The organism is Serratia sp. root2 (genome assembly GCF_031931805.1).
Taxonomy (GTDB): Bacteria; Pseudomonadota; Gammaproteobacteria; order Enterobacterales; family Enterobacteriaceae; genus Serratia; species Serratia inhibens.
The window spans coordinates 1600836-1658506 of the sequence record NZ_JAUJXB010000001.1; the positions used below are offsets into that span (position 1 = coordinate 1600836).

Annotated in this window: 52 protein-coding genes and 1 other annotated feature (1 of these 53 only partly in view); of the genes, 13 read left to right on the plus strand and 39 right to left on the minus strand. The window is 55.4% G+C overall.

Annotated features, from left to right (window positions below; translation table 11 throughout):
- Positions 1-6: 6 nt before the first annotated feature.
- The 7 genes from QZQ97_RS07175 to sufA all read right to left on the minus strand — a co-directional run bounded on the left by QZQ97_RS07175 (position 7) and on the right by sufA (position 6986).
- On the minus strand, positions 7-1020 hold the full coding sequence (locus tag QZQ97_RS07175) for a L,D-transpeptidase family protein (RefSeq protein ID WP_311992883.1): 1014 nt from the start codon (positions 1018-1020) through the stop codon (positions 7-9).
- Positions 1021-1323: 303 nt separating this feature from the next.
- Complete coding sequence (sufE, locus tag QZQ97_RS07180) at positions 1324-1740, minus strand: cysteine desulfuration protein SufE (RefSeq protein WP_311992884.1); 417 nt, start codon at positions 1738-1740, stop codon at positions 1324-1326.
- 96 nt (positions 1741-1836) lie between these two features.
- Positions 1837-3057 (minus strand): cysteine desulfurase SufS, encoded by a 1221-nt coding sequence (gene sufS / locus QZQ97_RS07185; RefSeq protein ID WP_311992885.1) that lies wholly within the window; start codon positions 3055-3057, stop codon positions 1837-1839.
- Positions 3054-4340: a Fe-S cluster assembly protein SufD gene (gene sufD / locus QZQ97_RS07190; RefSeq protein WP_311992886.1), complete on the minus strand. Its 1287-nt coding sequence runs from the start codon at positions 4338-4340 to the stop codon at positions 3054-3056. Before sufD ends, sufS begins: the two co-directional genes overlap by 4 nt.
- Positions 4315-5061, minus strand: a complete 747-nt coding sequence (gene sufC / locus QZQ97_RS07195) for a Fe-S cluster assembly ATPase SufC (RefSeq protein ID WP_013812662.1) — start codon at positions 5059-5061, stop codon at positions 4315-4317. Before sufC ends, sufD begins: the two co-directional genes overlap by 26 nt.
- A 42-nt stretch (positions 5062-5103) precedes the next feature.
- A complete protein-coding gene (sufB, locus tag QZQ97_RS07200) occupies positions 5104-6600 on the minus strand; it encodes a Fe-S cluster assembly protein SufB (protein ID WP_004943701.1) in 1497 nt (498 codons plus the stop codon).
- 14 nt (positions 6601-6614) lie between these two features.
- A complete protein-coding gene (sufA, locus tag QZQ97_RS07205; RefSeq protein WP_004943698.1) occupies positions 6615-6986 on the minus strand; it encodes a Fe-S cluster assembly scaffold SufA in 372 nt (123 codons plus the stop codon).
- Positions 6987-7542: 556 nt separating this feature from the next.
- Between sufA and QZQ97_RS07210 the strand changes: the two genes are divergently transcribed.
- On the plus strand, positions 7543-7947 hold the full coding sequence (locus QZQ97_RS07210; protein WP_311992887.1) for a hypothetical protein: 405 nt from the start codon (positions 7543-7545) through the stop codon (positions 7945-7947).
- A gap of 56 nt (positions 7948-8003) precedes the next feature.
- Here QZQ97_RS07210 and menI read toward each other — a convergent pair whose 3' ends face one another.
- Both menI and ydiJ read right to left on the minus strand, forming a co-directional pair.
- Positions 8004-8420 (minus strand): 1,4-dihydroxy-2-naphthoyl-CoA hydrolase, encoded by a 417-nt coding sequence (gene menI / locus QZQ97_RS07215; protein WP_006320233.1) that lies wholly within the window; start codon positions 8418-8420, stop codon positions 8004-8006.
- Positions 8417-11473 carry a D-2-hydroxyglutarate dehydrogenase YdiJ gene (ydiJ, locus tag QZQ97_RS07220; RefSeq protein WP_311992889.1) on the minus strand — a complete coding sequence of 1019 codons (3057 nt, stop codon included), beginning with the start codon at positions 11471-11473 and terminating at the stop codon, positions 8417-8419. The genes menI and ydiJ overlap by 4 nt, the downstream gene beginning before the upstream one ends.
- 311 nt (positions 11474-11784) lie before the next feature.
- On the opposite strand from ydiJ, the gene ydiK reads away from it, so the two are divergent.
- A complete protein-coding gene (ydiK, locus tag QZQ97_RS07225; RefSeq protein ID WP_311992890.1) occupies positions 11785-12885 on the plus strand; it encodes an AI-2E family transporter YdiK in 1101 nt (366 codons plus the stop codon).
- A 469-nt stretch (positions 12886-13354) separates the two neighbouring features.
- Here the strand turns inward: ydiK and ppsA are convergent, their stop codons facing one another.
- Positions 13355-15733, minus strand: a complete 2379-nt coding sequence (gene ppsA, locus QZQ97_RS07230) for a phosphoenolpyruvate synthase (RefSeq protein ID WP_311992891.1) — start codon at positions 15731-15733, stop codon at positions 13355-13357.
- Between the two features lie 530 nt (positions 15734-16263).
- On the opposite strand from ppsA, the gene ppsR reads away from it, so the two are divergent.
- The 9 genes from ppsR to QZQ97_RS07275 all read left to right on the plus strand — a co-directional run bounded on the left by ppsR (position 16264) and on the right by QZQ97_RS07275 (position 25206).
- A complete protein-coding gene (gene ppsR / locus QZQ97_RS07235) occupies positions 16264-17085 on the plus strand; it encodes a posphoenolpyruvate synthetase regulatory kinase/phosphorylase PpsR (RefSeq protein ID WP_126482337.1) in 822 nt (273 codons plus the stop codon).
- Between the two features lie 227 nt (positions 17086-17312).
- Positions 17313-18359: a 3-deoxy-7-phosphoheptulonate synthase gene (locus QZQ97_RS07240; protein WP_311992892.1), complete on the plus strand. Its 1047-nt coding sequence runs from the start codon at positions 17313-17315 to the stop codon at positions 18357-18359.
- Between the two features lie 125 nt (positions 18360-18484).
- Complete coding sequence (locus QZQ97_RS07245; protein WP_126482335.1) at positions 18485-18970, plus strand: glutathione peroxidase; 486 nt, start codon at positions 18485-18487, stop codon at positions 18968-18970.
- Positions 18971-19138: 168 nt separating this feature from the next.
- Positions 19139-19324 carry a hemin uptake protein HemP gene (gene hemP / locus QZQ97_RS07250; RefSeq protein WP_442995177.1) on the plus strand — a complete coding sequence of 62 codons (186 nt, stop codon included), beginning with the start codon at positions 19139-19141 and terminating at the stop codon, positions 19322-19324.
- Positions 19325-19417: 93 nt separating this feature from the next.
- Complete coding sequence (locus QZQ97_RS07255) at positions 19418-21499, plus strand: TonB-dependent hemoglobin/transferrin/lactoferrin family receptor (RefSeq protein WP_311992894.1); 2082 nt, start codon at positions 19418-19420, stop codon at positions 21497-21499.
- 63 nt (positions 21500-21562) lie between these two features.
- Complete coding sequence (locus QZQ97_RS07260; RefSeq protein ID WP_311992895.1) at positions 21563-22597, plus strand: hemin-degrading factor; 1035 nt, start codon at positions 21563-21565, stop codon at positions 22595-22597.
- Entirely contained in the window at positions 22594-23424 is an 831-nt protein-coding gene (locus QZQ97_RS07265) for a heme/hemin ABC transporter substrate-binding protein (protein ID WP_311992896.1), read from the plus strand. Before QZQ97_RS07260 ends, QZQ97_RS07265 begins: the two co-directional genes overlap by 4 nt.
- Positions 23424-24428 carry a FecCD family ABC transporter permease gene (locus QZQ97_RS07270; RefSeq protein WP_311992897.1) on the plus strand — a complete coding sequence of 335 codons (1005 nt, stop codon included), beginning with the start codon at positions 23424-23426 and terminating at the stop codon, positions 24426-24428. The genes QZQ97_RS07265 and QZQ97_RS07270 overlap by 1 nt, the downstream gene beginning before the upstream one ends.
- On the plus strand, positions 24421-25206 hold the full coding sequence (locus QZQ97_RS07275) for a heme ABC transporter ATP-binding protein (protein WP_311992898.1): 786 nt from the start codon (positions 24421-24423) through the stop codon (positions 25204-25206). Before QZQ97_RS07270 ends, QZQ97_RS07275 begins: the two co-directional genes overlap by 8 nt.
- A gap of 100 nt (positions 25207-25306) precedes the next feature.
- On the opposite strand, the gene QZQ97_RS07280 is transcribed toward QZQ97_RS07275, so the two are convergent.
- The 23 genes from QZQ97_RS07280 to thrS form a co-directional block, all read right to left on the minus strand.
- Positions 25307-26749, minus strand: a complete 1443-nt coding sequence (locus QZQ97_RS07280) for a protein adenylyltransferase SelO (protein WP_311992899.1) — start codon at positions 26747-26749, stop codon at positions 25307-25309.
- A 247-nt stretch (positions 26750-26996) separates the two neighbouring features.
- Complete coding sequence (locus QZQ97_RS07285; RefSeq protein WP_311992900.1) at positions 26997-27734, minus strand: EAL domain-containing protein; 738 nt, start codon at positions 27732-27734, stop codon at positions 26997-26999.
- 540 nt (positions 27735-28274) lie between these two features.
- Complete coding sequence (locus QZQ97_RS07290; protein WP_311992901.1) at positions 28275-29288, minus strand: lipoate--protein ligase A; 1014 nt, start codon at positions 29286-29288, stop codon at positions 28275-28277.
- A gap of 57 nt (positions 29289-29345) precedes the next feature.
- Positions 29346-29810, minus strand: a complete 465-nt coding sequence (locus QZQ97_RS07295) for a C40 family peptidase (RefSeq protein WP_311992902.1) — start codon at positions 29808-29810, stop codon at positions 29346-29348.
- 173 nt (positions 29811-29983) lie between these two features.
- A complete protein-coding gene (gene arnF / locus QZQ97_RS07300; protein WP_311992903.1) occupies positions 29984-30376 on the minus strand; it encodes a 4-amino-4-deoxy-L-arabinose-phosphoundecaprenol flippase subunit ArnF in 393 nt (130 codons plus the stop codon).
- Positions 30373-30720, minus strand: coding sequence for a 4-amino-4-deoxy-L-arabinose-phosphoundecaprenol flippase subunit ArnE (arnE, locus tag QZQ97_RS07305; RefSeq protein ID WP_311993888.1), 348 nt, complete (start codon positions 30718-30720; stop codon positions 30373-30375). The genes arnF and arnE overlap by 4 nt, the downstream gene beginning before the upstream one ends.
- The gene (gene arnT, locus QZQ97_RS07310; RefSeq protein WP_311992904.1) at positions 30717-32381 is read right to left on the minus strand and encodes a lipid IV(A) 4-amino-4-deoxy-L-arabinosyltransferase; all 1665 of its coding nucleotides are present in this window, start codon (positions 32379-32381) and stop codon (positions 30717-30719) included. The genes arnE and arnT overlap by 4 nt, the downstream gene beginning before the upstream one ends.
- Positions 32378-33283 (minus strand): 4-deoxy-4-formamido-L-arabinose-phosphoundecaprenol deformylase, encoded by a 906-nt coding sequence (gene arnD / locus QZQ97_RS07315; protein ID WP_311992905.1) that lies wholly within the window; start codon positions 33281-33283, stop codon positions 32378-32380. Before arnD ends, arnT begins: the two co-directional genes overlap by 4 nt.
- Complete coding sequence (gene arnA, locus QZQ97_RS07320; protein ID WP_311993889.1) at positions 33280-35262, minus strand: bifunctional UDP-4-amino-4-deoxy-L-arabinose formyltransferase/UDP-glucuronic acid oxidase ArnA; 1983 nt, start codon at positions 35260-35262, stop codon at positions 33280-33282. Before arnA ends, arnD begins: the two co-directional genes overlap by 4 nt.
- Positions 35262-36242 carry an undecaprenyl-phosphate 4-deoxy-4-formamido-L-arabinose transferase gene (arnC, locus tag QZQ97_RS07325; RefSeq protein ID WP_006320272.1) on the minus strand — a complete coding sequence of 327 codons (981 nt, stop codon included), beginning with the start codon at positions 36240-36242 and terminating at the stop codon, positions 35262-35264. Before arnC ends, arnA begins: the two co-directional genes overlap by 1 nt.
- A complete protein-coding gene (gene arnB, locus QZQ97_RS07330) occupies positions 36229-37383 on the minus strand; it encodes a UDP-4-amino-4-deoxy-L-arabinose aminotransferase (protein WP_311992906.1) in 1155 nt (384 codons plus the stop codon). The genes arnC and arnB overlap by 14 nt, the downstream gene beginning before the upstream one ends.
- A gap of 388 nt (positions 37384-37771) precedes the next feature.
- The gene (gene btuD, locus QZQ97_RS07335) at positions 37772-38527 is read right to left on the minus strand and encodes a vitamin B12 ABC transporter ATP-binding protein BtuD (protein ID WP_311992907.1); all 756 of its coding nucleotides are present in this window, start codon (positions 38525-38527) and stop codon (positions 37772-37774) included.
- Positions 38528-38546: 19 nt separating this feature from the next.
- Entirely contained in the window at positions 38547-39098 is a 552-nt protein-coding gene (locus QZQ97_RS07340; RefSeq protein ID WP_311992908.1) for a glutathione peroxidase, read from the minus strand.
- A gap of 40 nt (positions 39099-39138) precedes the next feature.
- Positions 39139-40146 carry a vitamin B12 ABC transporter permease BtuC gene (btuC, locus tag QZQ97_RS07345; RefSeq protein ID WP_311992909.1) on the minus strand — a complete coding sequence of 336 codons (1008 nt, stop codon included), beginning with the start codon at positions 40144-40146 and terminating at the stop codon, positions 39139-39141.
- A 174-nt stretch (positions 40147-40320) separates the two neighbouring features.
- Positions 40321-40779: a DUF2502 domain-containing protein gene (locus QZQ97_RS07350; protein WP_311992910.1), complete on the minus strand. Its 459-nt coding sequence runs from the start codon at positions 40777-40779 to the stop codon at positions 40321-40323.
- A 578-nt stretch (positions 40780-41357) separates the two neighbouring features.
- The gene (gene ihfA, locus QZQ97_RS07355; protein WP_004943604.1) at positions 41358-41654 is read right to left on the minus strand and encodes an integration host factor subunit alpha; all 297 of its coding nucleotides are present in this window, start codon (positions 41652-41654) and stop codon (positions 41358-41360) included.
- Between the two features lie 4 nt (positions 41655-41658).
- Positions 41659-44046, minus strand: a complete 2388-nt coding sequence (gene pheT / locus QZQ97_RS07360; protein WP_311992911.1) for a phenylalanine--tRNA ligase subunit beta — start codon at positions 44044-44046, stop codon at positions 41659-41661.
- Between the two features lie 14 nt (positions 44047-44060).
- Positions 44061-45044, minus strand: coding sequence for a phenylalanine--tRNA ligase subunit alpha (gene pheS / locus QZQ97_RS07365; RefSeq protein ID WP_004943598.1), 984 nt, complete (start codon positions 45042-45044; stop codon positions 44061-44063).
- Between the two features lie 202 nt (positions 45045-45246).
- Positions 45247-45369 (minus strand) — a sequence feature (Phe leader region).
- Complete coding sequence (pheM, locus tag QZQ97_RS07370; RefSeq protein WP_121626058.1) at positions 45321-45365, minus strand: pheST operon leader peptide PheM; 45 nt, start codon at positions 45363-45365, stop codon at positions 45321-45323. Its footprint overlaps the feature before it by 45 nt.
- 114 nt (positions 45370-45483) lie before the next feature.
- Positions 45484-45840: a 50S ribosomal protein L20 gene (rplT, locus tag QZQ97_RS07375; protein ID WP_004943595.1), complete on the minus strand. Its 357-nt coding sequence runs from the start codon at positions 45838-45840 to the stop codon at positions 45484-45486.
- Between the two features lie 43 nt (positions 45841-45883).
- A complete protein-coding gene (rpmI, locus tag QZQ97_RS07380) occupies positions 45884-46081 on the minus strand; it encodes a 50S ribosomal protein L35 (RefSeq protein ID WP_004943591.1) in 198 nt (65 codons plus the stop codon).
- Positions 46082-46179: 98 nt separating this feature from the next.
- Positions 46180-46731, minus strand: coding sequence for a translation initiation factor IF-3 (gene infC / locus QZQ97_RS07385; RefSeq protein ID WP_013812633.1), 552 nt, complete (start codon positions 46729-46731; stop codon positions 46180-46182).
- A 3-nt stretch (positions 46732-46734) separates the two neighbouring features.
- Positions 46735-48663, minus strand: a complete 1929-nt coding sequence (thrS, locus tag QZQ97_RS07390; RefSeq protein WP_311992912.1) for a threonine--tRNA ligase — start codon at positions 48661-48663, stop codon at positions 46735-46737.
- A gap of 377 nt (positions 48664-49040) precedes the next feature.
- Here thrS and QZQ97_RS07395 point away from each other — a divergent pair, with 377 nt between their 5' ends.
- A complete protein-coding gene (locus QZQ97_RS07395) occupies positions 49041-49262 on the plus strand; it encodes a hypothetical protein (protein WP_311992913.1) in 222 nt (73 codons plus the stop codon).
- A gap of 136 nt (positions 49263-49398) precedes the next feature.
- Entirely contained in the window at positions 49399-50085 is a 687-nt protein-coding gene (locus QZQ97_RS07400) for a MarC family NAAT transporter (protein ID WP_311992914.1), read from the plus strand.
- A gap of 38 nt (positions 50086-50123) precedes the next feature.
- Here the strand turns inward: QZQ97_RS07400 and QZQ97_RS07405 are convergent, their stop codons facing one another.
- From QZQ97_RS07405 to QZQ97_RS07430, 6 genes are all read right to left on the minus strand, one after another.
- Complete coding sequence (locus QZQ97_RS07405; RefSeq protein WP_311992915.1) at positions 50124-51257, minus strand: ABC transporter substrate-binding protein; 1134 nt, start codon at positions 51255-51257, stop codon at positions 50124-50126.
- 151 nt (positions 51258-51408) lie between these two features.
- Positions 51409-52692: an HAAAP family serine/threonine permease gene (locus QZQ97_RS07410; protein ID WP_311992916.1), complete on the minus strand. Its 1284-nt coding sequence runs from the start codon at positions 52690-52692 to the stop codon at positions 51409-51411.
- A gap of 256 nt (positions 52693-52948) precedes the next feature.
- On the minus strand, positions 52949-54286 hold the full coding sequence (locus QZQ97_RS07415) for a c-type cytochrome (RefSeq protein WP_311992917.1): 1338 nt from the start codon (positions 54284-54286) through the stop codon (positions 52949-52951).
- Between the two features lie 12 nt (positions 54287-54298).
- Positions 54299-56080, minus strand: a complete 1782-nt coding sequence (locus QZQ97_RS07420) for a GMC family oxidoreductase (protein WP_004943573.1) — start codon at positions 56078-56080, stop codon at positions 54299-54301.
- Positions 56081-56082: 2 nt separating this feature from the next.
- Complete coding sequence (locus QZQ97_RS07425; RefSeq protein ID WP_311992918.1) at positions 56083-56802, minus strand: gluconate 2-dehydrogenase subunit 3 family protein; 720 nt, start codon at positions 56800-56802, stop codon at positions 56083-56085.
- A 308-nt stretch (positions 56803-57110) separates the two neighbouring features.
- Positions 57111-57671, minus strand: the 3' portion of a protein-coding gene (locus tag QZQ97_RS07430) for a transglycosylase SLT domain-containing protein (protein WP_311992919.1). It continues 105 nt past the right edge of the window; the window shows 561 of its 666 coding nt (coding positions 106-666); the start codon falls outside the window, past its right edge — the gene reads right to left on this strand; the stop codon is at positions 57111-57113.

The following is a 57671-nucleotide window of genomic DNA, read 5'->3' on the forward strand; positions in this document are numbered from 1 at the left end:
CCGTTTTTAATTCACTGAGCTGATAGGTGCACCCTTGAACAGGCCCTTATTCGCTTCCTGCGGGGCTACAGGCGCCAGAGATACCTCAGATGGGTTCTGCCCCAGGTTAACCAACACCGGCATGCCAGAGCGGCGTACAACCGCACTGTCGAACACTGCACGATCGGTCTGCGTATCCTCAACAAAGGTTCTTTCGGTTTTGGACAGCGTAATCGGCATAGTCTGCGGGTCATCGCTTTCGGTTCTCGACAGCGGTTGATGAACTTCGACATAACGCTTGCCATCCGGCTCCACGGAAATTTTCACCGGATCGTTAATCACCTGCACGCGGGTGCCGCGCGGCACCATGTTGAACAGCGCTTCGATATCCTTCGGACGCAGGCGGATGCAACCGGAGCTGACGCGCATGCCAATACCGAAATTGGCATTGGTGCCGTGAATCAAATACTCGCCGTGCCCCATAGCCAGACGCATGGCAAACAGCCCCATGGGATTGTTAGGGCCGGCCGGTATGACCGCCGGCAGCGTCACGCCTTTCGCCTGATAACGTTTACGGATGTTGGCCGTTGGTGTCCAGGTCGGGTTCGGGATCTTCTGGCTGACTGAGGTCACCTGAAGCGGAGTATGCATGCCGGTCTGGCCAATACCGATAGGATAAACGATGACTTTATTCTCGCCTTTCGGGTAGTAGTACAGGCGCAGTTCGGCCAGATTGACCACTATCCCCTCACGCTTGGTGTCCGGCAGCAACATTTGGGTCGGGATGGTTAATACCGAACCCGTCTTGGGCAGGAACGGATCCGTACCTGGATTGGCCTCCAGCATGCCCAGCAGACCAATTTGATAGTCGGCGGCAATCGCCTCCAGTGGGCGGCCATCGTTAGGTACGGTATAAGTGGTGTTCTCGCCAATCAGGCGGCTATCCGGCGGCGGCAGCGGGTACTCGGTCGCGCTGGCGGCTTGGGTGCCTGTCAGTACGGTGGCGAATAGCATGCCCATTAAACTCAACGCACGTTTCATTATCATCCCTATATGCTTATTACGGTTCGGCCACAAGGCTAGCTGGCACCTGACGGCAGGTAAATCAGACAATACCTGATTAATACTAGCAACGCTGGCATTAAAGGCAATAAGTCCTCTAAAAATCAACATGTTATAACGTAATCGCACAATAGGATTGTCAGTGGAACGTCAATGAGTAAGCTGCTGAAATATCACTGATTTGCTGTACTTACAGGGGTATTGGAGGAGGTTTGTAAAGGCTCGTTGACACAAGAAATATATTCAACGCATCAATAAGCCCTTTTGGATATCAAAGCAGGATCACGGCAACTGGGCGGCCTTGATGCGGATAGCGCGGATCATCGCCTCCAGCCCTTGGGAACGCGAAGGCGTCAAATGCTGACTAAGCGCCAACTCGGCGAAAAAGGGGCGAACATCAAGCTCGGTGATCTGCTGCGGCGTCATTTGGTGATACAGAATAAACACCACCGCCAGCAACCCTTTGACGATGGCTGCGTCGCTGTCGCCGTGAAATTCGACGCGCCCTTGCTCGTCGGTATGCATCACAATCCACACTTGGCTCTGGCAGCCGGAAATCAGGTTACCCACCTGGCGTTCGGCCTCGTCAAGCGCCGGCAACTTCGCACCCAGTTCAATCACATACAGGTACTTATCTTCCCAGTTGAGGCAACGGGAAAAATTACGTACCAATTTATCTTTATCCGGCAAGTTCGCCATGAGGATCCTTTCAATAATTCAGGGCCGGCATGCCGGCCCCACACAACTGTCTGCAGGCATTTTCCGCCAGAGAACGCCACAAGAGGCGCCCTCGACCTACCCCAAGAGTTTTTGGATACGCTGCAACCCTGCCACCAACCGGTCAACTTCATCACGCGTGTTATATAACGCCAACGAAGCGCGGCACATGCTCGGCACATTATAGAACGCCATCAACGGCATCGCGCAATGGTGACCGGTACGAATGGCAATGCCGTATTGATCCAGGAAACTGCCGACGTCGTAAGCGTGATGCTCACCCAGGTTAAAGGCAATGACCCCGGCGCGCTCTGCCGGACCATAAATTTTAAGCATCGGCACCTGTTTTAGCGCTTCGAGCGCATAGTGCATCAGCGACTGCTCGTAGTCGTGAATCGCCTCCAGCCCCAGCGCGTTAACGTAATCAATCGCCGCGCCCAACCCCATCATGCCGGCCGTATTCGGCGAACCGGCCTCAAAGCGCCACGGCGGCTCGGCATAGGTGGTGCCATTAGTCAGGCTGACCTGTTGTATCATCGCCCCCCCGCCTTCCCACGGCGGCATCTGCTGCAACAGCGCCTTGCGGCCATAAAGAATGCCGATGCCGGAAGGCCCATACAGTTTGTGCCCGGAAAACACATAGAAATCGCAATCCAGCGCCTGTACATCCACGCGCTGATGCATAACGGCCTGAGCGCCGTCTATCAGCACCTTCAGGCCCGCAGCCTTCGCCTGCGCGATGATTTCACGCACCGGGTTAACCGTGCCGAGCACGTTGGAAACCTGAGTCATCGCCAGCAATTTGGTGGACGAGTCGATCAAACCCGGCAACTGTGCCAGATCCAGAGTGCCGTCCTGCTGCAGCGGCCAGACCCGCAGTTGAAGCCCGCGTTCTTGCGCCAGCATCTGCCAGGGAACAATATTGGCGTGGTGCTCCATCTCGGTGATGATGATGCTGTCGCCCGGTTGCAGGAAATGGCGGCCAAAGCTGTTTGCCACCAGGTTAATGCCCTCGGTGGTACCCTTGACGAAGACAATCTCTTCCGCCGAGGCGGCGTTGATAAACGCCGCCACTTTTTCGCGCACCGCTTCCATGTCCTGCGTCGCTTCTGCGCTCAGCGTGTGGATGCCACGGTGTACCGCAGCGTAGCCATGGCGATAAAAATCCAGCTCGCGATCGATCACCGCCTGCGGTTTTTGCGCACTGGCGGCACTGTCAAGGTAAGCCAGCGGCCGGCCATTGACTTCACGCGCCAACAAGGGGAATTCGCTGCGCACACGTTCAATCGGAAAACTCATGCTGCCTCCCCCGGCAGGCGCTGCGCTATGCGCGCCAGCACCCATTCGCGGATGACATCGTTGCCGATGCCCTCGGTCAATTCAGCGGCAAAGGCAAAGATGATCATCTGCTGCGCTGCGTGTTTATCAATGCCGCGCGACTGCAGATAGAACAGTTGCTCTTCATCAATACGCCCGACAGTGGCGCCGTGACTGCATTTCACGTCATCGGCGTAGATTTCCAACTGCGGTTTGGTGTCCACCTCCGCCACCTTACCCAACAGCAGGTTGTGGTTGGTCATCTGGCCGTCGGTCTTGATCGCATGTTTGGCGACTTTGATCATGCCGTTGAATACCGCCTTGGCGCGGTCGCTGACCACCGTTTTATGCAGTTGACGGCTCTCGCAGTAACCTTTGTTGTGCTCCAGATAGGTACGGGTATCGCACACGTCCTTGCCCACCGGCAGCACCAGGCTGTTGATCACCAGGTTAGAGCCTTCGCCGTTCAACTGCGCGCTGGTGTTATGCCGCGTGAGGCCGGCCCCCAGCAGGAAACTGTCGCTTTTCACCCGCGCATCGCGGCCAATCACCAAGTCGTTATGCGCAAAGTGGTAACTCACCTGGCTTTCGAACGCCAGTTTGCAGTGACGCAGCTCCGCGTTGTCTCCGATGCTGGCTGTCAGACGCGCGCCGGTGAAATGCGCGGCATCGTTCAGGCTGACATAGTGCTCGATCACCTCCGCCCGCGCATTGCGAGCGACGTCGAGGTGATGGCGATGATGCACGGTGTTCACCGCGCCCGCCGCGCCGCGCCCGCTGCTAATGTGCAGCAGGTACAACGGCCGCGCAGCGATCTTGCCGGCCGCCACGCGGATCATGCTGGTCTCCTGCGCCAGACTTTCGGTCAGGTGCAGAAAAATTTCAGGTTGAATCGGCTCCGGCAACGCCTGCGGCGTACCGTAGGGAGTGACGTCAAACTGGTATTCGCCCAGCTCGCTGTCGCTCAGCGCGGCGTTGAAACGCCCGTCGACAAACACCAGCCGATAAGCATCCAGATTCAGCGCCAGCGCATCGCGTTGGGCGGCGGTGATCGGCTCTACCTGCGGCTCAAGGAACTGCTGCTCCAGTAACCCCTCCAACGGAGTATATTTCCAGTTTTCATGCTTGCGCGTCGGCCAGCCCAGGCGCAAAGCCTGCTGCCAGTGCGCCAGAGCATGAGCGGAGTGCTCGCCGCCTCGGGCCTCGAACAGGCTGTAAAGCTGTTGCAACGCGCGCGAGTTATTGTTGGTCGGTAAGCCAGCCATAGCCCTGCTCCTCCAACTGTTTCACCAGGGAGAAATCGCCGGACTTCACGATGCGCCCTTGGGAAAGAACATGGACATAATCCGGTTTGATGTAGTCCAGAATACGCTGGTAGTGCGTGACGATGATAAAGGCGCGCTTGCCATCCCGCAGCGAATTAACGCCGTTGGCGACGATCTTCAGCGCGTCGATATCCAGGCCGGAGTCGGTTTCATCCAGAATGCACAGATCCGGCTCCAGTGCCGCCATCTGAAGAATGTCATTGCGCTTTTTCTCGCCGCCGGAGAAGCCGACGTTGACCGAACGGGTCAGCAGATCCGGGGGCATATTCAACAGCTCAATCTTTTCTTCGATGAAATCGGCGAAATCGAAACGATCGAGCGGTTCTTGCTGGCGATATTTGCGCACTGCATTCACCGACGTCTGCAAGAAGAAATGGTTGCTGACGCCGGGGATCTCCACCGGATACTGGAACGCCAGGAACACGCCTTCACCGGCGCGATCTTCCGGAGCCAACTCAAGCAGGTCCTTGCCCTTGAAGGTAACCTCGCCTTCGGTCACTTCATACTCTTCACGCCCCGCCAGAGTGGCGGAGAGCGTACTCTTGCCCGAGCCGTTCGGCCCCATGATGGCATGCACTTCACCCGGTTTGATCTCCAGGTTCAATCCCTTGAGGATCTCATTGCCTTCGGCGCTGACTTTTAAATTCTTGATACTTAACATGCGATGTCCTTAGGTAGCGCTGCTGCGCTGTAAATCCGGCGTTTAGCCCACGCTGTGTTCCAGGCTGATGGCCAATAACTTTTGCGCCTCGACGGCGAATTCCAGCGGCAGTTCAGAGAACACGTCCTTGCAGAATCCGTTGACGATCATAGAGATGGCATTGTCTTCGCTGATACCGCGCTGCAAGCAGTAAAACAGTTGGTCATCGCCGATTTTCGACGTGGTCGCTTCGTGTTCCAGCTGCGCGCTGTTATTGCGGGCCTCCACATACGGGAAAGTATGGGCACCGCTGTCCGGCCCTATCAGCATCGAGTCGCATTGGGTAAAGTTACGCGCGTTTTCCGCACCCGGCAGGATCTTCACCAGGCCGCGGTATGTGTTCTCGCTGTGCCCTGCGGAGATACCTTTGGCAATGATGGTCGATCGGGTGTTCTTGCCGATATGGATCATCTTGGTGCCGGTATCCGCCTGTTGATGGCCGCTGGTCAGCGCTACCGAGAAAAACTCGCCGATTGAGTTATCGCCCTGCAGGATCACGCTCGGGTATTTCCAGGTGATCGCCGATCCGGTTTCCGACTGGGTCCAGGACATTTTCGATCCCGCACCTTCGCATAACGCGCGCTTGGTCACGAAGTTGAGAATGCCGCCTTTGCTGTCACCGCCGGAGAACCAGTTTTGCACCGTTGAATATTTCACTTCGGCGTCTTTGTGCAGGATCACTTCCACTACCGCCGCATGCAGCTGATAGCTGTCGCGCACGGGGGCTGAGCAACCTTCGATGTAGCTGACATAGCTGCCTTCATCGGCGATCAGGATGGTGCGTTCGAACTGGCCGGTTTTGGCGGCGTTAATGCGGAAATAGGTCGATAGCTCCATCGGGCAGCGCACGCCTTTCGGCACGTAGACAAAAGTGCCGTCGGAGGCCACTGCGGCATTCAGCGCGGCAAAGAAGTTATCGTTGGACGGCACTACGCGGCCCAGATACTTGCGCACCAGATCCGGGTATTCCTGAATCGCCTCGCCGAACGAGCAGAAAATCACCCCGCTTTCAGCCAGTTTTTCGCGGTAGGTGGTGGAGACCGATACCGAGTCGAAGATCGCGTCTACCGCCACTTCGCTGCCTTCACGCACCGGCACGCCGAGTTGGTTAAACGCCAACTCAACCTCGCTGGTCAGGTAGCTGTTTTCGGTTGCCGCGCCGGGTTGCTGTTCGGCACCGGGCTGGGAACCGCAGGCGTCGTCACAGCTGCCGCAAGAGGGCGCAGAATAATAGCTGTAATCCTGGTAGTTCAGCCGGTCATAGTTCGCTTTCAACCAGTGCGGCTCTTCCATTTGCAGCCAGGCACGGTAAGCCTCCAGGCGGAATTCCAGCATCCACTCAGGTTCGTTACGCTTGGCCGAAATGGCGCGCACCACGTCTTCGTTGATGCCCGTCGCCAATTCATCGGTATCCAGTTGGGTGAAAAAGCCCTCCTTGTAGCGACCTTCGCTGACCCAAGCCTGCACTTCATTAGGCATTTCTACATTGCTTCGTGTCATGTTGATTGCATCGCTCAAACGCCAAAGCTCTCGCCGCACCCGCAGGCATGCTGAGCTTTAGGGTTATTGAATTTGAATATTTGATTCAGCCCTTCACGGACAAAATCTACCGTGGTGCCATCGATGAACGGCATGGCTTTCAGCGGCACATACAATTTGGCGCCATCGCGCTCAAACAGCAGGTCGTCTTCCGCCGGGGCACGGGTGAGATCCAGCACATAGGCAAACCCGGCGCAGCCTGATTGCTTCACCCCGAGCTGCAGCCCCTTCACTTGCGGATCCTGCTGCATCAATTTAGTAATTTGTTGTACGGCGTTGTCACTGAGCAAAATGCCTTGCCAGACATTTTCGTCCAGAGAAAAGGTGCCGACATTTTCCGTTTGCATATGGCCTACCTCACACTCGTGTTTTACCGCAGCCAATCTGGGTTGCTTATATGTTAGTGATAACAATTATCACTTCAACCGTTTGTTTTGCGGGGGTATCCGCCAAAAGCCCGTTTTTGGGTTGCCAAAGACGGCAAGCACACGGGACAGTCTGAGCGCCTGGCACAGTCCGATGGAGACGCGTTCATTTTATCCTTATGAATTTGCTGTACATCCTGTATCACCGCCCTGACCAACCGCTGGCCCATCCCCTTTACAGCGCCGGCTTTTATTGTCGACGTAAACATTCATAGAAAATACCTATTTCAGCATTTTGTCTGTCTCAAAAATGCGTTTATCGACAATTGGCGGTGTTTTCCGTCTTCTGTACCGCCCTCCCGCACCGGCCGAAAGCGCCATCATTGATTAAAGTTTAGCCGCTACTGACTGATATTGGGCCGTAGCAGGGCAAATGCAGCCCCGATGGCCGATAAAAATTTCAACAGAATGATTGATCGTGAACGCATCTGTAAATATGATAATGATTATCATTCAAAATTCAGATGGCGCGGGTATAATGAGTATTTCGATCAGTGCGTGGCTGTTGGGCAAAATTGATGACTATAAATTCAGCGTGCGCGATGCCACGGTAGATTTCTACATGGCGGAGGCATCGCTTAGGCGGCCAGAGTGCAATATCAACCATCTGAAACGCTACAATAACGTCAGCCTGAACATGGCCAATCTGTGTCTGGAAAACGGTGATGATGAAAGTTATTTGCACGCGCTGAGCAAACTGCATAACCGGCTGATCGTTGAAATCAACAATCCGCAGCGCTGCCAGCTGTTTCGGGTTCAGAGTTATCATTTTGCCCGTCATACCCTGACCTTGATCTGCCAGAAATATGCGATGGAAGGCACTTGGGAGAAGGCTAACGCCTTCCAGAAGGACTTCGTCAAGCGGGTGCCATTCCAGCTCTAAACGCCTGCGGAACGGCAACTGAGCACCCGCAGGCAAAGCGCCTGCGGGTGGCAGGATCAGTCGATCACTGCGGTGGTCAAGCGTGAAGTGCAGCACAACCGGTCACGCGAATCGAATATCTCGATCTGCCACACCTGATGCCGCCGGCCAACGTGCAGTGCACGGCACACGCCGCGCACCTGCCCTTCAAACACCGCCCGCAAATGGTTGGCGTTGATTTCCAACCCCACCACTTTCTGTTCCCCTTCGCTGCACAGATAGCCGGCCATCGATCCCATCGATTCCGCCAACACCACCGATGCCCCGCCGTGCAGTAACCCGAAAGGTTGCCGGGTACGGTGGTCTACCGGCATCGTGGCTTCAAGAAAATCGTCTTCCAGCCGGGTGAAGTGAATCCCCACATGGCTCACCATGCATCCCTCACCGGAGCGGTTTAACTGCTCCAGCGTCGTTTCTCGTTTCCACAATTTCACGCAATCATCTCCAGAAGTGCCTGTAACGGGTGGCGAACGCCGTTACCCTCAATGCGTTTGACCTGGCTGCGACAGGAATAACCGGTCGCCAGACAGCGTTGCCGCGGCAAACGTTGCAACGCCTGATGCCATGATAGCTCATAAATCCCGAGCGAATTCTCCAGGTTCTTCACTTCATGTCCGTAGGTACCCGCCATGCCGCAACAGCCCACGCTGACGTTTTCCAGCCTGGCCCCGAAGCGGGAGAAGATCGACGCCCAATGCTGGCCGCTGGCCGGCAGCGCCGTGGTTTCGGTACAGTGGCCAAACAGGTACCAGGCTTCGCCGGTCGCCGGTTGTTCGGCACGTTCCGCCAGCAGCTGTTGCAGCCATTCATGCACCAGTTGCACCTGGAAGTCACCGCGTGTTTCGCCGAGGATCTCGTTATATTCGTCGCGATAGCAAAGCACCAATGCCGGATCGACCCCAACCAGCGGCATCCCGAGCCTGGCCACTCGATTGAGGAAATCGGCGGTTTTGCGCGCGGTGCGGGCAAAGCGAGTCAAGAAGCCTTTGATATGCTGCGCCTTGCCGTTCGGCGAGAATGGCAGCAGCACCGGCTGGTAACCGAGCTTTTCCACCAGCCGTACAAAGTCCGCCACCACCTTGGCGTCGTAATAGCTGGTGAAGGGATCCTGCACGATCAGCACATGTTGCTCACGCTGTTCGGCGCTCAACGCCTCAAGTTGCTCCAGTGTCATGGTCAACGCGCCGTGGCCGGAAAGCTGCTGACGCAGCGTCGGGCTGGAGAGCATCGGCAAATCGACCATACCGATAGCGTTGCGGCTCAACTCGCGCACCCAAGGCTGGCGGAAGAAGAAGTTGAATACCTTCGGCGCTTTCGCCATCAGCGGCGTGTAGCTTTCAACCCCGGCGACCATATAGTCGCGCGCTGGCCGCAGATAACGGGTGTGATACAGCTGCAGGAAACGCGAGCGAAAACCCGGCACGTCAATTTTAATCGGGCATTGGGTAGAACAGGCTTTGCAGGCCAGACAGCCGGACATCGCCTCTTTCACCTCGTGCGAAAAATCATATTCGCCTTTGCCGGCATACCAGCTGTTGCGGGTTTTCTCAATCAAGGTACGGAAGCTAAGACGCTGCTGCGGCAGTTGCTGTTCCAGCACCAGCGGATCGACCCCCTGTTCGGATAACAGACGCAACCATTCGCGCACCAGCGCCGCACGGCCTTTTGGCGAGTGAATGCGGCTACCGGTGATCTTCATCGACGGGCACATCGGGCTGCGCACATCAAAGTTAAAACACAGGCCGTTGCCGTTACACTCCATGGCGCCACGGAACGAGGTGCGCACCTCTATCGGGATGCGACGATCGAGCGTGCCACGCTTGGCCGCGTCCACTTTCATCATTGGGGCATCAACGCCCAACGGCGGGCAAATTTTACCGGGGTTAAGGCGGTTATTCGGATCGAACGCGGCCTTGATGCGGCGCAACTCTTCGTACAACTGCTCGCCGAAGAATTCCGGGCTGTATTCAGCGCGGAAGCCTTTGCCGTGTTCGCCCCACAGCAATCCTCCATATTTGGCGGTCAGCGCCACCACCTGGTCGGAAAGCTGCTTCATCAGCACTTCTTGCTGCGGATCGCACATGTCGAGCGCAGGCCGCACGTGCAATACGCCGGCATCCACGTGGCCGAACATGCCGTAACTGAGGTTATGGCTGTCCAGCAATTGACGGAATTCGACAATGTAATCGGCCAAATGCTGCGGCGGCACGCAGGTATCCTCGGCGAAAGGAATAGGTTTGGCGCGCCCTTTGGCGTTACCCAACAGCCCGACCGCCTTCTTGCGCATGTTATAGATCCGCTCGATGCCGACCAGGTCCCCGCAGATCTGATAGCCAATCACGCCGCCCTGCTTCTCGCTGATTAACTCGTCCAACCGCAGACACAGCGTTTCCATCTGCTGATCGATCAGCGCCTTGTCATCCCCGGCAAATTCGACGATGTTCAGACCCAGCATCTCTTTATCCGGCACGTTGGTGATCAATTCGCTCACCGAGTGCCAAACAATATCCTCCCGCGCCAGGTTCAGCACCTTGGAGTCAATGGTCTCCACCGACAACGCCTTGGCCTCCACCATGAAGGGGGCGTTGCGCAGGGCGGAATCAAAGGAATCATACTTTACGTTAACCAGGCGGCGTACCTTCGGCAGCGGCGTGATATCCAGCCGCGCCTCGGTGATAAACGCCAGCGTGCCCTCTGCGCCGGTCAGGATACGCGTTAAATCGAAGGTCTGCAGATCGTCGCTGAACACATGCCGCAGGTCGTAGCCGGTCAGGAAGCGGTTTAGCTTGGGGAATTTTTCCAGGATCAACGCACGCTGGTCACGGCAGCTATTCAGCACCCTATGGTAGATCCGACCTTCGACGGTATCCTCCATAGCAATCGTTTCCGCAAGCGGTGTCGGCATGGCGCGGGTATCGATCATGTCGCCCCCCAGCAGCACCGCCCTCAGGCCCAGAACGTGATCGGAGGTTTTGCCGTACACCAGTGAACCTTGACCGGAAGCATCGGTGTTGATCATGCCGCCCAAGGTCGCGCGGTTACTGGTGGAAAGTTCCGGAGAGAAGAAATAGCCGAACGGCCGCAGATACTGGTTAAGCTGATCTTTGATGACCCCGGCTTCAACCTTCACCCAACCCTGTTCGACATTGATTTCAAGAATGCGGTTCATGTGGCGCGACATATCGACCACAATGCCGGTGTTGAGGGCCTGGCCGTTGGTGCCGGTACCGCCGCCGCGCGGGCTAAAGGTCAGTGCGCTGAAACGCTCCTCTCCCGCCAGGCGCGCAATCAAGGCCACATCCGCCGTTGAACGAGGAAACACCACCGCGTCTGGCAACAGCTGATAGATGCTGTTGTCGGTCGCCATCGTCAGCCGATCGGCGTAGCTGGTCGCAATATCACCGTTGAATCCGTTTTGTTTTAAGGCTTCCAAAAAGTCGAGCACCCGTTGAACGAGGCCGGGCGCCTGAGAAATCTGTGGGATCATTCGCTTTTTTGACCCTGTCTGTCTATTTTTTATGCGTTAACATACGCTGAATCAGGTCTTTACCCGTCGCCTTTCAGGCTGCGGCGTTGTAGGCTGCAACTTGAAATTCATAGGGTATATTCAGACCCACCCTACTTTTTATTGATGATGAAAACTAACATACTCGTTTAGTGAAGGCATTCACATTATCACAATTCCCCCACTGCAGAATGACGCACGATAAAAGGTGCGCCGTATTGTGAAAAGTGGCGAAAATGCACCATGCTTAGCAGGTACAAAGGATTTAACTTACCAGGATGAGAACCTAATTCATGACACTCCCGCAATCCCGATACGATTTGCCACGGATTATTTTTGGCGTGCTGTTTATCGCCATCATGATCGTCGCCTGTTTTTGGGTCATTCAACCGTTTATTCTCGGTTTTGCCTGGGCCGGCATGGTGGTCATCGCCACCTGGCCACTGTTGATCAAACTGCAAAAAGTACTCTGGGGCCGGCGTTCGCTGGCGGTCCTCGTCATGACGCTGCTGCTGATCCTGTTGTTCATCCTGCCGATTTCGCTGCTGGTCAGCAGCGTGGTGGATAACAGCGCGCCAGTCGTTGCCTGGGCCAGCACCCCCGGCAAGCTGCATATTCCCGATCTGGCCTGGTTGCAATCGATCCCGATGATCGGCAACAAAGTTTATAACAGTTATCACACTCTGGTGAATGCCGGCGGCGCGGCGCTGCTGGCGAAGATCCAACCTTACTTCGGTCAGACCGCCACCTGGTTTGTCGCGCAAGCGGCGCATATCGGCCGTTTCCTGCTGCACTGTACGCTGATGCTGCTGTTCAGCGTGCTGCTGTATGCGCGCGGTGAACAAGTCGCCCTGGGTATTCGCCACTTTGCGGCGCGTCTTGCGGCCGAGCGCGGCGACGCGGCGGTGGTGCTGGGTGGCCAGGCGATCCGCGCGGTAGCGCTGGGCGTAGTGGTGACGGCGCTGGTGCAGTCGGTGCTGGGCGGGATTGGTCTGGCGGTATCCGGCATTCCTGCCGCCACCTTGCTGACGGTGCTGATTTTCATTTGCTGCGTGGCGCAATTGGGGCCGCTACTGGTGCTGGTGCCGGCGATTATCTGGTTGTACTGGAGCGGCGACACCACCTGGGGCACGGTACTGCTGGTATGGAGCTGCGTGGTCGCCACGCTGGATAACGTGCTGCGGCCGGTGCTGATCCGCATGGGCGCCGATCTGCCGATGCTACTGATCCTGTCCGGCGTTATCGGCGGCCTGCTGGCCTTCGGCATGATCGGCCTGTTTATCGGCCCGGTGGTGTTGGCGGTATCTTATCGTCTGCTCACCGCCTGGATGGACGAAGCGCCTGAACCCACGGCCGATCTGGACGAAGTCGCCAAAGAGTTGGAAGAGCGGTAATTCCCCTATTCTGCCCGGGCTACCGGGCAGAATACCCTCAGCAAGATCCCGGGGCATTTCCTGCCTTTGAATTCACTCTCCGCCATAATATCGCAGCCCCATGCCAGTGCATTAATTGAACATGCTGGATAAATACATCTTTATACCGTCGAGATGAAACAAGCAATCTGAAAAATAAACCGTGAGGCACGTATTGATTAGGATGATTCTTAATGACTAGTGACCTTTAAATATTTAGTATTATTAGCATATATTGCTTCAAATCACTGATTTTAAAGCAAGCTTTCCAAACAATGTAATGCCATACATGTGAATTGCTGTGTGTAGTCTTTGCCCGTCTCTTGATGGGCTTTTTTTTATTCTTTTTTTAGCCACATTTATTCCCCCACCCACATCATCTACATTCATCAATAAAAAAACCGTAACCTGAGTTACGGTTTTACGTCAGCAATTAATCTGCGGTGAAGCGTTATTTTTTCTTCGACAGATTGATCCAGGTTTGCACCACGGTATCCGGATTGAGGGACAGACTATCAATGCCCTGCTCCATCAGCCATTCGGCGAAATCCTCGTGGTCGGACGGGCCCTGGCCACAAATACCCACGTATTTGCCATGACGCTTCGCTGCCTGAATCGCCATCGACAGCAGTGCCTTCACCGCTTCGTTGCGTTCATCAAACAGTTCCGACACCACGCCCGAGTCACGGTCCAACCCCAGCGTCAGCTGAGTCATGTCGTTGGAGCCGATCGAGAAGCCGTCAAAGTGTTCCAGGAACTGATCCGCCAATAGCGCATTGGAGGGGATTTCACACATCATGATCACTTTCAGGCCGTTCTCGCCGCGCTTGAGGCCCTGACGCGCCAGTTCTGCAACCACCGCCTCCGCCTGCGCCACGGTGCGAACAAAGGGCACCATGATCTCGACGTTGGTAAGGCCCATTTCATTGCGCACGCGTTTTACCGCATCGCACTCCATCGCAAAGCAATCACGGAAACTGTCCGCCACATAGCGGCCTGCGCCACGGAAGCCCAGCATTGGGTTTTCTTCGTGCGGTTCATACTTCTCGCCGCCCACCAGATTGGCGTATTCATTGGATTTGAAATCGGACAAACGCACGATCACGCGTTTCGGCCAGAATGCCGCGCCCAGTGTGGCGATCCCTTCCGTCAGACGGCCCACGTAGAACTCGACCGGATGGTCATAACCCAACATCAACGCCTTGATTTCGTTCTGCAATGCCGGGGTTTGTTGATCAAACTCCAGCAGTGCCTTTGGATGGACACCAATCATGCGGTTGATGATAAATTCCAGACGGGCCAGCCCCACACCTTCATTCGGTAAACGGGCAAAATCGAAGGCCCGATCGGGGTTACCGACGTTCATCATGATTTTCAACGGCAGATCCGGCAGCTCAGTCACTTCGGAGCTCTGTACGGTAAAGTCGATCATGTCGCTGTACACGAAGCCGGTATCGCCTTCCGCACAGGAAACGGTGACTTTCTGGCCATCTTTCAGCAGGTCGGTTGCGTTGCCACAGCCGACCACCGCCGGAATACCCAGCTCGCGAGCGATAATCGCCGCATGGCAGGTACGGCCGCCACGGTTAGTGACTATCGCCGCCGCTTTCTTCATGATCGGTTCCCAGTCCGGGTCGGTCATATCGGTAACCAGCACGTCCCCCGGCAGAATACGATCCATTTCGCTGATGTTATGGATCACTTTCACCGGGCCGGCACCGATGCGATGGCCGATAGCCCGCCCTTCCACCAGCACCGAGCTTGTACCGTTAAGCTGATAACGCTCCATCGTCTGCTCGTTGGAACGTACGGTTTCCGGACGCGCCTGCACAATCAGCAATTTGCCGGTATGGCCGTCTTTGGCCCACTCGATATCCATCGGGCGGCCGTAATGTTTTTCGATCAAAATCGCCTGATGCGCCAGCGCTTCCACTTCCTGGTCGGTCAGAGAGAAACGATTGCGTTGCTGCTCTGGCACATCTTCAATTTTTACCTGCTTGCCGTGATCCTGCGATGGTGCATACACCATGCGGATTTTCTTCGAGCCGAGGTTGCGGCGCACGATAGCCGGATTGCCACGCAACAGCGTGGGTTTATGCACATAGAACTCATCCGGGTTCACCGCGCCCTGCACCACCATTTCGCCCAGACCCAAGGCGGAAGTGATAAACACCACCTGATCAAAACCCGACTCGGTATCGATGGTGAACATCACGCCGGAAGAGGCCAGATCGGAACGCACCATGCGCTGTACGCCGGCCGACAAGGCTACGCCGCGGTGGTCATAGCCCTGATGCACGCGATACGAAATGGCGCGGTCGTTAAACAGCGAGGCGAATACGTGTTTGATCGCCACCATGACGGCGTCGATGCCCTGCACGTTGAGGAAAGTTTCCTGCTGGCCGGCAAAAGAGGCATCCGGCATGTCTTCCGCAGTCGCGGAAGAACGCACGGCAAACGAGGCTTCCGGCTCGCCGTCCGCCAACTGTTGGTAAGCCAGGTTAATTTCACGCTCGAATTCCGCATGGAATGGCGTATCGATGACCCATTGGCGGATTTGCGAACCGGCCTTGGCCAGTTGAGCAACATCGTCAACGTCAGTTTGATCCAGTAATTGATAGATGCGCTGGTTAACACCGCTTTGCTCGAGGAAATCGTTAAACGCCTGTGCGGTGGTGGCAAAACCGTTTGGCACGGCCACGCCCAAATCGGAAAGATTGGTGATCATTTCACCGAGGGAGGCATTTTTGCCGCCGACACGGTCAACGTCGTGCATGCCGAGCTGGTTGTACCAAAGCACATTACGCAAGTCTGGGCCATTGTTGGACATCGAGACAATCCTTATTGCTATCAGTAGGGTATAGACGGATTTAATTCATTTGCTTTCTTGGGCACCGACAAAGCGGAGCCAATTCAGACTAGCACAATGATCCATAAGAAATGGAAAGGTGAATCGATCAACCCAATGAAGAAAGTGGATTTTCGGAAAATTACCTGAACGGCGAAATTTGTCCGGAACCGTTCCCTGTCGCACTAAAAGCTTAAATCTCAACAAATTAAGTATTTTTTAAACTTCCGTTTTAAAAGCCATGCCAATTGCCTGTCTTTGATTGAAATTACGCCAACATCCTGAGTAAGCCCCTCAAAAAGACAAGTCATTTTTCTCATAAAAATTAAAATAGCGTTTCAACATAAAAAAACTCACCTTCATTATTTCCTCGATCGCGAAAATTAGTGAGCTACTCTGCCTGCATTATCACATTTTTTTTGCTCGCCCCTTTACCGCGGGATCGCCTGAAGCCCATGATACCGTTAAGCAGGCGATACAACTGCATCACCGTTTCAGGTAAGGAGCCTCGGGTGGAAAGAAGCGTTTTTTATATTTCGGATGGGACGGCGATCACCGCCGAAGTGTTGGGCCACGCGGTTTTGTCCCAATTCCCGGTCAAAGCCACGACCTTTACGTTGCCCTTCGTTGAAACCGAAGCGCGGGCTCGGGCGGTCAGCCAGCAGATTAACGATATTTATCGCGACACTGGCGTGCGCCCGCTGGTGTTTTACTCCATCATTTCGCCGGAAGTGCGCAATGTCATTACCCAGAGCGAAGGTTTTTGCCAAGATATCGTACAGGCGCTGGTCGGCCCGTTGCAGGGTGAACTGGACGTTGAACCCACGCCGGTGCCGAACCGCACCCACGGGCTGACCGCCAGCAACCTCGGTAAATACGATGCCCGTATCGCTGCCATTGACTACACGTTAGCCCATGATGACGGCATATCGCTGCGCAATCTCGATCAGGCTCAGGTCATATTGTTGGGCGTATCACGCTGCGGCAAAACCCCCACCAGCCTGTATCTGGCGATGCAGTTCGGGATCCGCGCCGCCAACTATCCGTTTACCGCCGACGATATGGACAATTTGCATCTCCCCGCCGCGCTGAAACCGTTTCAGCATAAACTGTTCGGGCTGACTATCGACCCGGAGCGGCTGGCCGCCATCCGCGAAGAGCGCCGCGAAAATAGCCGTTATGCCTCGCTGCGGCAGTGTCGGATGGAGCTTGCCGAAGTAGAAGCCCTGTTCCGCAAAAACCAGATCCGTTATCTGAACACCACCAACTATTCAGTGGAGGAAATCTCCACTAAAATCCTGGATATTCTTGGAATGAGTCGCCGCATGTTCTAGCCCGCACGGCCCGCCGCTAATTGCGCGCTATTACGCTCTCCGGCAGGGACATTTTTCCTGCCGCTTGCCGCTAATTTCCCGCAGGCCATGATTTTTGTGCTTTTTTTAGTGGCTTCGATCAACAGAACACAATTTCTACGGTTGAATTCATCGGTTTTTACGTTATTGTGATCGCCATCACTTCCCGGCACTCCTGCCGCAGCGAAGAAAAGTCTTTAGAGAAAATCATGCACAAAACAGATGAACTGCGGACCGCGCGCATCGATAGCCTCGTCACGCCGCAAGCATTGGCGGAGAAGCTGCCGATCTCGGCGGAAATCGCCGATGGCGTGACAGCGTCACGACAACGAATTGAAAAGATTCTTACCGGCGAAGATCGTCGCCTGCTGGTGGTTATCGGCCCCTGCTCCATCCACGATTTAGATGCTGCCATCGATTATGCCGGTCGTCTGAACGCGTTGCGCATTCGCTATCAGGATCGCCTGGAAATCGTGATGCGCACTTATTTTGAAAAACCGCGCACCGTGGTGGGTTGGAAAGGTCTGATCTCGGATCCGGCGCTGGATGGCACCTTCCAGGTAAATCGTGGCATCGAAATGGCGCGCCGACTGTTACTGGAAGTCAATCAGCTCGGACTGCCGACCGCAACCGAATTCCTGGACATGGTGGTTGGCCAGTACATTGCCGATTTGATCAGTTGGGGTGCCATCGGCGCACGCACCACCGAGAGCCAGATCCACCGCGAAATGGCCTCTGCACTTTCCTGCCCGGTGGGCTTCAAGAACGGTACCGACGGTAACACCCGCATCGCGATTGACGCCATCCGCGCGGCACGCGCCAGTCACATGTTCCTGTCGCCGGACAAAAACGGGCAGATGACGATTTATCAGACCAGCGGCAATCCTTACGGTCATATCATCATGCGCGGCGGCAAAACGCCGAACTACCATGCCACCGATATCGTTGCCGCCTGCGATAGCCTGCGCGAATTTGAGCTGCCGGAGCATCTGGTTATCGACTTCAGCCACGGTAACTGCCAGAAACTGCACCGCCGTCAACTGGAAGTGGCAGAGAATGTCTGCCAGCAGATCCGAGCCGGTTCCGCCGCCGTCACCGGCGTGATGGCAGAAAGTTTCCTGGTGGAAGGCACGCAAAAAATCGTTGCCGGCCAACCGCTGACTTACGGCCAGTCAATCACTGACCCGTGCCTGAGCTGGTCCGACAGCGAACAGCTGCTGGCCATGTTGGCCGATGCGGTAGATACCCGCTTCTGAACCTGTTCACCGGGGTGGCGACATCCCGGTTTTTCAACGTTCCCTTCACTCATCTATACTTACGCCAATCAAGCCCGCAGACGCTATAAACCGCGCCCCTGCCAACAGGATGTGGAGTTTCCTGCATGAGCCATTCACTGTTATCCATCCCCTGCGTCACTCTGCAAGGGGAACACAAAACTCTGGGCGATTTTCCTGCCCGTGCTTATCTGGTGGTCAATACTGCCAGCAAATGCGGCTTTACTCCGCAATACCGTGGTCTGGAAAACCTCTGGCAGTACTATCGGGAGCGCGGCCTGATGGTGTTGGGGTTCCCGTGCAATCAGTTTGGCGCGCAAGAGCCTGGGGATCCGCTGGAGATCGCCAATTTTTGTACGCTCAACTACGGCGTCAGCTTCCCGCTGTTCAGCAAGGTGGAGGTTAACGGCCCCGGTGCGCACCCGCTGTTCAACGAATTGAAACGCCTGGCGCCGGGCGTTCTGGGCAGTAAGCGCATCAAGTGGAACTTCACCAAGTTCCTGCTGACCGCCGACGGCCAGCGGGTGAAACGTTTCGCGCCCATCACCAAACCTGAACGCCTGTTTGACCGCATCGAAACCCTGCTGAAATAACCCCTTACTTTACGGGCTGGGCGTGCCCGGACCGCTCCGACAGCCCTTCTTTCAAAAAGGTTCCATCGGTAAGAAAATTTTCCTTGATGTAACCTTTCGTTCACATGATAATGATTATCAATATGATATTAATTACCATTTAATGGTCTGTTTTATAAACAAATGACGATGGATAATCACAATACCCCCCCACATGTCCAAGACATCCCCGGAGCTGAACGCAGCCTGGTCTCGCCTCCTTGCTACGACAGCGCTCAGTTGCTTGGTGCAGACGGCGTAGCGATCATCCTCCATCAGGGCCAGCGTTACCAACTGCGGCAGACCAAAGCCGGGAAATTAATCCTGACCAAATAATCCCTTATTCCTTAATGCCAGCCACCCCGATCGCGTCGATCCAGGCAGCCAGCAAATCCATTGATATGTTTAAAACATATGGAGAGTTGCGACATGCCTCTGACCCCTTGCACCCGGCTGCGTTTATCCGCAGTGAGTTTGGCGATTGCCTGTGCTCTGCCGACGGTGACTTTTGCACAAACCACCAGCACAGTTTCTTCTTCTGTCGGCACCCCGGCAAAAACCGATAAAACCGGCGAAGACGCCATGACCGTTGTCGCTACCGGCAATCAGCGCAGCAGTTTTGAAGCGCCGATGATGGTTACGGTAATCGAAGGCAACACGCCGGAAAGCCAGACTGCGTCGACCGCAGCCGATATGCTGCGCCGGGTGCCCGGTATTACCGTCACCGGCACCGGCCGCAGCAACGGCCAGGACATTATGATGCGGGGCTATGATCGTCGGGGTGTACTGACGCTGGTGGATGGCATCCGTCAGGGAACGGATACCGGACACATCAATGGCACCTTCCTCGATCCCGGTCTGATTAAACGCATTGAAGTCGTACGCGGTCCGGCCGCTCTGCTGTATGGCAGCGGCGCGCTGGGGGGCGTGGTCGCCTATGAAACGGTCGATGCCGCCGATCTGCTGCTGCCGGGTCGTGACAGCGGTTTCCGGGTATTCGGCACCGCAGCCAGCGGCGATCACAGCTTGGGCATGGGGGCCAGCGCCTACGGCAAGACCGACAATCTCGACGGCCTGCTGTCGTTCGGCACTCGCGACGTCGGCAATTTGCGCCAGGGCAACGGTTTTGACGCGCCAAACGATGAAACCATCAACAACCTGTTGGCCAAAGGTACCTGGACTCTGGACGAAAACCAGTCATTGAGCGGCAATCTGCGTTACTACAACAATCGGGCGCAGGAGCCGAAAAACCCCCAGGAGCCGACCAGTTCCAGCGGCAACCTGATGACCGACCGCTCCACGATCCAGCGCGATGCCCAGCTCAGCTACCGCCTGAAACCTGTTGGTCAGGAATGGCTGGATGCCGAAGCGAAAGTGTATTATTCCGATGTGGCGATCAACGCCCACAACAACGGCAGTGAAGATGAAGCGCGCAAGCAAACCACCCGCGGCGCAAAACTGGAAAACCGCACCCGTTTGTTTGCCGATACCTTCGCGTCGCACCTGTTTACCTATGGTTCGGAAGCTTATAAGCAAGAACAGACGCCGGGCGGCGCGACAGAAAGTTTCCCTCAGGCGAAAATCAATTTTGCTTCCGGCTGGCTCCAGGATGAAATCACCCTGCGCGACCTGCCCATCACCCTGCTTGCCGGCACCCGTTACGATAACTACAAAGGCTCCAGCTACGGCTATGCGGATGTCGACGCCGACAAATGGTCGTCACGAGGGGCAATCAGCATTACGCCAACCGACTGGCTGATGGTGTTCGGGTCTTACTCCCAGGCGTTCCGTGCACCAACCATGGGGGAAATGTATAACGACTCCAAACATTTCTCGATCCCCATGGGGCCGACCACCATTACCAACAACTGGGTGCCAAACCCGAATCTGAAGCCGGAAACCAACGCGACGCAGGAATATGGCTTCGGCCTGCGCTTCGACGATTTGCTGCTGGCAGACGACAGCCTGCAATTCAAAGCCAGCTATTTTGACACCAAGGCCAGAGATTACATCACCACCGACGTCACCATGGAATTGGGCCGTGGCCCGCGTGGCCCCTATTGCATCAGTTGCACCACTTTCTCGACCAATATTGACCGCGCAAAAATCTGGGGCTGGGACGCCATGCTGAGCTATAAAACGGCGCTTTTCGGCTGGGATCTGGCTTACAACCGCACACGCGGCAAGAACGAAGCCAGCGGCGACTGGTTAAACAGCATCAACCCTGACACCGTTACCAGCACGCTGGATATCCCGTTGGGTGAAACCGGTCTGTCGACCGGTTGGGTCGCTACCTTCGCCGAACGCGCCACTCGCGTGGAAACCGGCACCGCCGAGCAAGGCGGTTACGGCGTCAACGACTTCTACCTGAGCTATAAAGGCCGCGAACGCCTGCAGGGCGTCACCACCACAGTGGTGCTGGGCAACGCCTTCGATAAAGAATATTACTCGCCGCAGGGCATTCCGCAGGATGGCCGCAACGCCAAACTGCTGGTCAGTTATCAGTGGTAACCTTTTGAATACGGCGGGCAAGCCGATTGCCCGCCGCTTGAACCACACACAGGAGCATAACCGATGAGCAATAACTTATACGCCAGTTACCAGCAGGCAAAAATTGATAATCCTGGCAAATACGCACGCGATCTGGCGGAGCTGCTGGGTGTCAGCGAAGCGGAACTGACCCATGCCCGCGTGGGTGAAGACACCCGCCGCCTGCGAGCCGACGCACGCACCCTGCTGACCGAGCTGGAGCAGGTTGGCGTCACCAAGTCCATTACGCGCAACAGCTATGCGGTGCATGAGCAAATGGGCCGCTACCTTAACCAACACCTGAATGGCCACGCAGGGTTGATTCTTAACCCCCGCGAGCTGGATTTGCGCCTGTTCCTCAATCAGTGGGCCAGCGTATTTGCCATGAGCGAAACCAACAAACGCGGCGTGCGCCACAGCATTCAGTTCTTCGATCATCAAGGCGACGCCCTGCATAAGGTGTACACCACCGAGGAAACCGACCTGGTGGCCTGGATGGCGCTGGTCGAGCGCCATCTGAGCGCAGAAAACCCGGCTCTGGAACTGAAGGCGGCAGACGCCACGGTCGGCAACGCCGCACCGGACGCCGAAAAAATTGACCGGGAATGGCGTGAAATGACCGACGTTCATCAGTTCTTCCAACTGCTGGGCCGCCATAAGCTGACGCGTCAGCAGGCTTTCCGCGCCGTCGGCAACGATCTGGCGTATCGGGTGGATAATAGTGCCTTGGCGCAGTTGCTTAACGCCGCTCAGAATCTGCAAAACGAGATCATGATTTTTGTCGGCAACCGAGGTTGCGTGCAGATATTCACCGGCCAAATCGAGCGGCTGATGCCGCAGGAAGGCTGGATTAACGTGTTTAACCGCCGCTTTACCCTGCACCTGATCGAAGGCGCTATTGCAGAAAGCTGGATCACCCGCAAACCCACCAAAGACGGCTTCGTTACCAGCCTGGAACTGTTCGCCGCCGACGGCACGCAAATCGCCCAACTATACGGCCAACGTACCGAGGGCCAGCCGGAACAAACCCAATGGCGTGAGCAGGTTGCCGCGCTTGAACCCAAGGACATTGCCGCATGAAAGCTCCATTGTCCCGCAGTCTGACGCTGTGCCTTGCGCTGGCGTTGCCGTTCACCGCTGCGGCGGCGGAACGTATTGTCTCGATAGGCGGTGACGTCACCGAAATTGCCTTCGCCCTTGGCGCGGGCGATGAGATCATTGCACGAGACAGCACCAGTCTGCAGCCGGAGGCCGTAAAACCGCTGCCGGATGTCGGCTATATGCGTCAACTCAATGCCGAAGGCATTCTGGCGCTGAAACCCACGCTGGTGCTGACCACCGAACTGGCTGAGCCGGCGCTGGTGCTCAAGCAGTTGGAGGAGAGCGGCATTAAGGTGGTACGAATTCCCGGCGACACAACCTTGCAGGCGGTGCCGGAAAAAATCGCGGTCATCGCCCAGGCGCTGCAACGCACCGACCAGGGCAAGCAACTGAGCGCCCGTTACCAACAACAGCTCGCTCAGGTGAACACGTCATCGTTGCCGATCAGGGTGTTGTTCGTCATGAGCCACGGCGGCATTACGCCGATGGCCGCCGGGCAGCATACCGCCGCCGATGCAGTCATCACCGCCGCAGGGCTGAAGAACGCGATGCAAGGATTCAACCGCTACCGCCCGCTGTCGCAGGAAGGCGTGATCGCCAGCGCGCCCGATCTGCTGCTGGTTACCACCGATGGCGTTAAGACCCTCGGTGGCCTGGATCAGCTGTGGAAACTGCCCGGTCTTGCCCTCACGCCTGCCGGCAAAAACCACCGCGTGTTGGTGGTCGACGATATGGCACTACTGGGCTTTGGGCTGGAAACGCCGGCCGCGCTGGCCAAACTGCGTAATGCGGCGGAGCAAAAGTAATGCCCGGTCGCCTCTCTCCACGCGTGATCATTGCCGGCCTGCTGGTGCTGCTTGCGCTATTGGCGCTGGGCGCCGCCAATATGGGCGCACTGACGCTGTCGTTTCGCACCCTGTGGCAAGCGCCGTTCAGCGATACCTCTTGGCATATCTGGCTGAACATCCGCTTGCCGCGTGTGCTGTTGGCGGTGGTCATCGGCTGCGCACTGGCGGTGTCCGGCGCCGTCATGCAGGGGCTGTTCCGCAATCCGCTGGCCGATCCCAGCCTGTTGGGCATCAGTAGCGGCGGTGCGCTGTTCGTCGCGCTGATTATCGTTATGCCGCTGGCCCTGCCGCCGGTCATTGTCCTGTATGGCCACATGCTGGCGGCTTTCCTCGGCAGCATGATGGTGTCATTACTGATCTACGGCATCAGTCGCAGCGGGCACGGTGGCCTGTCACGCCTGTTGCTGGCGGGGATCGCCATCAACGCCCTGTGCATGGCGGCCATCGGCGTGCTGTCTTATCTCAGCAGCGATCAACAGCTGCGTCAGTTTTCATTGTGGATGATGGGCAGCCTGAGCCAGTCACAATGGCCGACGCTGGTCGTCTCTGCCTCTTTGATCCTGCCGGCGGCCCTCTTGACGCTGTTACAGGCACGCCGCCTGAACCTGCTGCAACTGGGCGATGAAGAGGCGCACTACCTTGGCGTAAATGTCCAACGCGCCAAACTGCAACTGCTTCTGCTCAGTGCATTGCTGATTGGTGCGGCGGTGGCAATCAGCGGCGTCATTGGTTTTATCGGCCTGGTGGTACCGCATCTGGTGCGCATGCGGCTCGGCGGCGATCACCGCTGGCTGTTGCCCTGTTCCGCGCTGGGCGGAGCCTGCCTGCTGTTGGTCAGCGACACGCTGGCACGGACACTGGTGGCACCGGCGGAGATGCCGGTCGGGCTGATGACCAGCCTGATTGGCGGGCCTTATTTCTTATGGCTGGTCATGCGCCAGCGGGAGCGTACGGGTGGATAACGCATCAAGCCTGACGGCACAACAACTACGTTACAGCCTGGGTTCGCGCCGGTTAATCAACGACGTTTCGCTAAGCATCGCCAGCGGCGAAATGGTGGCGATTATCGGGCCGAACGGCGCGGGAAAATCGACGCTGCTGCGTCTGCTGACTGGCTACCTGTCGCCGGGCTGCGGCGAGTGCCAACTCCTCGGGCGGCCATTGGATCAGTGGCAGCCCCAACAGTTGGCCAAAGTACGCGCGGTGATGCGCCAGCACAGCGATCTGGCCTTTCCGTTTACCGTCGAGGAAGTGGTCAGCATGGGCAGGTCACCACACGGCAAGCGTCATGTGCAGCAAGCGGTGCAGCAGGTGATGGCGCAAACCGATTGTCTTGAACTGGCCCAGCGGGATTATCGCCGCCTGTCCGGCGGTGAACAGCAACGGGTACAGTTAGCTCGCGTGCTGGCGCAGCTTTGGCAACCGCAGCCCTCGCCTTCCTGGTTGTTCCTGGACGAACCCACCTCGGCGCTGGATCTCTACCACCAGCAACATACGCTGAGGCTGTTGCGTTCACTGACGCGGCAACAGCCCATTGCGGTATGCTGCGTACTGCACGATCTGAATTTGGCCGCACTGTATGCCGACCGGATTTTATTGCTGCATCAGGGGCGCCTGGTTGCGGTGGGCACACCGCAGGAGGTCCTGCAGGCGGATATTCTGACCCGCTGGTATCAGGCCGATTTAGGCGTGGTGCACCACCCGGAAGTGGCGTTGCCACAGGTTTATCTGCGCCAGTGAATAGCTCGCCGTGCTTGTCCAGGTTTCAGCCCGGCGGTTTGTAGGGCGCAACATGCTGCGCCCGCATTAGCCTGATGTCGCTTGAAATACGTCGGGTATTTCAACTCGAACAGGAAATCTCCAGATGTTTGCCCCAATCCGGCGGCAAGGCGGCGAGATCGTCGTATTCGGCCACGTCGGCAAACGGCGTCAGCAACGCCTGATGCAGGCGCGCCAGCTTGCTGACATCATCCTGTTCGGCACGCTCAATCGCCTGCTGCGCCAGATAATTGCGCAGGATTAATTTGGGATTTGCCGCCTTCATCGCCTGCTGCCGTTCACTGTCGCTCACCTGCTCTTGCTGCAAACGTTGCCGATATTGCCGATACCACGCGTCGAATGCGCCGCGATCGATAAACTCATCCCGCAACGGCGACTGTGCCTGTTGCTGTTCCGTCTGGCTCAGCAAGCGGAAAGTACGGGTATAGTCACGCCCCTCTTGTGCCATCAGGCTCAACAGCCCGGTCAGCAGATCGTTATCCTGCGTCGACTGGGTGAAAAAGCCGAGCTTGGCGCGCATCTGTTCCCCGTAGGCGCGCATCAACGCCGGCTCATAGGCCGCCAGCGCCTGCTGCAACTGTTCGGTGGTCATCAACCCGGACAGCGCCTGCGCCAACCGATGCAGGTTCCACAGCGCGACGGCGGGTTGGTTATCAAAGGCATAACGCCCCTGATGATCCGAGTGATTGCAGATAAAGTCAGGTTTGTAATCATCGAGGAACGCGTAAGGGCCATAATCGATAGTGATGCCCAGAATCGACATATTGTCGGTGTTCATCACGCCGTGAGCGAACCCGACGGTCTGCCAATGTGCGATTAAACGCGCAGTGCGTTCAACAACGTCAATAAACCAGGGTAAATAGCTGTCGCCGTGATCTTTCAACTGCGGCCAATGACGGGCGATCACAAAGTCTGCCAGCTGTTGCACCTGTTCTGGCTGTTTGCGGTAGTAGAAATGCTCAAAATGGCCGAAGCGCACATGGCTTTCCGCCACGCGCAGCAGCATCGCCCCGCGCTCTGGCTGTTCACGAAAGACGGGCTGCTCGCTGGTCACCAGGGTCAAAGCGCGTGTGGTCGGGATCCCCAGATGGTGCATCGCCTCGGAGGCCAAAAACTCACGGATCGCCGAACGCAATACGGCACGACCATCACCCATCCGTGAATACGGCGTTAGCCCAGCCCCTTTCAGATGCCAGTCCATGCTGCGGCCGTCCGCCAGCTTTTGCTCGCCGAGCAAAATGCCGCGGCCATCACCCAATTGCCCGGCCCAAACGCCAAACTGGTGGCCGCTGTACACCTGAGCTAACGGCTGCATGCCGGGCAACAGCGTTTCGCCCGACCATATCGGGCTCTTGTCCTGGCTAAACCAGCTTTCGTCCAACCCCAGCTCCCGCGCCAGAGGTTCGCTGTGATACAGCAGGCGGGCGCCCTTCAGCGGCGTGGGTTTCAATTCGGTATAAAAACCGGGTAACTGATGGTGGTAAGCGTTTTCAAACTGCGGCATAGGCCCTCCGTTTCCGCTTAGTGTAGAGCCTGAGCGTGCGGATTAACACAGAGGAAATGCAGGGAGAACGCCTCTGCCGGGGATCCATGCAGAGGCGGAGGCGTGGCGTTTACACCAATACGGCGTAAGCACCTTGTTGCGCCGATGAATCGGGGGCGTTATCAGCGAGAAGAACATGATAAATAACAGGACCGGAATCGCAGCAAAAATCATCCGATCCATTATTCCGCTGAAGCGCCCGGCGCTATCAATTATTGCCATTGAATTCTTCGGGCGTTATCCGCAAAGCGGCCAGATTATCCACACCAACGCTGGGCCATAAAAACCCCTGCAAACCAAAAACACCGGCGTGTCTGAGCTTATTAAAATATTCCTTCTTCTCTATGCCGCAGACAATCACCCCTTTGCACAGCAGATTGATATTCTTTAAGAGCGAGTCGATGACCACGTCATACCCTTGGTGGGCAAAAAGCTGCCAGTAAAAACGTTTGTCGATTTTCACATAGTCGAACAGGCCATCATACAATGCGGTCAATGTCGCCTGCCCTGAGCCAAAGTCATCCAGCCACAGGGTGAAAATCTCGCTTAGCCGGCTGACCTTGGTATTGTTTTTTCCCGCTGAAAGATTCGGAAAACCCTCACTGATTTCGAACGCAATAAACGGCCATTGCCGCAGGCGTTGACACAGCAGATCGTCAGTGAGGATCATATCGACAAGAGTTTCTTCGATATTGAGGGTCAACAGCACGTCGTGTTCGACAAACCAACCGGCATGTTGCTCTACCAGCCTCAATTGCTCATGAAATAACTCAATCCTTTGCGAGGCGGTCAATAAATTAATCCCAATGTCAGCGGGCATGGCCAAATCACCGTCCAGGCTATTGAAACGGCATAATATTTCTACCGCCAGCAGCCTGCCTTCCATTGAGTAAACAGGTTGAAAAACATAGCTACTAATAAAGTCAGCTTCGAATTGGATTTTCATTTTAATGCCACAGGCAGAATGGCGAGCAGGCCATCGTATATCAATATATTTTATCGATCAATCCCCCTGGGATTAATCGGAAATATCAATGTAATTACCAATAAGTTATCATTTAATTGATAGATTAAAGCTATTCGTAACTCACGGAAAAATGAATAAAAAAACAATTTCACTTATGGCAAAACCTGGACGTCACGAATAAACCGGGAAGGATTTAACTTAAGTGATGGCACAATTCTTAAAATTTGACTTATCTTCATTGTTTTAATTAAAGAAATTCCTATTCGATAAAAAACAGACAAATCTTGATCAAAGCTATTCCGACCCCACCCCCAGATAACTGATTAAATTTAATAACGCATCAATTCACGGCGTTATTCCCGGCATTGAAACAACCCAAAAATGCCCACCTTGATTTTTAGCGGATTTATGCTGTAGCGGAATTTACGATTTTTAGACGAGAAGAGGCTGCAAGAACCGAGGGCCACAGGGTTTAAAAAGGGATGAGCCGCCTCATCCCAGGGTGCCGGAGCCTGAATGTTATTTAATCGTCTCGACCAACCATTGCCGCAGCTCAACCAACTCGGCGGCTTGATCGGGAAACTGCGCGATCAGGCTATCACAGCAACCTGCCACAGTGTCACTGCGATAGGCACTCCCGACCAACCTCTCGGCCAACTGTTGCAACGGTGCAGGGTTAAGGCTATCGGTGAAAATCTGCGCCCGCTCAATGACGCCTTTCTCCACATCGAAGAAGATATCCACCCCGCCCCAGACAAACCGCTCATTCAGCAAATGGCTAAATGCAGGCGCTTTGCCGAAATTCCATTCCCAACTGCTTTGCCTGGCGAATTGGGCGGCGAAATCCGGCAGATCGGGGTAAACATCCGGAGAAATGATTTCCGCTGTGGCGGTATCGCCATAATGGTCAAAGAATGCCTGCGTCACGGCGTCACATACCTGCCGATGGTTGATATCGGGCAGGAACTCCGCCAGGTTGGCGACGCGAGAACGCACAGAGGTGATGCCCTTTGCCTGCAATTTTTTGGGGTCCGGATTAAGGTAATCCGTCAGGCGGTTTAGATTGGCATTCAGCAACAACGTACCGTGATGAAACCCACGATCCGGAGTTTCACGGTAGGCCGACCCGGATATTTTACGCACGCCTTCTGCGGTGTCGATCACCAGATCATTGCGTCCGGATGCGGTGGCGGAGATCCCCAATTGAGCCAGCGCCGCCAGAATAATGCCGGTGGACACGGTTTTGTCGTAACCGGGTTTCCCGGCCATAAAGGTAAAACAGGTATTGCCCAGGTCGTGAAATACCGCTCCGCCCCCACTGCTGCGCCGCGCCAGCCGGATCCCATCTTGCTCCATCCGCCGGGTGTTGCATTCTTTCCACGGGTTTTGTGACTGGCCAATGACCACGGTTTCGGCGTTGCGCCATAAGAACAGGATTTTCTGCGTGGTCATCTCGCGGAAGATGCACTCTTCCACGGCAAGATTGAACCAGGGGTCGTAGGAGTCGGAAATCAGTAAGCGTAAGCTATTCATGGCGGTCACCGTTAAAGACGTGATGCCACCATGATACACCTAATCAACGGGTTAACGCTAAATACGCCGCGCCTGCCAGTAGGCTCGCTTCCAATAGACATTGTCCAGCGAGGAGCGAATAACGCCACGGCTGGTTGAGGCGTGAATAAATTGATCGTTGGTGTCGTAGATGCCGACGTGCAAGCCATTTTCACCCGCGCCGGTTTTGAAAAACACCAGATCGCCCGGCATCAGTTCATCCCGGGAAACCTTGGTGCCAAGTGAAGTCTGTTCTTCGGTCGAACGCGGCAGCTGCATGTCGAAACGATCGCGGAAAGTACGATAAACAAAGCCGGAACAATCGACGCCGCCACGATCCATACCGCCGTAGCGATAAGGCGTGCCGTACCATTGCCGCAGTTGCTCATTCAACTGAGCCACCACCACGATAGAATCGGCCAGGCGCCCACTGGGCGGCGGCGCATGGCTGCTGCAACCGGCAAGGATTAAACTGACTAATAAAAACCAAACACGCATCCGCATACGATCCCTTCATTGAACCCGTTGCCGCATCATGCCACCCGGTCAACCACACCGCCAGCGAGGCAAAGCCGGCACCACGTTAGGAGAGAGCTATTTGGCGCTAATTTATCTCTCGCATGGGGAAAAAGGCAAGCGCTGTGAAGGAGATAATCACGATGACGCCAATTTTTGCGCTATTGGGCGGCTTTTACCTCAGCCTTGCTGTTAATCAGCCACACCCCAAAAAGAATAAACAGCGTGCCGAGCGTTTTCAGCAGGGTGGCAGATTCATTAAACCAGGGCAGGATCACCGCCGCCAGATACACCAGCGCATAGCTGACGCTCAGCAGCGGATAAGCGCGGTTAAGCGGCAGATGATGCAGCGCGAAGAACCAGCACAGCATAGACAGCGCATAGCCAAAAATGCCGCCGCACACTGCCAGCAACGGCAGACAGTAATGCATGAGCAGCACCGGCGTCACGTCGGCGAACGATATCAACGGGATTTGCGCCATGCCCCACTTCATCAGCAGTTGCGCCAGCGTAACCAGCAGCACGCTGGTGGCACCCCAGGCGTAGCCCCTCATGGTTGCAAACTCATCAGCAGGATCCCCAGCATAATGGACGCTACGCCGCACCAGTGGCGCAAAGTGGTCGGTTCCTGAAACAGCCAGCGGGCGGCCAGCGTGACCAGCACGAAATTCAGGCTGAGCATCGGGTACGCCAGGCTGAGCGGCAAACGTTGCAACACGTTGAGCCACACCGCCATGCCGGCTCCCAGCAGCAACACCGCCAGCGCCAACCAGCGCAGCGTCGGCCCCCGTCTGACGTCCGGCGGCAATTGCCAACACAGAGCGGCCTGTTTCTGGCACAGCTGCCCACCGCAGGTGAGCAGGCTGACTACAATCACCAACAGGTAACCGATCATCATGGTTGTTGTTGGTACCAAACCAGCGCCAGGCGGTTCATCTCAACAATCTTGTCTGCAGCCGGTAAGTTTTTCGGCACGTGATCCCCCCTCGACAATTGCAATACCAGCGAGACATCGCCCTGTTTTCGCGCCTGTGCCAACCACTGCGGGAAATCTTCGTCGCTGATGAAATGGCTGCGGGCATCCGGATAGTCCAGACCATACCCCACTTCGCCCTTTTCGCTGAACATCAGCACGTCGCTGCGCTTCAGCTCCCAAGCCAGGCCTGCGGCTACGCCTGCGCTGTCGGTCAGCACATAGCGGCTGTCGCTCAGCGCAGTGATATTAGCGCGCATAAAACTTTGCGGCTGTTTGGAGTCGATCACCTGCTGCGGGATCGCATAGCCAATCAGCAGGCACAACAGCAACGGACAGGCAGCCGCCCAACGCCAATGGCGTGCATTATCACGCACCGATACCACGGCGAAAATTAGCCACCCGGCAAAAGCGATAATACCGATAATTATCTTCGGCCATTCCTGTGCGCTAAACAAGTGCACCTTCGGCAACAGCCCCGCGCCGATAATCAGCAACGCCAGCACGCAAATCAGCCCAAACAATCCGTTTAACAACGCATTGACTTTGAAGGCTTTACTGCGCATCAGCGCCGCATAATCCTCGGCATAGGCGGCTATCAGCAGTGCCAGCGGTGCCATGCACGGCAGAATATAGGTCGGCAGCTTGCCCTTGGCGATGCTGAAGAAGATCAGTGGCATCACGACCCAGCTAAGCAGGAAAAACAGCTCAGGTCGGCTGATGCGTTCACGCCAGCCCTTGATCAGCGCCCCTGGCAGCAATGCAGCCCATGGCAGCACCCCGGCAAACAGAATCGGAATGTAATACCAGAACGGTGCCTTATGCTGCGCATTGTCCTCGGCAAAGCGCTGAATATGCTCCACCCAGAAGAAGTAATTCCAGAAGTCCGGCTCTCGTTGGGCAATGGCCAGCGCCCAAGGCAGGCTAAGCAGCACCGCCACCACGATCGCCACCGGGCCGTAAATCAGGAGATCTTTAATCCGTCGTTGCTGAATGACAATCGGGATCACCGCAATCACCGGCACCGCAAGCGCCAGGAATCCTTTGGTCATAAAGCCCATGCCGCAGGCTAGCCCCAGCAATACGTAACCGCCAAGTTTTCCTTTGGCCGTGGTGGCTTTCAGCGTCAGGTAATAGCTGACCATCGCGGCGGTCAGCCACAAGGCGATCATCGGATCCAGTACGCTGTAAGTGCCAATGCTGAACACCAGCACCATCGACAGGAAAATCAGCACCGCCAGGCTGGCGCGGCGCGCATTGCGCCACATCAGCATCGCCAGCGCAAATACCAGCAGCGCGGTCATGCCTGTGCTGAATACCGAACCGAAACGCACCGCAAAATTGGTATCGCCAAACAACCATTGGCTAATGTTGTTAAACCAATAACCGGCTACCGGCTTTTCAAAATAACGCAGGCCAAGCAGATTAGGCACCACCCAATCGCCGCGCTGCAGCATCTCGCGGCTGATCTCGGCATAACGGGTTTCATCCGGCTGCCACAACAGGCGGCCATTAAGGGGAATCAGGTAAACCAGAGCAAAAAAAATGGCCAGCAAAATGGCCCATGATCCTTTTAGCGCCTTCATGAATCGTCCTTCACATCGGTTTGACAACCCAGCCAACCTTCGCGGCCGGGGAAAGGAGCGCGCTTGATGCGGCCCAATGGCAATGACGCCAAATCGTGCGGCAGCAGTTCGCTTAACGGACAGAATGCTATGCCCTGCCGTTGCGCACGCTGCAGTAACTGTTCGAACATCGCCGCCTGCGACATCCCTTCCACTTCGGTATGTATGGTGTACACCGGCACGCCGCGATCGTTTTCAATGGCTTGCAAAATGTAATCGTTGAAGTCGGCCATACTGACTTCACTGCCAATCACCTCATCAAAGGTGGGCAGCGTTACCGGGATTTGAACGGTGCCCATGCGACCATCGCTTAACAGCGGGCGGAATGGATAGGTGCCCCGGCAATCGCTGTTGTAGTGAAACCCGAAACGCTGCTTCACCTCCAGTACCCGCGTGTCCGCACGCCAGCCGGCGACCGCCGAGCATCTTACCGGCTGACCAATGCTCGCGGTTAGAGCATCCACGCCCCGTTGAACCTGTTGCGTCAATTGCGTCTCGGACCAGCGGCCGACGTTCGCCTGCCAGCCCTGATGATCCCAGGCGTGCAGCCCCACCTCATGCCCGGCCTCGGCGGTGCGTTTCATCAGCGGCCCCAGCGCGCGGGAAATATTGCGCCCCGGCCAGGCGGTCCCGGCCAGCAGGATATCCCAACCGTACAGTGACGCGGCGTTCGAACGCAGCATTTTCCACAGGAATTTCGGACGCAAAAGGCGCCACAGATGGCGCCCCATATTGTCCGGTCCTACGCTGAAGAAGAAACTGGCCTGGATATCGTACTTGTCGAACAGTTCCAGCAACTGCGGCACCCCTTCCCGGGTGCCGCTGAAGGTATCTACATCAACTCGCAGACCGACTTTCTTCATTCACCTTTACCTTCCTGAACGGTAGTGCGCAGGAAGTAATCCAACGTGTCTGCAACGGTCTGCTGCATAGCAATGGTCGGTTGCCAGCCCAGCAGGCGGCGGGCATTCTTGATGCTCGGCGTACGGTGCTCAACGTCCTGATACCCTTTACCGTAATAGCTGCTGCTTTCCACATCCTTGAAACCGGCAAACGGCGGGAAACTGTCGCGCAACGGGTGATTGTTGAAGCTCTCGAGCAGCATTTCCGCCAGTTCACGGATGCTGGCTTCGTTGGTCGGATTACCGATATTGACGATCTGGCCGTCACACAAACCGTCGCGGTTTTCGATAATGCGAAACAGTGCTTCGATACCGTCGTTGATGTCTGTAAAGCAGCGTTTTTGTGCCCCGCCATCCATCAGTTTGATCGGCGAGCCTTCCACCAGATTGAGAATCAATTGGGTGATAGCGCGAGACGAACCGATACGCGCCGCATCCAGATTATCCAGGCGCGGTCCCATCCAGTTAAACGGGCGGAACAGCGTGAACTTCAACCCTTCCTTGGCACCGTACGCCCAAATCACCCGGTCCAGCAACTGCTTGGACACCGAGTAAATCCAGCGCTGTTTGTTGATCGGCCCTACGATCAGGCGCGAGTGGTCTTCATCAAACTCTTTGTCGTCGCACATACCGTATACCTCAGAGGTCGACGGGAAGATAATGCGCTTATTGTATTTCACACAGTCGCGGACGATTTTCAGGTTTTCTTCGAAATCCAACTCGAATACGCGCAGTGGGTTGCGGGTGTATTCGATAGGCGTCGCAATGGCCACCAGCGGCAGCACCACGTCGCATTTCTTGATGTGATACTCGATCCACTCCGAGTGGATGCTGATATCCCCTTCCACAAAGTGGAAGCGCGGGTTATCCAGGAAGCGGCTGATGGCATCCGAACCGATATCCAGGCCGTAAATATCATAACGGTCATCACGCAACAGGCGTTCTGTCAGGTGGTTACCGATAAAACCGTTAACGCCCAGAATCAACACGCGGGTTCTGCGTTTCATTACCGCATTGGCCTTCGCGGCCAGGCGCACATCGGTCACGATACCCATTTCTTGCGCCAGACGGCTGCCCTGTACGTACAGACCGGCCTCGTTTTGCCCGGCGACGATTTCCAGTGCGCCTTCACCGCAAGCGATGATCAGCGGCGAGGTGCTAAGCACTGTGCCCGGCTGTTTATCATGCTGGGCATCCAGCACGCGGGCGCGCCAGACGATCAGCTTACGTTGGCCGAGGTAGCTGAATGCGCCAGGGTATGGCTCGGTTACCGCACGGATCAGGTTGTTGATTTCCTGCGCGGATTTATGCCACGAAATTTCACCGTCTGCGGCAGTGCGGCGGCTAAAATAGCTGGCGTCGGCTTCATTTTGCGCAGTGAATGAGGCGGTGCCGTTTTTCAGTTTAGGCAGCTCGTCTTTCAGCAGCGCCTGCGCCGCTTCCCGCACTTTTTTGTGCAACGTCAGCGCCGTATCCTCAGCGTCGATCGCCACTTTACGTTGACCAACGATATCCCCTGCGTCCGGGCGTTTGACCATTTTGTGCAGCGTGGCGCCGGTTTCGGTTTCACCATTGACCAACGCCCAGTTCACCGGTGCGCGGCCACGGTAACGCGGCAGCAACGAACCGTGCAGGTTGAAACCGCCAAGCGGCGCCAGCGACAGGATCTCATCGCTCAGCAGGTTGCGGTAATAGAATGAGAAAATAATGTCCGGTTGCATCTGACGGATGCGCTCGATCCACAACGGGTGGTTAACGTCTTCCGGCGCATAAACCGGCAGCTCCAATTCAGCGCCCAAACGGGCTACGGAGGAGAAGAAGTTGTTCTCACCAGGATCGTCGGTATGCGTGAATACCGCCTGAACGTCATAACCTGCGTCAGTCAGCGCTTTCAAACCCGCGCAGCCAATATCATGGTAAGCAAATACAATAGCTTTCATCATTCTTCTTCCTGAGTATTGTGAACCGGCTGTTCGCCGACCACTTTCTGAACAAAATAACGAGGACGAGCGCGTACGTCGGTATAAATGCGGCCGATGTATTCTCCCAACAGGCCCATGCCGACAAATTGAGCGCCAATAAAGGTAAACAGCACCGCAAACAGGGTGAACACACCGCCGCCCGACCATTCAGGCCCCATAATCAAACGCAGGGCGATCAACACCACCGCCAGCACAAAGCCTGAGAGCGCCACCACGCTACCCACGACGCTAAGCATACGCAGCGGCGTCGTCGTCAGGCAGGTGAGCAAGTCGTACATCAGGTTAATCAGCTTCATCAGGCTGTATTTGGAGTCGCCAAACTCGCGCTCGGCGTGCAGTACGTCGATTTCGGTGGTACGCCGGGCGAAGGTATTCGCCAGGATCGGGATAAAGGTGCTGCGTTCGTGGCAGTTCAACATGGCTTCGATAATATGGCGGCGGTAGGCACGCAACATGCAGCCGTAATCCCCCATCGATTTACCGGTGGCACGTTGGATCATCATATTGATAATGCGCGAGGCGCTTTTGCGGAACCAGGAGTCCTGACGGTTGGCGCGCACGGTACCCACTACGTCATAGCCCTCTTCCGCTACCCGCACCAGGCGCGGGATCTCTTCCGGCGGGTTTTGCAAATCGGCGTCCAGCGTAATCACCAGATCGCCGCTCACCTGATTGAAACCGGCCATAATCGCCGAGTGTTGGCCGTAATTGCGGTTCAGCAAAACGGCAATCACACAGCTGCCCGGTTGTTCTGCCGCCGCGGTCAGCATGTCGGCAGAGTTGTCGCTGCTGCCGTCATCGACCAGGATAATTTCATAAGGCTGAGTCAGTTGTTTACAGGCGGCGGTAGTACGCTCAAGCAAGGCAGGCAAACTTTCCTGCTCGTTGTATACCGGGATCACCACCGAAACTTTTTTTATCGGTTCAACGCGAGACACGTAATGACTCCACAACAGAAGATAAAGCGTTGACCACGCGATCGACATCGCCGTCGGTCATATCAGGGAATAACGGTAAGGTGCAAAGACGCGCCGAGTTCCATTCGGTGTTCGGCAACGCCAGTTGCGGATAACGTTCGCGGTAGAATTTCTGAGTATGGGCAGCGCGGAAATGCAGGCCGGTACCGATGCCCAACGCCTTCAGGCGCTCCATCAGTTGATCGCGGTCGATGCCGCAACGCTCGGCATCGACACGCACCATAAACAGATGCCAGGCGTGGTCATGCGGGTAATCAGGCAGCCCCAGCGGCTGGAAAGGCGAGCCTTCCAGCGCGAGCAAATAACGCTGGGCCAGCGCTTTGCGGCGGGCGTTCAACTGCGGCAAACGGGCTAACTGCACGACCGCGATGGCCGCGTGAATATCCGAAAGGTTGTATTTGTAGCCCGGTTCCACCACCTCGGCCTGTGGCTTGCGGCCCAGTTGTTGGCGATCGAAGGCGTCAACCGCCAGGCCGTGAAACTTCAGGCAACGCACGCGATCCGCCAACGCATCGTCGTCGGTGGCAATCAGGCCACCCTCGGCGCAGGTCAGGTTTTTAATCGCATGGAAGGAAAAAATTGCCGTGCCGCGCGCACCGACCCACTCGCCATTGTAACGGGCACCCACCGCATGGGCGGCATCTTCAATCAGGGGGAGATTGTGGCGTTTTGCCACATCGCGCAAGGCATCCATCTGCAGCGGTGCACCGGCATAATGCACCGGGACAATGGCTTTGGTTTTGGCCGTAATGGCGGCTTCGACGTCGGCGGCGCTGACCATCAGCGTATCGCGGTCAACGTCAATCATCACCGGCGTCGCGCCAAGCAGTTCAATCATGTTGAGGGTGGAAACCCAGGTTTGCGAAGGTGTGATAACTTCATCACCCGGCCCAATGCCCAGCGCCATCAGGGTGATGTGCATACCTGCAGTGGCGGAACAAACGGCGATGGCGTGTTTACATCCGAAGGTGGAGCAGAATTCGCTTTCCAATTGCTGATTCTGCGGCCCGGTGGTGATCCAGCCGGAGCGCAATACCTTTTCTACCGCTGCGATTTCTTCATCGCCAATAGCCGGGCGAGAAAAAGGTAAAAATTCATCCATAGTTAACCCCAAACTCATCAAATTTCTTTAATGACACTGTAGATCTCTTTTATTTAACGAATATTAAACGCCAGAGAGAATCGTTCCTGGTGGATTAACTGCCAATGTACGGCCGCAAGCTTAACTAAACCTTAAGATGAGATTAATTACCAGCTGGCTATCAGACTTGAGCGAGCATCAATAAAAAAACAAATATCATATAAAAATCAAATAACTATAGTTATAAATAATTACTTACTTATTTTATTTGAACTAAATCAGCGTAGCACGTCAGGGACGGTTTTCAAGGCGGGAGAGTTAATTTAAAGGGGAAAAAGAAATAACGGCCGATGGTTAGCCGTCTATTTATATCGAGTCCGTTTAATTTACGTTTAAGCAGGTTTTCTCGCTACGCGGTCTTGGTCATGATCCAACGCTGATCGCCGACCGCCTGCAAATGAAAATCCACATCATAAATCTGTGAAAGCAATACCGGTTCCATCACTTCTCGCGTAATGCCCTGTGCGACCAGCCGCCCCGCGTGCAGCAGCCAAACCCGATCGGCCTGCTGCAGAGTGTGATTGAGATCGTGGGCGCAAACCAAAGCACTGCGTCCGCTCTGGCAAAACTCGCGAAGCAGACGATCCAGAGCGACCTTCTGCGCCACATCCAGACTATTGGTCGGCTCATCCAGCAGCAGCAGTTGACTGTGTGGGTTAACCGTCGGCCACACCTGCAGCAGCACCGCAGCCAGCCGCACCCGCTGCCATTCACCGCCGGACAGCTGAGTCAGCATCCGTGGCAACTTGTCCATCAGCTTTAAACGTTGGCAAAGATAGAGAATGGTGCTCTCCACAACGGCTTCAGCGGCGCCCGCCGGCTGGTGCAGCGCCAGATATTGGAACACCGGCATCAACGCGACAGGGGGCTGTTGCTGGCTTAAATAAGCGCGGCGCAGCGCCAGTTCATTCCCCTGGTAACCGGCCAACGGTTGCCCCGACAGCAGAATTTCTCCCCTGCCGGGCAGCATGCCCGCCAACCGTGCCAGCAGCGTACTTTTACCGGCACCATTCGGGCCGATAAGGTGATACTGCAACCCGGCATCAACCTGGGCTGAAAATGGGGCCAAACGCCCTTCTACCCCAACATCACTGAGTTGCAGCATGTTCGATTACCGCTCCTTGTTATGCGGCGAGGGCCTGTTTCACGGCGGCTACCAGCGCAGGATCTTCCGGCGTCGTATCCGGTGAGAAACGCTGAATCACCTGGCCATCGCGCCCAATCAGGAACTTCTCAAAGTTCCACAGGATATCGCCGGTTTTTTTCGGTGCACGGCCTTTGCTGCTCATACGCGCCAGGAATTCGCTACCCTCTGGTGCACTGGCCTGCGGTTTTGCGGCAATCAGCGCCTGATACAACGGATGGCGGTCGTCGCTGTTCACCTCAATCTTGGCAAACATCGGGAACTGCACACCGAAGGTTCCGCGGCAAAACGCCAGGATCTCTTCATTGCTGCCAGGTTCTTGCCCCAGGAACTCATTGGACGGGAAGCCCAGCACCTCAAAACCCTGTGCCCGATAGGTTTCGTACAACGCTTCCAGTCCTTCATATTGCTTGGTCAAGCCACATTCCGACGCCACGTTAACCACCAGCAGCGCTTTACCTTCATATTCGCCCAGGGTGGTGGATTGATTTTCGATCGTGTTTACCGGAATGTCATAAATAGGTTGAGACATAACTTTATCCTCTTGTTTTGCTTGCAGGTGAACAGAGAAACTACCTTACGCTTTTTACCCGGGTCAGTAACCAGATAAATAGCGGTGCACCGAGAGTAGCGGTCACCACCCCAATGGGCAATTCTGCCGACAACAGCGTGATGCGCGCCACCACATCAGCGGCCAGTAACACGCCGCCACCGGCCAGCGCGCATCCGGGCAGCAGGTAACGCTGGTTGGTCAAGCCGCTGAGGCGCAGCATATGCGGGATCACCAGCCCGACAAAACCAATCACCCCGGCCAGCGCCACACTGACGCCCACCAGCCAGCCAATCGCCAACACCAGCAGGTTGCGCCACAGATGCAAGGAAAGCCCGAGTTGGCGTGCCTGAATCTCCCCCAAGGCCATAAAGTTCAGCGCCCTGCCTTGGCAACACAGCCAAAGCAGCACCGGCAACAGGGCCAGCACCAACCACTTTTGCCGCCAGTCAACGCCGCCAAACCCGCCCATCATCCAATACATCAGTTGGCGCAGATCCAGGCTGGAACTGAAGTACACCGCCCAGGTCATCACCGCGCTGCAAACGATACCCAGCGCAACCCCCACCAACAGCAAGCGCGCATTGGTCAACCGCCGGCGGCGGGCAAAGCTCAGCAACAGAAAAGTCATGATTAACGCACCGACGATAGCACTGAGGCTCATCAACGCCACCGGCAGCAAACCGTTACCCAGCAACACCGTCAACACCAACGCCACACCGGCACCGTTCGCGACACCGAGCAGGCCAGGCTCGGCCAAGGGGTTTTCGAATAGCGCCTGCATCACCGCCCCGGCCACCGCCAGGCTGGCACCCACCAGCATCACTGCCATCGCGCGCGGCAACCGCAGTTGCCAGACGAACAGCTGCGCGGGTTCGCTCAACCACTGTGAGGGCCAGAGCCAAACGTCACCGGCACTGAGGCTGAAAACAAAAGCCACCGCAACGCCCAGCGTCAACAACCACAAATGACGTTTGTCGCGAGTACGTTGATTTTGGAGCAATAAAGAAAAGGTCTGGCTGGTCGGCATAGGCGCGCGATTCCCTGCAGGCCGTATTTGCGGCCGAATAATTGACGTCTGAGTCAAATATTAGGGGGTTAGCGTCTGAAGGGGAAGCGTTGCATAAGCACAATGGCAGGAAAACGGCGGCTGCCCCTGCCCGTCGCCCGCAGGTGATGGCAAAAGCAGCCGCTGTAGAATCAATTAATGGCGTTGGCCATTGCCATTCGGTGGGTAGGGTTCGCCATTGCCGTGGCCGTTACCACGGCCATTATCATTGCCACGTCCCTGGTCGTTACCGCGACCATTGTCCCGGCCGCCGTTATCATGACGGTTACCGTTATCATGATTATCGCGCTCGCCACGGAAGGGATTACCGTCGCGACCCGGGCCAGGGTGCTCATAGCCGCGCGGTGGCTTCGGTTGCCAACGGCCCCCGTCCCAGTACATGCCACGGTTATTCCGCTCCCCCATGCCACGGCCCTGATGAGCATGCCACCACTGCGGCGGACGCCAGTCGTAGCCATCCCAATAGTAGCCACGCCGGTCCTGATCGCCCAGATGTACCGAGACGCCCGGCACGTTGATATCTATAGAGACATCCGCCTGCGCAGCCACCGGCAGCAGCAACGGTAAACAAACCAGCAACAGGATCTTTTTCATTTATGTTCTCACTTTATTTTTCTCGCTGGAGTGGTTATATCAGCGCATTTATTTAGCGCCTATCTCACCAATGCCTATTTTCAGATCGTTTTCATCTCCCTTACGCAATCCATACACTCCCCCATGCAGTTTAATTAATATAATTACTGACAGCGCTTAACGAATAACTGACGCACGTATCCGTTCAGGGTTATTTATAATTACTCCAACAACCACCGGAGAAACATTATTATGATTAAACGTATTGGACTGCTATTGGTCGTGGCCGTGCTGTCTTCAGCGCTCAGCGCTTGCTGCTTCGGCCCACACGGAGGCGGCCATCGTGGCGGCGGTGGACCGGGTCACTACTACAACCATTATTAACCATCAAGGGGCCTCGGCCCCTTTTTTAGTTCACAATGCAATGCACATGAAATAACTATAAGAATAATCCGCATAAAATATATTATTTTCAGCTAATGGGCGGATGAGAGTAATATCATCAACCGATTCTTATAGCGAAGTAATTTAAGAATAAACCGAATTTAACGCAGAAAAAGAAAAAGGCCGCAAAAGCGGCCTTTTTGGTTTCACGCAACTTACTCTTTCGGGCTGGCGTTCTCTACCCGACTTTTCAGCTTTTGCCCCGGACGGAAAGTGACCACGCGGCGCGCAGTAATCGGAATGTCCTCGCCGGTTTTCGGGTTACGCCCAGGACGTTGGTTCTTGTCACGCAAATCAAAATTGCCAAAACCTGACAGTTTAACCTGCTCACCGTTCTCAAGAGCACGACGCACCTCTTCGAAAAACAGTTCTACCAGGTCTTTGGCATCCCGTTTGCTAAGCCCAAGCTTTTCAAACAGGTGTTCTGACATTTCAGCTTTAGTAAGCGCCATAGGTTCAATCCCTCAAGGATGCTTGGAATCGCTGTTTTAGAGCCTCTACACATTTTGCAACGGTAGCGGCTATCTCCTCTTCTTCCAGTGTACGAGCGGTATCCTGCAATACCAGACTGATAGCCAGGCTCTTATCACCCTCTGCCACGCCCTTGCCACGGTACACATCAAACAAGTTTACGCCAACTACCTGATTTGCGCCAACTTTCTTACACTCTGCCAAAATATCTTCTGCGGCGACGTTTTCAGCCACCACAACGGCGATATCGCGGCGGTTTGCCGGGAAGCGAGAAATCTCCCGCGCTTGAGGCACGGCGCGGCTTGCGACCTTGTTCCACTCCAGTTCGAACACCACTGTGCGGCCGTTAAGATCCAGTTTACGCTCAAGTTCCGGATGAACCACACCGATGAAACCTACGCGTTCACCCTGTAAATAAATCGCCGCGCTTTGCCCCGGATGCAGTGCCGGATTGGCCTCTGCCTTGAACTGAATTTCGGATAATTTACCGGTCAGCTCAAGTACCGACTCCAGATCGCCTTTTAAATCATAGAAGTCGACCGGCTTACGCGCCAGATCCCAGTGTTCTTCGTGCGTATGGCCCGCAATCACCCCTGCCAGCATGACATCCTGACGGATACCCAGATTTGCCGCAGTATCAGGCACAAAGCGCAACCCACTTTCAAACAGGCGCAGGCGGCTTTGCTGACGATTCTGGTTATACACCACCGCAGACAACAGGCCAGTCCACAATGACAGGCGCATAGCCGACATCTCTACCGAGATTGGGCTTGGCAGGATCAACGCCTCTTCGCCCGGGTGCAGCAAGGCCTGCACTTTAGGATCGACAAAACTGTAGGTGATCGCTTCCTGGAAACCATGATCGACCAGCATGGTCTTCACGCGTTTCAACGTCAGATCGGCTTCACGATGCTTGGTCATGACCAGATCGGCCCGTACCGGCACGTCCGGAATATTGTTGTAGCCATAAACGCGCGCGACTTCTTCTACCAGGTCTTCTTCGATTTCCATATCGAAACGCCAGCTAGGTGCCACCGCGAGCCAGTTATCACCCTGCTCGGTCACCTGGCAACCCAGACGACGCAGAATATCGCTTACCTGCTCGCTTGGTACTACATGGCCAATCAAACGATCCAGTTTTTCACGGCGCAACTTAATAGTGGCGCGCTTCGGCAGTCCGCTTTCGGTGGTGACATCAATAACCGGACCGGCCTGACCGCCGCAGATATCAATCAGCAGGCGGGTAGCACGCTCCATCGCTTTGTATTGCAGCGCAGGATCAACCCCACGCTCATAGCGATGTGAGGCATCGGTGTGCAGGCCCTGACGACGTGCGCGGCCGGTAATCGACAACGGGCTGAAGAAAGCACACTCCAGCAGCACATCCTGGGTCTCGTCATTCACCCCTGAGTGTTCGCCACCAAAGATGCCCCCCATCGCCAGCGCTTTCTGGTGATCGGCAATCACCAGGGTGTCTGCATTCAGTTTGGCTTCGTTACCGTCCAGCAACGTCAGAGTTTCCCCTTCCCCGGCCATACGCACTACGATGCCGCCTTCAATGCGGCTCAGGTCGAAAGCGTGCATTGGCTGGCCAAGCTCCAGCAGCACGTAGTTGGTGACATCAACCACCGCGTCAATGGAGCGGATGCCGCAACGACGCAGTTTCTCACGCATCCACAGCGGGCTGGGGGCTTTAACGTTGATGCCTTTGACTACGCGGCCGAGGTATCGCGGGCACGCCTGCGGCGCATCAACGCGGATCGGCAGCGTATCATTGATAGTGGCGGCAACCGGGCTCATGTCCGGTTCGGTCAGCGCCACCTGATTCAGCACACCGACATCTCGCGCTACGCCGATGATGCCCAGACAGTCTGCACGGTTAGGCGTTACGCTGATTTCGATCGTGTTGTCGTTCAGCTTCAGGTATTCACGGATGTCGGTGCCAATTGGCGCATCTTCCGGCAGTTCGATAATACCGTCGTGATCGTCAGAAATTCCCAGTTCGGAGAACGAACAGAGCATGCCTTCAGAAGGCTCGCCGCGTAATTTGGCGGCTTTAATTTTGAAATCGCCCGGCAACATTGCGCCCACGGTGGCAACGGCCACCTTCAGGCCAGTACGGCAGTTGGGCGCGCCGCAGACGATATCCAGCAGGCGATCGCCGCCGACGTTGACCTTGGTCACGCGCAGTTTGTCCGCATTCGGATGCTGACCGCATTCAACCACATGACCAACCACCACACCGTTGAAAACGCCGGCTACCGGTTCCACGCCGTCCACTTCCAGACCGGCCATGGTAATTTGATCGGATAATGCTTCGCTGCTGATGGCCGGGTTTACCCACTCGCGCAACCAGAGTTCACTGAATTTCATGTGATATTCCCGCCTTACTTAAACTGTTTGAGGAAACGCAGATCGTTTTCGAAGAACGCGCGCAGGTCGGTAACGCCATAGCGCAACATCGTCAGACGCTCCATACCCATGCCGAAAGCGAAGCCGGAATAGATTTCCGGGTCGATGCCCACGTTACGCAGAACGTTCGGGTGCACCATGCCGCAGCCCAATACCTCCAGCCACTTGCCGTTTTTGCCCATAACGTCCACTTCAGCGGACGGTTCGGTAAACGGGAAGTAAGACGGACGGAAACGAACCTGCAAATCCTCTTCAAAGAAGTTATTCAGGAAGTCGTGCAGCGTGCCTTTCAGATTGGTGAAGCTGATATCTTTGTCGACAATCAGGCCTTCCATCTGATGGAACATCGGAGTGTGCGTTTGATCGTAATCGTTACGGTAAACGCGACCCGGCGCAATAATGCGAATTGGCGGTTGCTGGTTCTTCATGGTACGGATCTGCACGCCGGAGGTTTGAGTACGCAGCAGGCGTGTGGCATCGAACCAGAAAGTATCGTGATCGGCGCGCGCCGGGTGGTGCCCGGGGATGTTCAGCGCGTCGAAGTTATGATAATCGTCTTCAATTTCCGGGCCGGTCTCAACGGAGAAACCCAGTTCGCCAAAGAAGGCTTCGATACGATCGATGGTGCGGGTTACCGGGTGCAGCCCGCCGTTTTCCATACGACGGCCCGGCAGGGAAACGTCAATAGTCTCTGCTGCCAAACGCTCGTTCAGTGCAGCAGATTCCAGCGTATTTTTACGCGCGTTCAGCGCATCCTGCACAGCCTGTTTTGCCTGGTTGATCACTGCCCCGGCCGCCGGACGTTCTTCCGCCGGCACGTCGCGCAGCGATTGCATCTGCAAGGTAAAATGGCCTTTCTTGCCTAAATATTCGACGCGTACCAAATCCAACGCGGCAACATCCTGGGCATCTTCTACGGCTGCTTTGGCATTGGCAACCAGCTCTGCGAGATGTGGCATTGCTTTCCTCTTCCTCTGGCCGATATGGCCCTAAGTAATGACTGATAATTTATGTTATCTGGCCTATGTCATACCCACAGGATTTCAAGCTACAGCCAGGCGGCAAGTGGGTGAATCACCGGGAGCTTAGATGACTAAGTAACTGGGGTGAACACACGCGGCCAACGCCGCTGTAGTTTGAAAGACAAAGGGTATGGCTAAAAACAAAAAAGCCTCCACAGGGGAGGCTTAGGCGCTACTTTTCGTTTCTTTTCTTACGCGCAAAGCCTCCTGAGATCAGGCGCTAAAGTAAAAAAAGAAACGAAAAATAGCAGCGTGCATGATTGATTAACCTTGTCGATTGATTGTCCACCAGTGATATAGCGGCGGTCAATAAAAGTCAATATTTGTGCTAAAAAACAAAGATTAAAAGAGGGAGCAAGCTCCCTCTTTTACTGACTTACGCCAGTGCTGCTTTCGCTTTCTCAACCAGTGCGCCGAAGGCCACTTTGTCGAAGACCGCGATATCAGCCAGGATCTTACGGTCAATTTCAATAGAGGCTTTTTTCAGGCCGTTAATGAATTTGCTGTAAGACAGGCCGTTCACACGAGCTGCTGCGTTGATACGTGCAATCCACAGCTGACGGAACTGACGCTTACGTTGACGACGGTCACGGTAAGCATACTGACCTGCTTTGATTACTGCCTGGAAGGCAACACGATAAACGCGCGAACGGGCACCGTAGTAACCTTTCGCTTGTTTTAAAATTTTCTTGTGACGTGCGCGTGCAATTACACCACGTTTTACGCGAGCCATATGCTCTCTCCTAAAGTCTTATTCTGGATTCAAAAAAAATGGCTTATGCGTACGGAAGGCACGCAACAACCAGGACCATATCGTTTTTAGACACCATGCCTTTCGGACGCAGGTGACGTTTACGCTTGGTTGCTTTTTTGGTCAGAATATGACGCAGGTTAGCATGCTTACGCTTAAAACCACCGCTACCGGTTTTTTTGAAGCGTTTGGCTGCACCACGTACAGTTTTAATCTTTGGCATTTTAATTAAATCCACTTCGCATTGTTAAACAACGATCAGTAAGGCGAATAAAACCCACACAACGCAAGCGTTGCGCGGGTTCGATTACTTGGAAGCCTTTACTGTCTCTTTTTCGGTGCGAGCACCATGATCATCTGACGGCCTTCGATCCGAGTAGGGAAGGATTCGACAATGGCCAAATCAGAATCTTCACACAGGTCTTTACGGACGCGGTTAAGCACTTCCATACCGATCTGTTGGTGCGCCATTTCACGCCCACGGAAACGCAGGGTGATTTTGGCTTTATCGCCATCTTCCAGAAAGCGAATCAGGTTGCGTAGTTTGACCTGATAGTCGCCATCATCGGTACCAGGACGGAATTTGATTTCCTTGACCTGAATGACTTTTTGCTTCTTCTTCTGTTCTTTGGTCGACTTGCTCTTCTCGTAGAGGAATTTGCCGTAATCCATGATTCGGCAAACTGGCGGTTCGGCATTTGGGCTGATTTCTACTAAATCAACACCCGCTTCCTCAGCTTTTTCAAGAGCTTCATTCAGACTGACAATACCAATCTGCTCGCCATCGACGCCGGTTAGGCGAACTTCTTGCGCGCGAATTTCTCTGTTAATGCGATTAGGACGCGCCGGTTGAACTCGTTTTCCGCCTTTAATACTTTATTCCTCCAGTTGATGAAGACTACGGCTGCGAATCTCTTTCAGCAGCTTGTCTACGACTTCGTTTACGTCGAGGCTTCCCAGGTCTTTGCCACGGCGGGTACGAACGGCAACTTTGCCTGATTCGACCTCTTTATCACCGCACACCAACATGTAAGGAACCCGACGTAAAGTATGTTCGCGAATTTTAAAGCCAATCTTCTCATTTCTCAAGTCCGCTTTAACACGAATCCCTGCATCTTGCAGTTTTTTGGTCAATTGCTGGACATAATCAGACTGGCTGTCGGTGATATTCATCACCACCACCTGCACCGGAGCAATCCAGGTTGGGTAGAACCCAGCGTACTCTTCGGTAAGGATACCGATGAAACGCTCCATGGAGCCCAAAATAGCGCGGTGGATCATTACCGGTACCACGCGATCGTTATTTTCGCCAATATACGATGCGCCTAAACGACCCGGTAAGAAGAAATCGAGCTGCACGGTACCACATTGCCATGCACGATCCAAACAATCATGCAGAGTAAATTCAATTTTTGGTCCGTAGAAGGCGCCCTCACCCGGCTGATATTCAAACGGAATCCCGTTTTCGGTCAGCGCGGCAGCCAAGTCGTCTTCCGCGCGAGTCCACATATCGTCAGTGCCGATGCGCTTCTCAGGGCGGGTGGAGAGTTTAACCGCAATTTTTTCGAAGCCAAAGGTGCCGTAAACATCATAGACCATTCTGATGCATTCGTTCACTTCGGCGCGCACCTGCTCTTCGGTACAGAAGATATGGGCGTCATCCTGAGTGAAACCACGCACGCGCATCAGACCGTGCAGAGAACCCGAAGGCTCGTTGCGGTGGCAACTGCCGAACTCGCCCATACGCAGCGGCAAATCACGGTAAGACTTCAGGCCCTGGTTGAAGATCTGCACGTGTCCCGGGCAGTTCATCGGCTTGATGCAGTACTCGCGGTTTTCCGACGAGGTCGTGAACATGGCGTCTTTATAGTTTTCCCAGTGGCCGGTTTTTTCCCACAGCACACGGTCCATCATAAATGGCCCTTTCACTTCCTGATACTGGTACTCTTTGAGCTTCATGCGCACAAAGGCTTCCAGCTCACGGAAAATCGTCCAGCCGTCGTTGTGCCAGAACACCATGCCCGGCGCTTCTTCCTGCATATGATACAGGTCGAGCTGCTTGCCGATCTTGCGGTGGTCACGCTTGGCGGCTTCTTCCAGACGTTGCAGATAGGCATTCAGCTGTTTCTTGTCTGCCCATGCGGTACCGTAGATACGCTGCAGCATTTTGTTTTTGCTGTCGCCACGCCAGTAAGCGCCCGAGGTTTTCTGCAGTTTGAAGTGATGGCAGAAACGCATGTTTGGCACGTGCGGACCGCGGCACATGTCGATATATTCTTCATGGTGATACAAGCCAGGACGGTCGTCATGGCTGATGTTCTCATCCAGAATCGCCACTTTGTAGTTTTCACCACGCGCGGCAAAGGTGTCGCGGGCTTCTTGCCAACTGACCTTTTTCTTGATGACGTCATAATCTTTGTCGGCCAACTCATGCATCCGCTTTTCCAGCAGATCCAGGTCTTCCTGCGTCAGGGTGCGGTCAATATCGACGTCATAGTAGAAACCGTTGTCGATCACCGGGCCAATGGCCATTTTGGTGTCCGGCCACAGCTGCTTGATGGCATGGCCCAACAGGTGCGCACAGGAGTGGCGCATGATTTCCAGACCTTCGGCGTCCTTGATGGTGATGATCGCCAGTTGCGCATCGGATTCGATCAGATCGCCGGCATCAACCAGTTCACCGTTTACACGGCCGGCAATACAGGCTTTGGCCAAACCAGGGCCGATATCAAGGGCAACATCCAGCGGGGAAACGGCGCGGTCAAAATGACGCTGACTTCCGTCAGGAAGAGTAATAACAGGCATTAATGATTCCTTATCTACAGTGGTGACCCACACGACAGATCACATGAAGAAATACAATATCGTTTAACTACATGGTGTTATCGACGCTATCCAGCTTTACGCTGCCAGATATGTACACTCATACGTGCACAATTTAAAATGCACTATGTTGTTACGCCATAACGGAACGGGCAGTGTAACACTATGATTAGCGCGCCATCTACCGGAGAGTTTGTCAGGCATGCCCCCCACTTGCCGGCCGACGTATTTTAAAATCTCGGCGAGCGGTTTACCCGCAATGAGCAAGCAACAACATTGCGTAATCAGCTATGGCGAAGCTTGCCCGCTACCGCTATTCTGTCGCCACTAACGACTGAATTGAGACACCCCCTCGCATCATGAACCGGTTATTCAAGTTACTTGTTGGCGTCTGCGTAGTGCTGGCCGCGAGTTTTGCTCTGCTTCACCTCGGCACAGATCGCCACCCGCGGGCCATTGCGGTCAACGAACCGCCGATGGAATGCGAAGATACCCCGGACATCGCCAATGACTGCGTGAACGACGACGACGCCTCAGCAGACCCTGCGCCCGAATTGACGCCACCCAATACGCAGGGCTGAACGGTCATCAATTCCGTGTCAACAGTGTGAATTTTCAAACGATATCCCTCTATCACCATTGCTGGTGATCTCCCGGCAGGCTACTCTGTTATTTTACGTCGCGCTGTAGCGTTAACTGAAAACAGGGGTCTGCTTTATGTCGAGTATCATGCAGTTATTCCAGGCCATCGGATTGGGTCTGGTGTTGTTACTGCCGCTGGCCAACCCACTTACCACCGTGGCGTTGTTGCTCGGCCTGTCGGGCAATATGACGCGTGAAGAGCGCAATCAGCAGTCGCTGATGGCGTCGGTCTACGTGTTCCTCATCATGACGGTAGCGTTCTACGCCGGTCAGTTGGTCATGAGCACCTTCGGCATCTCCATTCCCGGCCTGCGCATCGCCGGCGGGCTGATTGTCGCATTTATCGGTTTTCGCATGCTTTTTCCACAGCAAAGCGCAGAAGAAGCGCCGGAGGTGGAAACCAAATCAGACGAACTGCGCAAGAAAACCTCGGCCAACATCGCCTTTGTGCCACTGGCCATGCCAAGCACCGCCGGCCCGGGGACGATCGCCATGATCATCAGTTCGGGATCAAGCATTAAAGCTAATGTGCTGGGATTCGAGCACTGGGTTCTGTTGGTGGCGCCGGTGGCGATTTTTCTGTCGGTGGCGGTAATACTGTGGGGTTGCCTGAGAAGCTCCGGTGCCATTATGCGTCTGGTGGGCAAGAGCGGCATTGAGGCAATCTCGCGCCTGATGGGGTTCCTGTTGGTGTGTATGGGCGTGCAGTTTATTATCAACGGCGTGCTGGAGATTATCTCCACCTACACGCCTGCGGCCTGATAAAACGGGCGCGGATCAATGAACCGCGCCCGCGATGCTTACTTCCCTACCGGTGCCTGAGCACCCAAAATCCCCTTGCCTTCCGGCACTTCGGTAAAGCGGCTGAGGATCTCGCTGTAGGTTTTCGCCGGATCCAACGCTTTGAACTGATTCGGATAGATAAACTTCGCCAGATACTCCAACCCAACAATATTGTACGGGTGGTTATAGAAGTTGTGGTAAATGCCGTAGAAACGACCCTCTTTCACTGCCGAGAGTTGGGCAAAGCCCGGGCGCTGTTTCATGCGGTTGAAAGCGTCGTCGACCTGCTGCTGGCTAACGCCATACCCAAAGGGCACTGCGGCATTGGTTTTACTGGCCCACTGGGAGCCGGAAACGATATAGGCGTCCGGTTTCATGCTGATCACTTTTTCCAGCGACACGTCGCCGGTCGCGCCGGGCAGCAGTTCGGAACCCAGGTTGCGCGCACCCACCGCCTCGATCATCCCGCCCCAACCGACGTGCGAATGGGTGAAGCAGCAAGACTCAAGCCCATTCAGGCCGGCTTTCGCTTCGATAAACACCAGCGGTTTTGGTTCCACCGCTTTGGTTTTATCGAGGATGCTCTGATAATGCTGCTGATAGAAATCGGTGTATTGCTTCGCTTCGCTCTCACGGTTCAGCGTCTCCCCCAACAGCTGGATGCTTTTCGGGGTGTTTTCTACCGGCTTCAGCATGGTATCGATAAACAGCACCGGAATGTTCAACGCTTTCAGCTTGTCCAGCACGCCGGTCTGGCTCAGAGAAGGTTTGGAACGTAACTGCGCCACCATCAGATCAGGATGTTTCGCTATCACGCTTTCCAGATTGATCTCGCCCTTGTCGCTGAAGCCCATATCGATAATGTTCTTCGCCTCAGGCCATTTGCTCTGCAGGATTTTCCAGGTCTCACCGTCGCTTTTTTTCAGCAGGTTGTTCCACGCCACCAGCCGGGTGAAGGGATCGGCGCGATCCAGCAAGGCCAGCGTCAAAATATCGCGCCCGTCCTGCACCACGATGCGCTTCGGCTCTTGCTTAATCGTCACGCTTTCGCCAGAGGTGTCGGTCAGGGTCAACGGATAGGTGGTCGCCATCGCCTGAGCAGAGAAAACGCAGGCGCAGGCAAATGCCAACAGGGTGATTCGACGGTGCACGTAAAGCTCCTTAGCGTAAAAAATTATCGGTAAATAATAATGAGAATGGCTTCTATTATCAAAGATAACGCTAAGCAGATTACGCTTTAATTGAAAATGGATGTGAATCAGGAGGGAAGCTTGGCGCACCGGTTTCGGCGCGCCATAGAGGTTAAACCAGGCCGTAAATCAGCGCAGAAAGCGCAATCAGCCCCATCACCAGCACGAAAATATTGCTCAGCGCACGGTAGCGGCGCATCGCAGGTACCGCACGCACGGCATACATCGGCAAAATAAACAGGATTACCGCAATCAACGGGCCGCTGATAGTTTCGATAATATGCAACGCGCTGGGGTTCCACACCGTGGCCGCCCAGGTCAGCAGGAACAACAGTACGGCAGAAAGGCGGTGCGTGATGCGCGAACTTAACGGCTTACCGACCGCCCGCGTCAAACCGTCAATCAGGCTGGTCGCCCCTTCGGTAACGCCAAGCGAGGTGCCAAGGTAAGATTTGGCCATCGCCAACATCGCCATCACCGGGCCAAGATAGGCAATCAGCGGATTGGAGAATTTGTTCGCCAACGTGGTCAGCACGGTGATGTTCTGATCTTTCGCCTGCTGCATGTCCGCATGAGACAGGCTCAGCACGCAGCTGAAAACAAAGAACAGCACGGTGACGCAAATCAGCACGTAACTGTAACGCATGATGCGTGCGCAGCGGCGTTCGGCCTTGTCGCCATACAGGCTTTTCTGGGTAGAAGCGAAGGACGAAATAATGGGCGCATGGCTGAAGGAAAACACCATCACCGGTACCGCCAGCCATAACGAATGCCACAAATCCGGGCTGCTGAACTGGGTGTTGGCCAGACCACTGACGAAGTTCGCCGTCTGCCAGGTCGGCATCAGGTACAGCGAAATGCCCATCAGGAATACCAACAGCGGAAACACCAGCATGCCCATCGCCGCGACAATCGCGTCTTTACCGCGCAACAACACCAGATTCAGCACCACCACCACCGCCAGGCTCAGCCAGATGCGCGGCAACGGCGTCAGGTGAAACTGATGGATCAGGAAGCTGTCCAGGGCGTTGGTAATCGAAATGCTGTATACCAGCACGATCGGGAAGAACGCCATCAGGTACAACACCATGATGATTTTTCCCGCCAGCACGCCAAAGTGCTCGACCACCACATCATGGATATTGCCGTCGCGGCTGGAGCCGGAAAGCACAAAGCGGCTCAGTGCGCGATGCGGCAAGTAGGTCAGAGGAAAAGCAAACAGTGCCATCAGTAACAGCACCAGCGGGCCGTTCAACCCGGCATTGATGGGCAGGAACAACGTACCTGCGCCGACAGCGGTGGCATAGAGACCAAACATCCACACCGTATCGGTTTTGTTCCATTTGGCCGATGGGGTAACGGCCTGCGTACCTGAATCGGGAGAAATCGTACTCATAGGAAAGCTCACCTTACTCTTCAGCGACAACGATTGCGCTCAATGGGATATCCTTCTCCGCGAATTTTTTAACATTAATCAAGGAATTAATGCAGTATTTCATTCTTGTGCTTGATAAAAGGACGGCAAAGGATAATTAAAAACGCTGCTCGGGTCTATCTCTTGGCGGCTAAGTGCGCGCTTCATGAACGATTTTCAGTGCGGGAATGGATGGTGAGAGGCGAAAAAACAGGGGCCCCTTGAGGCCCCTGGCGGTTTACTTGTTGGCGTCCGGGTGCTCCGGCACTTCGGCGCTCCCCATAGCCTTCTCGTCGCGGATCATCGAGCGGTCTTTACGCACGCCGGCCACGTCGGAAGCATCGATGGGCTTGGCGCTGTTGCCCCAGCTGGAACGGATAAAGTTGACCACGTCCGCCACCTGTTGGTCATTCAGGCGCCAACCAAACGGCGGCATGGTGATGTTGGACACAGCCCCTTTCACCGCAGGCGTGGTATTGCCGGTCAGCACGATGTGGATCAACGAGGTCGCATCGTCGGTTTGCACCACCGGGTTGCCCTTCAGCGCCGGGAAGGCGCGTTTGTAGCCCACACCGTCGGTACGGTGGCAAGCCGCACAGTTATCGACGTACAACGCCGCTCCAGGCTTGCTGTCGTTACCGCGCCACAGATCCTTGGCAACGCTGTCCTCGACAGGTGCCGCCTGCTGCTTACCGTCTTTCGGCGGCAGCGTTTTCAGGTAGCGCGAGATCGCCGTCAGGTCTTCATCGCTGAGATACTGCAGGCTGTGCTCCACCACGTCGCTCATGCCACCGAACACGATGGATTTGTCGTTGCGGCCGGTTTTCAGGAACTCGGTCAGTTCGGCTTCGCTCCAGCTTCCCAACCCGTCTTTATTGTCGCCACGCAAGCTGGAGGCTACCCAACCGTCAATCGGCGCGTTGCTGCCGGACAGGTAATTGTCGCCGTCGTTATTGCTCAGCGATTTTTCCTGCATGGTAATGCTGCGCGGCGTATGGCAGGCACCGCAGTGTCCCAGCCCTTCCACCAGATAGCGCCCGCGCTCGATCACCGGATCGGCTTTGGCGTCAGCGACAAAATCCGCCGGCGTCGGCGCAAACATGCCGCGCCAAATGCTCAGCGGCCAGCGCATTGACAGCGGCCAGGGAATGTCGGAATCCTTGTTGGCCTGCTCCACCGGCGGCACGCCGTGCATGAAATAGGCATACATGGCGCGCATGTCGTCCTCTTTCACCAGCGCGAACGACGGATAAGGCATCGCCGGGTACAAGGTGCTGCCATTTTTGGCTACGCCCTTGCGCACCGCGTTGTCGAAGTCCTCAAAACTGTAATCACCGATACCGGTTTTTTTATCCGGCGAAATATTGGTGGAGTAAATGGTGCCGATCGGCGTTTCCATCGCCAAACCGCCGGCAAACTCTTTACCGCTTTTACCGTTGGTGTGGCAGGCCACACAGTCACCGGCGCGCGCCAGGTACTCGCCGCGTTTGATCAATTCGCTGCTGACCGTCGCGTCCTGCGCCCAAACGGAAAAACTCAGTGCACTGAGAACCAGTGCGGGAACAAATGCTTTCATCAATCGCCGTCCTTATGCCTGCACCAAAGGGCCTGGGTTTTTCAGATACTGTTCGCGAATAGCGCGGGCAGACCAGTATGCCAACGCGGCCACGGTACCGGTCGGGTTGTAACCCAGCCCTTGCGGGAAGGCTGAAGCCCCGATGGAAAACACGTTGTGCACGTCCCAGCTTTGCAGATAGCGGTTTACCGCGCTGGTCTTCGGATCTTCGCCCATCACCGCACCACCGTTCATGTGCGTGGTCTGGTAACTTGTGGTGTCAAAATGGCTGTTGGCATTTTTCGGGCTGCCGGCGATCAGTTTCGGGTTCATCGCTTTGGCGATCGGCGCCATTTTGTCGTACATGAATTGCGCCATCTTGACGTCGTTTTCCTGCCAGTCGAACGTCATGCGCAGCAGCGGCTGACCAAACACGTTCTTGTAGGTGGGGTCGAGATCCAGATAATTGCTGCGGTACGACTGATGCGCGCCGTGGGCGTCCATCGACACGTGATGGGTGTAAGCGTCCGCCACCGCCGCTTTCCACTTGCTGCCCCAGGCCGGGGTGCCCGGAGGCGTCGGCAAGCCGGAAATCGGTTTGGTGCCCGCCTGGTTGACCCAGAACGGTGAACCGCCGACAAAACCTTCTTTGGCATGGTCAAAGTTATCGGCGTTGAAATCGTCCACCCCGACGCCGTTGCCACCGGCACCGATGAACGGGTTGGTGAACACGTCCTTGTCGAAGAACGCCTTGATGGTGGTCATGTTCTGATAAGCGAAGTTACGCCCGACAACACCCTCGCCGGTCACCGGATCGTAAGGTTTGCCGATGCCGGACAGCAGCATCAGGTGCACGTTGTGGAACTGGAAGGCCCCCAGGATCACCAACTCCGCCGGCTGTTCGATCTCGCGGCCCTGCGCATCGACGTAATTCACGCCGGTGGCGCGGGATTTGTCGGCGCTCAGGTTCACTTTCAACACGTTGGCGTTGGTACGCAATTCGAAGCGTTTTTCCATGCGCAACGCCGGCAAAATATTGACGTTAGGCGATGCCTTGGAATACATGTAGCAGGCGTAGCCGCTGCAGAAACCGCAGAAGTTGCACGGCCCCATCTGCGCACCGTAAGGGTTGGTATAGGAGTCCGACGTGTTGGCGGAAGGCAGATTATACGGGTGATAACCTACCTCCAGCGCCGCCTTCTCGAACAGTTGGGCGGAGAAGGTATTCTTCTGCGCCGGCAGCGGGAAATCGCTGGAACGATCGGCCGCAAAGCGGTTGCCGCCCTTCTGCGCCACTTTCTGGCCCTTGATGGTCCAGGCGGTGCCGGAAGTGCCAAACACTTTTTCGGCTTTATCGAAGAACGGCTCCAGCTCGTCGTAAGTCACGCCGAAGTCCTGAATAGTCATGTCTTTCGGGATAAAACTCTTGCCGTAGCGTTCTTCGTAGTGGCTGCGCATGCGCAACTCGATCGGGTCAACGCGAAAATGCACCCCGGACCAGTGCAAGCCCGCCCCGCCCACGCCGGTGCCCGGCAGAAATGCCGCCAGTTGGCGATAAGGCACCGCAGTCTGGCTGGTATTATGCCGAATGGTCACGGTACTTTTCGAGAGATCCTGGAACAGTTTGCGGCGGATATTATAGGTCAGCTCGTCAATCACCTGCGGGTAGGAGCCGTCCGGATAAGTATCGCGCATCGGGCCACGTTCCAGCGCCACCACGTTCAAACCCGCCTCGGTCAGTTCCTTGGCCATGATCGCGCCGACCCAGCCGAAACCGACGATCACCGCGTCTACTTTTTTCATTACCGTTGCCATCGTTATCCCCTCTCCCCACGAATTGATACCGGTGGGAAGGGATAGCGTTCCCCTCGCTCAACCCAGTCCATAAAGTCGGCGCGTGCGCCCGGAAAATTAATCAGCTTCCAGCCGACCATGTCTTTGTTACCGCCATGGATCGGATCGCTGAAGAAACCTTCGCGGGTGTTTTGCAGCAGGTAGGAGAAGAACAGCTTGGAAGGCAACTGTGAGAATTCTGCCTCACCAGACTCAAATTTTTGCAGCAACGCATCCTGCTGTGCGGCGTCCAGCTCTGCAAAGGGTTTGCCGGCGGTTTTCTTGCAGTAGGCATCCGCGTCACTGATACCCAGGTTGTATATCTGTTTCGGCACCAGCGGCAGCTGGTAACCCATCTCTTTCGGCACATCCGGGTTGAAAGGCCCTTGCATGTACCAGATTGAACCTGTGGCATACGGAGTATTCATCTGGCGATCGATAAACTCCGGCACGCCGGCTTCCAGCGCACCTGGGCCGCGATCGTCAGCCGGGATCAGGCGCGCTGCGGCGGCCTTGATAAATGCCCATTCTTCCGGAGTGAAAAACGTGGGCTGGTAGTCCGTTGGGGTGTCTGTAGCCGCGACAGCAGGCATGGGTGCCGTCAGGGCGCTGACGCCGCTGCCGCCAATCACCGCTGCGGGAATTAAAGTCATCGATTTCAGCAGGAAATCGCGCCGTGAGTTGTTAGTTTTATCGTCCGACATGTCACATTCCATCCAAAGATAATCACAACTATTTAACCTCAACCTTGTGATCATTGCGGGATTTAAAAATAATTTGTTACGTATTTGTCTATTTTTTGAAGGTTACTTTGTGAACTCAAGCCAAAATGTTACCGGTAACTTATTGAATGAACGTAAAGAATTATCCGCTAATGTAAATTTAACTATTTGTGCGGTTTTTGAGGTAACAGAATGGGAAATAACGAAATATGAGAGAGATGTCGCGATATGGCCGCGCCGAAAAGAAAAACCGGCCGCTGCGGGCGACCGGTTTTAGCAAGAAATAAAGCTTACTGCGACATCGCCTGGTAGGCCGTCGTCACCTTCCATAAATAGCGCGGCGCCTGTGGGGCCGGATGCTTTTTCTGGATGTGCTGATAAAACTCATCCGGGCTCATCTGATTAATGCGGTTTACCGCCACCCGCTTGTCTGATGCGAACGTGCGCAACATGGCGCCAGCCCCATTGACATAAGAAACGATGGTGGCGTACTGCAAGGTCTGTGGGTTGTTGATCCCGGCTAGCTGCTGGCTTTGAAGAATATTGATATAGGCCGTTCCCAGATCAATATTAACCGCCGGATCCTTCAACTCACGCGAGCTGGGCTGCCCGCTTCTTCCTTTCAGACGATAGGCGTCGCGCCCGGCGGTAGAAGGTTTCAGCTGCATTAATCCCACGGCATTCGAGGTGCTGACCACGTTCGGGTTGAACCCGGACTCCACCTGAATAATCGCTTTAATCAGCGTTTCGTCGACGCCATAACTGCTGGCGGCCTGACGAATGTAATCGTTATAGGCTACCGGTGTTCCCGTTCGGTTGACCGGTGCCTGCGGGGGAGTTTTTAACCAACC

Bases quoted from the DNA above. Each gene is read 5' to 3' on its own strand.
- thrS (WP_311992912.1), bottom strand. From the start codon at position 48,663: ATGCCTGTTATTACTCTTCCTGACGGAAGTCAGCGTCATTTTGACCGC.
- sufE (WP_311992884.1), bottom strand. From the start codon at position 1,740: ATGGCGAACTTGCCGGATAAAGATAAATTGGTACGTAATTTTTCCCGT.
- arnD (WP_311992905.1), bottom strand. From the start codon at position 33,283: ATGAAGAAAGTCGGTCTGCGAGTTGATGTAGATACCTTCAGCGGCACC.
- sufD (WP_311992886.1), bottom strand. From the start codon at position 4,340: ATGGCTGGCTTACCGACCAACAATAACTCGCGCGCGTTGCAACAGCTT.
- QZQ97_RS07415 (WP_311992917.1), bottom strand. From the start codon at position 54,286: ATGAAAGCATTTGTTCCCGCACTGGTTCTCAGTGCACTGAGTTTTTCC.
- QZQ97_RS07245 (WP_126482335.1), top strand. From the start codon at position 18,485: ATGAGCCATTCACTGTTATCCATCCCCTGCGTCACTCTGCAAGGGGAA.
- QZQ97_RS07255 (WP_311992894.1), top strand. From the start codon at position 19,418: ATGCCTCTGACCCCTTGCACCCGGCTGCGTTTATCCGCAGTGAGTTTG.
- QZQ97_RS07280 (WP_311992899.1), bottom strand. From the start codon at position 26,749: ATGCCGCAGTTTGAAAACGCTTACCACCATCAGTTACCCGGTTTTTAT.
- QZQ97_RS07425 (WP_311992918.1), bottom strand. From the start codon at position 56,802: ATGTCGGACGATAAAACTAACAACTCACGGCGCGATTTCCTGCTGAAA.
- hemP (WP_442995177.1), top strand. From the start codon at position 19,139: ATGGATAATCACAATACCCCCCCACATGTCCAAGACATCCCCGGAGCT.
- arnA (WP_311993889.1), bottom strand. From the start codon at position 35,262: ATGAAAGCTATTGTATTTGCTTACCATGATATTGGCTGCGCGGGTTTG.
- sufS (WP_311992885.1), bottom strand. From the start codon at position 3,057: ATGAGTTTTCCGATTGAACGTGTGCGCAGCGAATTCCCCTTGTTGGCG.
- QZQ97_RS07210 (WP_311992887.1), top strand. From the start codon at position 7,543: ATGAGTATTTCGATCAGTGCGTGGCTGTTGGGCAAAATTGATGACTAT.
- ydiJ (WP_311992889.1), bottom strand. From the start codon at position 11,473: ATGATCCCACAGATTTCTCAGGCGCCCGGCCTCGTTCAACGGGTGCTC.
- btuC (WP_311992909.1), bottom strand. From the start codon at position 40,146: ATGCCGACCAGCCAGACCTTTTCTTTATTGCTCCAAAATCAACGTACT.
- arnT (WP_311992904.1), bottom strand. From the start codon at position 32,381: ATGAAGGCGCTAAAAGGATCATGGGCCATTTTGCTGGCCATTTTTTTT.
- QZQ97_RS07420 (WP_004943573.1), bottom strand. From the start codon at position 56,080: ATGGCAACGGTAATGAAAAAAGTAGACGCGGTGATCGTCGGTTTCGGC.
- rpmI (WP_004943591.1), bottom strand. From the start codon at position 46,081: ATGCCAAAGATTAAAACTGTACGTGGTGCAGCCAAACGCTTCAAAAAA.
- sufC (WP_013812662.1), bottom strand. From the start codon at position 5,061: ATGTTAAGTATCAAGAATTTAAAAGTCAGCGCCGAAGGCAATGAGATC.
- QZQ97_RS07395 (WP_311992913.1), top strand. From the start codon at position 49,041: ATGAACCGGTTATTCAAGTTACTTGTTGGCGTCTGCGTAGTGCTGGCC.
- QZQ97_RS07290 (WP_311992901.1), bottom strand. From the start codon at position 29,288: ATGAATAGCTTACGCTTACTGATTTCCGACTCCTACGACCCCTGGTTC.
- QZQ97_RS07260 (WP_311992895.1), top strand. From the start codon at position 21,563: ATGAGCAATAACTTATACGCCAGTTACCAGCAGGCAAAAATTGATAAT.
- arnE (WP_311993888.1), bottom strand. From the start codon at position 30,720: ATGATGATCGGTTACCTGTTGGTGATTGTAGTCAGCCTGCTCACCTGC.
- QZQ97_RS07270 (WP_311992897.1), top strand. From the start codon at position 23,424: ATGCCCGGTCGCCTCTCTCCACGCGTGATCATTGCCGGCCTGCTGGTG.
- QZQ97_RS07350 (WP_311992910.1), bottom strand. From the start codon at position 40,779: ATGAAAAAGATCCTGTTGCTGGTTTGTTTACCGTTGCTGCTGCCGGTG.
- sufA (WP_004943698.1), bottom strand. From the start codon at position 6,986: ATGCAAACGGAAAATGTCGGCACCTTTTCTCTGGACGAAAATGTCTGG.
- pheS (WP_004943598.1), bottom strand. From the start codon at position 45,044: ATGCCACATCTCGCAGAGCTGGTTGCCAATGCCAAAGCAGCCGTAGAA.
- pheT (WP_311992911.1), bottom strand. From the start codon at position 44,046: ATGAAATTCAGTGAACTCTGGTTGCGCGAGTGGGTAAACCCGGCCATC.
- btuD (WP_311992907.1), bottom strand. From the start codon at position 38,527: ATGCTGCAACTCAGTGATGTTGGGGTAGAAGGGCGTTTGGCCCCATTT.
- QZQ97_RS07265 (WP_311992896.1), top strand. From the start codon at position 22,594: ATGAAAGCTCCATTGTCCCGCAGTCTGACGCTGTGCCTTGCGCTGGCG.
- rplT (WP_004943595.1), bottom strand. From the start codon at position 45,840: ATGGCTCGCGTAAAACGTGGTGTAATTGCACGCGCACGTCACAAGAAA.
- arnB (WP_311992906.1), bottom strand. From the start codon at position 37,383: ATGGATGAATTTTTACCTTTTTCTCGCCCGGCTATTGGCGATGAAGAA.
- QZQ97_RS07295 (WP_311992902.1), bottom strand. From the start codon at position 29,810: ATGCGGATGCGTGTTTGGTTTTTATTAGTCAGTTTAATCCTTGCCGGT.
- arnF (WP_311992903.1), bottom strand. From the start codon at position 30,376: ATGAGGGGCTACGCCTGGGGTGCCACCAGCGTGCTGCTGGTTACGCTG.
- QZQ97_RS07410 (WP_311992916.1), bottom strand. From the start codon at position 52,692: ATGAGTACGATTTCTCCCGATTCAGGTACGCAGGCCGTTACCCCATCG.
- sufB (WP_004943701.1), bottom strand. From the start codon at position 6,600: ATGACACGAAGCAATGTAGAAATGCCTAATGAAGTGCAGGCTTGGGTC.
- QZQ97_RS07285 (WP_311992900.1), bottom strand. From the start codon at position 27,734: ATGAAAATCCAATTCGAAGCTGACTTTATTAGTAGCTATGTTTTTCAA.
- ppsA (WP_311992891.1), bottom strand. From the start codon at position 15,733: ATGTCCAACAATGGCCCAGACTTGCGTAATGTGCTTTGGTACAACCAG.
- QZQ97_RS07175 (WP_311992883.1), bottom strand. From the start codon at position 1,020: ATGAAACGTGCGTTGAGTTTAATGGGCATGCTATTCGCCACCGTACTG.
- QZQ97_RS07340 (WP_311992908.1), bottom strand. From the start codon at position 39,098: ATGTCTCAACCTATTTATGACATTCCGGTAAACACGATCGAAAATCAA.
- QZQ97_RS07240 (WP_311992892.1), top strand. From the start codon at position 17,313: ATGCACAAAACAGATGAACTGCGGACCGCGCGCATCGATAGCCTCGTC.
- QZQ97_RS07400 (WP_311992914.1), top strand. From the start codon at position 49,399: ATGTCGAGTATCATGCAGTTATTCCAGGCCATCGGATTGGGTCTGGTG.
- ihfA (WP_004943604.1), bottom strand. From the start codon at position 41,654: ATGGCGCTTACTAAAGCTGAAATGTCAGAACACCTGTTTGAAAAGCTT.
- ydiK (WP_311992890.1), top strand. From the start codon at position 11,785: ATGACACTCCCGCAATCCCGATACGATTTGCCACGGATTATTTTTGGC.